This is a genomic window from Streptomyces sp. CRCS-T-1 (genome assembly GCF_024442335.1).
Taxonomy (GTDB): Bacteria; Actinomycetota; Actinomycetes; order Streptomycetales; family Streptomycetaceae; genus Streptomyces; species Streptomyces koelreuteriae.
The window spans coordinates 4,951,927-5,008,210 of record NZ_CP101651.1 but is presented as its reverse complement, the minus strand read 5'-3'; the positions used below and the strand labels follow the sequence as shown (position 1 = coordinate 5,008,210).

General features: G+C 71.1%; 52 protein-coding genes and 1 tRNA gene (2 of these 53 running past the window's edge). 24 read left to right on the top strand and 29 right to left on the bottom strand.

What is annotated here, in order from left to right; genetic code table 11:
• The 6 genes from NNW99_RS22840 to NNW99_RS22815 form a co-directional block, all read left to right on the top strand.
• On the top strand, positions 1 to 413 hold the 3' portion of the coding sequence (locus tag NNW99_RS22840) for a TIGR03089 family protein (RefSeq protein WP_215121002.1). 343 nt of this gene lie to the left of the window's left edge; 413 of the gene's 756 nt are visible here — the last part of the coding sequence; the start codon falls outside the window, past its left edge; it ends in the stop codon at positions 411 to 413.
• Positions 414 to 804: 391 nt separating this feature from the next.
• Complete coding sequence (locus NNW99_RS22835; RefSeq protein WP_215124412.1) at positions 805 to 2,007, top strand: LCP family protein; 1,203 nt, start codon at positions 805 to 807, stop codon at positions 2,005 to 2,007.
• Between the two features lie 240 nt (positions 2,008 to 2,247).
• The gene (locus NNW99_RS22830; protein ID WP_215121001.1) at positions 2,248 to 4,020 is read left to right on the top strand and encodes an LCP family protein; all 1,773 of its coding nucleotides are present in this window, start codon (positions 2,248 to 2,250) and stop codon (positions 4,018 to 4,020) included.
• Positions 4,021 to 4,093: 73 nt separating this feature from the next.
• Positions 4,094 to 5,749, top strand: coding sequence for an LCP family protein (locus NNW99_RS22825; protein ID WP_215121000.1), 1,656 nt, complete (start codon positions 4,094 to 4,096; stop codon positions 5,747 to 5,749).
• A gap of 186 nt (positions 5,750 to 5,935) precedes the next feature.
• On the top strand, positions 5,936 to 7,702 hold the full coding sequence (locus NNW99_RS22820) for an LCP family protein (RefSeq protein ID WP_215120999.1): 1,767 nt from the start codon (positions 5,936 to 5,938) through the stop codon (positions 7,700 to 7,702).
• A gap of 62 nt (positions 7,703 to 7,764) precedes the next feature.
• Complete coding sequence (locus NNW99_RS22815) at positions 7,765 to 9,738, top strand: LCP family protein (protein ID WP_370869153.1); 1,974 nt, start codon at positions 7,765 to 7,767, stop codon at positions 9,736 to 9,738.
• Between the two features lie 57 nt (positions 9,739 to 9,795).
• Here the strand turns inward: NNW99_RS22815 and NNW99_RS22810 are convergent, their stop codons facing one another.
• On the bottom strand, positions 9,796 to 10,833 hold the full coding sequence (locus NNW99_RS22810) for a glycosyltransferase family 2 protein (RefSeq protein WP_215120998.1): 1,038 nt from the start codon (positions 10,831 to 10,833) through the stop codon (positions 9,796 to 9,798).
• Between the two features lie 127 nt (positions 10,834 to 10,960).
• Here NNW99_RS22810 and NNW99_RS22805 point away from each other — a divergent pair, with 127 nt between their 5' ends.
• Positions 10,961 to 12,451 (top strand): LCP family protein, encoded by a 1,491-nt coding sequence (locus NNW99_RS22805; protein ID WP_215120997.1) that lies wholly within the window; start codon positions 10,961 to 10,963, stop codon positions 12,449 to 12,451.
• A 9-nt stretch (positions 12,452 to 12,460) separates the two neighbouring features.
• Here NNW99_RS22805 and NNW99_RS22800 read toward each other — a convergent pair whose 3' ends face one another.
• Positions 12,461 to 13,018, bottom strand: a complete 558-nt coding sequence (locus NNW99_RS22800; protein ID WP_215120996.1) for an acyl-CoA thioesterase — start codon at positions 13,016 to 13,018, stop codon at positions 12,461 to 12,463.
• 119 nt (positions 13,019 to 13,137) lie between these two features.
• On the opposite strand from NNW99_RS22800, the gene NNW99_RS22795 reads away from it, so the two are divergent.
• Positions 13,138 to 14,439 (top strand): LCP family protein, encoded by a 1,302-nt coding sequence (locus NNW99_RS22795; protein ID WP_215120995.1) that lies wholly within the window; start codon positions 13,138 to 13,140, stop codon positions 14,437 to 14,439.
• Between the two features lie 81 nt (positions 14,440 to 14,520).
• Here NNW99_RS22795 and NNW99_RS22790 read toward each other — a convergent pair whose 3' ends face one another.
• The gene (locus NNW99_RS22790) at positions 14,521 to 14,886 is read right to left on the bottom strand and encodes a four-helix bundle copper-binding protein (protein ID WP_215120994.1); all 366 of its coding nucleotides are present in this window, start codon (positions 14,884 to 14,886) and stop codon (positions 14,521 to 14,523) included.
• A gap of 204 nt (positions 14,887 to 15,090) precedes the next feature.
• Positions 15,091 to 16,248, bottom strand: a complete 1,158-nt coding sequence (locus tag NNW99_RS22785; RefSeq protein WP_255961298.1) for an acyl-CoA dehydrogenase — start codon at positions 16,246 to 16,248, stop codon at positions 15,091 to 15,093.
• Positions 16,249 to 16,437: 189 nt separating this feature from the next.
• Between NNW99_RS22785 and NNW99_RS22780 the strand changes: the two genes are divergently transcribed.
• Positions 16,438 to 17,781, top strand: a complete 1,344-nt coding sequence (locus NNW99_RS22780; RefSeq protein ID WP_215120993.1) for a UDP-glucose/GDP-mannose dehydrogenase family protein — start codon at positions 16,438 to 16,440, stop codon at positions 17,779 to 17,781.
• Positions 17,782 to 17,918: 137 nt separating this feature from the next.
• Here the strand turns inward: NNW99_RS22780 and NNW99_RS22775 are convergent, their stop codons facing one another.
• The gene (locus tag NNW99_RS22775; protein ID WP_215120992.1) at positions 17,919 to 18,425 is read right to left on the bottom strand and encodes a CGNR zinc finger domain-containing protein; all 507 of its coding nucleotides are present in this window, start codon (positions 18,423 to 18,425) and stop codon (positions 17,919 to 17,921) included.
• Positions 18,426 to 18,541: 116 nt separating this feature from the next.
• Here NNW99_RS22775 and NNW99_RS22770 point away from each other — a divergent pair, with 116 nt between their 5' ends.
• Positions 18,542 to 18,913: a VOC family protein gene (locus tag NNW99_RS22770; protein WP_215120991.1), complete on the top strand. Its 372-nt coding sequence runs from the start codon at positions 18,542 to 18,544 to the stop codon at positions 18,911 to 18,913.
• A 14-nt stretch (positions 18,914 to 18,927) separates the two neighbouring features.
• Positions 18,928 to 19,320 carry a VOC family protein gene (locus NNW99_RS22765; RefSeq protein ID WP_215120990.1) on the top strand — a complete coding sequence of 131 codons (393 nt, stop codon included), beginning with the start codon at positions 18,928 to 18,930 and terminating at the stop codon, positions 19,318 to 19,320.
• A 9-nt stretch (positions 19,321 to 19,329) separates the two neighbouring features.
• On the opposite strand, the gene NNW99_RS22760 is transcribed toward NNW99_RS22765, so the two are convergent.
• Positions 19,330 to 20,463 carry a dipeptidase gene (locus tag NNW99_RS22760; RefSeq protein ID WP_215120989.1) on the bottom strand — a complete coding sequence of 378 codons (1,134 nt, stop codon included), beginning with the start codon at positions 20,461 to 20,463 and terminating at the stop codon, positions 19,330 to 19,332.
• Between the two features lie 106 nt (positions 20,464 to 20,569).
• Entirely contained in the window at positions 20,570 to 20,929 is a 360-nt protein-coding gene (locus tag NNW99_RS22755) for a MerR family transcriptional regulator (RefSeq protein ID WP_215124410.1), read from the bottom strand.
• Positions 20,930 to 20,981: 52 nt separating this feature from the next.
• On the opposite strand from NNW99_RS22755, the gene NNW99_RS22750 reads away from it, so the two are divergent.
• Positions 20,982 to 22,115 carry an alkene reductase gene (locus tag NNW99_RS22750; protein WP_215120988.1) on the top strand — a complete coding sequence of 378 codons (1,134 nt, stop codon included), beginning with the start codon at positions 20,982 to 20,984 and terminating at the stop codon, positions 22,113 to 22,115.
• Here the strand turns inward: NNW99_RS22750 and NNW99_RS22745 are convergent.
• From NNW99_RS22745 to NNW99_RS22735, 3 genes are read right to left on the bottom strand one after another with little or no spacing between them, the layout of a single operon-like run.
• A complete protein-coding gene (locus NNW99_RS22745; protein WP_215120987.1) occupies positions 22,064 to 23,242 on the bottom strand; it encodes a dipeptidase in 1,179 nt (392 codons plus the stop codon). The two genes, NNW99_RS22750 and NNW99_RS22745, sit on opposite strands and share 52 nt — an antisense overlap.
• 5 nt (positions 23,243 to 23,247) lie before the next feature.
• Positions 23,248 to 23,775 (bottom strand): 5-(carboxyamino)imidazole ribonucleotide mutase, encoded by a 528-nt coding sequence (gene purE, locus NNW99_RS22740; protein ID WP_215120986.1) that lies wholly within the window; start codon positions 23,773 to 23,775, stop codon positions 23,248 to 23,250.
• Complete coding sequence (locus NNW99_RS22735) at positions 23,772 to 24,911, bottom strand: 5-(carboxyamino)imidazole ribonucleotide synthase (RefSeq protein ID WP_215120985.1); 1,140 nt, start codon at positions 24,909 to 24,911, stop codon at positions 23,772 to 23,774. Before NNW99_RS22735 ends, purE begins: the two co-directional genes overlap by 4 nt.
• 163 nt (positions 24,912 to 25,074) lie before the next feature.
• On the opposite strand from NNW99_RS22735, the gene NNW99_RS22730 reads away from it, so the two are divergent.
• Complete coding sequence (locus NNW99_RS22730) at positions 25,075 to 25,566, top strand: GtrA family protein (protein ID WP_215120984.1); 492 nt, start codon at positions 25,075 to 25,077, stop codon at positions 25,564 to 25,566.
• Positions 25,567 to 25,585: 19 nt separating this feature from the next.
• On the opposite strand, the gene NNW99_RS22725 is transcribed toward NNW99_RS22730, so the two are convergent.
• Both NNW99_RS22725 and NNW99_RS22720 read right to left on the bottom strand, forming a co-directional pair.
• Complete coding sequence (locus NNW99_RS22725; protein ID WP_215120983.1) at positions 25,586 to 26,863, bottom strand: ATP-binding protein; 1,278 nt, start codon at positions 26,861 to 26,863, stop codon at positions 25,586 to 25,588.
• Between the two features lie 32 nt (positions 26,864 to 26,895).
• Positions 26,896 to 27,573: a response regulator transcription factor gene (locus tag NNW99_RS22720; RefSeq protein ID WP_189726740.1), complete on the bottom strand. Its 678-nt coding sequence runs from the start codon at positions 27,571 to 27,573 to the stop codon at positions 26,896 to 26,898.
• 493 nt (positions 27,574 to 28,066) lie between these two features.
• On the opposite strand from NNW99_RS22720, the gene NNW99_RS22715 reads away from it, so the two are divergent.
• On the top strand, positions 28,067 to 29,563 hold the full coding sequence (locus NNW99_RS22715) for an oligopeptide:H+ symporter (RefSeq protein WP_215120982.1): 1,497 nt from the start codon (positions 28,067 to 28,069) through the stop codon (positions 29,561 to 29,563).
• 76 nt (positions 29,564 to 29,639) lie between these two features.
• Here NNW99_RS22715 and NNW99_RS22710 read toward each other — a convergent pair whose 3' ends face one another.
• From NNW99_RS22710 to NNW99_RS22695, 4 genes are all read right to left on the bottom strand, one after another.
• Positions 29,640 to 30,680 (bottom strand): hypothetical protein, encoded by a 1,041-nt coding sequence (locus tag NNW99_RS22710; protein WP_215120981.1) that lies wholly within the window; start codon positions 30,678 to 30,680, stop codon positions 29,640 to 29,642.
• Between the two features lie 307 nt (positions 30,681 to 30,987).
• Entirely contained in the window at positions 30,988 to 31,686 is a 699-nt protein-coding gene (locus tag NNW99_RS22705) for an LPXTG cell wall anchor domain-containing protein (protein WP_215120980.1), read from the bottom strand.
• A 178-nt stretch (positions 31,687 to 31,864) separates the two neighbouring features.
• A complete protein-coding gene (locus NNW99_RS22700; protein ID WP_215120979.1) occupies positions 31,865 to 32,419 on the bottom strand; it encodes an ATP-binding protein in 555 nt (184 codons plus the stop codon).
• Between the two features lie 243 nt (positions 32,420 to 32,662).
• Positions 32,663 to 33,040 (bottom strand): STAS domain-containing protein, encoded by a 378-nt coding sequence (locus tag NNW99_RS22695; RefSeq protein WP_215120978.1) that lies wholly within the window; start codon positions 33,038 to 33,040, stop codon positions 32,663 to 32,665.
• Between the two features lie 242 nt (positions 33,041 to 33,282).
• Here NNW99_RS22695 and NNW99_RS22690 point away from each other — a divergent pair, with 242 nt between their 5' ends.
• The gene (locus tag NNW99_RS22690; RefSeq protein WP_193480042.1) at positions 33,283 to 34,209 is read left to right on the top strand and encodes an RNA polymerase sigma factor SigF; all 927 of its coding nucleotides are present in this window, start codon (positions 33,283 to 33,285) and stop codon (positions 34,207 to 34,209) included.
• 96 nt (positions 34,210 to 34,305) lie between these two features.
• On the opposite strand, the gene NNW99_RS22685 is transcribed toward NNW99_RS22690, so the two are convergent.
• Genes NNW99_RS22685 through hutU form a run of 5 tightly spaced genes read right to left on the bottom strand, consistent with a single transcriptional unit; the run spans position 34,306 to position 40,192 of the window.
• Positions 34,306 to 34,623, bottom strand: a complete 318-nt coding sequence (locus NNW99_RS22685) for a hypothetical protein (protein WP_215120977.1) — start codon at positions 34,621 to 34,623, stop codon at positions 34,306 to 34,308.
• Between the two features lie 10 nt (positions 34,624 to 34,633).
• Positions 34,634 to 35,929 carry an imidazolonepropionase gene (gene hutI / locus NNW99_RS22680; protein ID WP_215120976.1) on the bottom strand — a complete coding sequence of 432 codons (1,296 nt, stop codon included), beginning with the start codon at positions 35,927 to 35,929 and terminating at the stop codon, positions 34,634 to 34,636.
• A complete protein-coding gene (locus tag NNW99_RS22675; RefSeq protein ID WP_215120975.1) occupies positions 35,926 to 37,275 on the bottom strand; it encodes a formimidoylglutamate deiminase in 1,350 nt (449 codons plus the stop codon). The genes hutI and NNW99_RS22675 overlap by 4 nt, the downstream gene beginning before the upstream one ends.
• Positions 37,272 to 38,474 carry an allantoate amidohydrolase gene (locus NNW99_RS22670; protein ID WP_215124409.1) on the bottom strand — a complete coding sequence of 401 codons (1,203 nt, stop codon included), beginning with the start codon at positions 38,472 to 38,474 and terminating at the stop codon, positions 37,272 to 37,274. Before NNW99_RS22670 ends, NNW99_RS22675 begins: the two co-directional genes overlap by 4 nt.
• Before the next feature lie 53 nt (positions 38,475 to 38,527).
• Positions 38,528 to 40,192, bottom strand: coding sequence for a urocanate hydratase (hutU, locus tag NNW99_RS22665; RefSeq protein ID WP_215120974.1), 1,665 nt, complete (start codon positions 40,190 to 40,192; stop codon positions 38,528 to 38,530).
• Between hutU and NNW99_RS22660 the strand changes: the two genes are divergently transcribed.
• A complete protein-coding gene (locus NNW99_RS22660; protein ID WP_215120973.1) occupies positions 40,191 to 41,690 on the top strand; it encodes a diaminopimelate decarboxylase in 1,500 nt (499 codons plus the stop codon). The genes hutU and NNW99_RS22660 overlap by 2 nt on opposite strands.
• 61 nt (positions 41,691 to 41,751) lie before the next feature.
• On the opposite strand, the gene NNW99_RS22655 is transcribed toward NNW99_RS22660, so the two are convergent.
• Together NNW99_RS22655 and NNW99_RS22650 are read right to left on the bottom strand one after the other, a co-directional pair.
• On the bottom strand, positions 41,752 to 42,360 hold the full coding sequence (locus NNW99_RS22655; protein ID WP_215120972.1) for a hypothetical protein: 609 nt from the start codon (positions 42,358 to 42,360) through the stop codon (positions 41,752 to 41,754).
• A gap of 96 nt (positions 42,361 to 42,456) precedes the next feature.
• Complete coding sequence (locus NNW99_RS22650) at positions 42,457 to 43,299, bottom strand: MurR/RpiR family transcriptional regulator (RefSeq protein ID WP_193480035.1); 843 nt, start codon at positions 43,297 to 43,299, stop codon at positions 42,457 to 42,459.
• 175 nt (positions 43,300 to 43,474) lie between these two features.
• Here NNW99_RS22650 and NNW99_RS22645 point away from each other — a divergent pair, with 175 nt between their 5' ends.
• Entirely contained in the window at positions 43,475 to 43,897 is a 423-nt protein-coding gene (locus tag NNW99_RS22645; protein WP_215124408.1) for a hypothetical protein, read from the top strand.
• Positions 43,898 to 43,912: 15 nt separating this feature from the next.
• Here NNW99_RS22645 and NNW99_RS22640 read toward each other — a convergent pair whose 3' ends face one another.
• A complete protein-coding gene (locus NNW99_RS22640; protein ID WP_215120971.1) occupies positions 43,913 to 44,674 on the bottom strand; it encodes an SDR family oxidoreductase in 762 nt (253 codons plus the stop codon).
• Between the two features lie 145 nt (positions 44,675 to 44,819).
• On the opposite strand from NNW99_RS22640, the gene NNW99_RS22635 reads away from it, so the two are divergent.
• The gene (locus NNW99_RS22635) at positions 44,820 to 45,674 is read left to right on the top strand and encodes a helix-turn-helix transcriptional regulator (RefSeq protein ID WP_215120970.1); all 855 of its coding nucleotides are present in this window, start codon (positions 44,820 to 44,822) and stop codon (positions 45,672 to 45,674) included.
• Between the two features lie 318 nt (positions 45,675 to 45,992).
• Here NNW99_RS22635 and NNW99_RS22630 read toward each other — a convergent pair whose 3' ends face one another.
• Positions 45,993 to 47,399 (bottom strand): cystathionine beta-synthase, encoded by a 1,407-nt coding sequence (locus NNW99_RS22630; RefSeq protein ID WP_215120969.1) that lies wholly within the window; start codon positions 47,397 to 47,399, stop codon positions 45,993 to 45,995.
• Between the two features lie 159 nt (positions 47,400 to 47,558).
• On the opposite strand from NNW99_RS22630, the gene NNW99_RS22625 reads away from it, so the two are divergent.
• The 3 genes from NNW99_RS22625 to NNW99_RS22615 all read left to right on the top strand — a co-directional run bounded on the left by NNW99_RS22625 (position 47,559) and on the right by NNW99_RS22615 (position 50,990).
• The gene (locus tag NNW99_RS22625; RefSeq protein ID WP_215120968.1) at positions 47,559 to 48,584 is read left to right on the top strand and encodes an SGNH/GDSL hydrolase family protein; all 1,026 of its coding nucleotides are present in this window, start codon (positions 47,559 to 47,561) and stop codon (positions 48,582 to 48,584) included.
• 129 nt (positions 48,585 to 48,713) lie between these two features.
• Entirely contained in the window at positions 48,714 to 49,934 is a 1,221-nt protein-coding gene (locus NNW99_RS22620) for an acetyl-CoA C-acetyltransferase (protein WP_215120967.1), read from the top strand.
• Between the two features lie 273 nt (positions 49,935 to 50,207).
• A complete protein-coding gene (locus NNW99_RS22615) occupies positions 50,208 to 50,990 on the top strand; it encodes a hypothetical protein (RefSeq protein WP_215120966.1) in 783 nt (260 codons plus the stop codon).
• 78 nt (positions 50,991 to 51,068) lie between these two features.
• On the opposite strand, the gene NNW99_RS22610 is transcribed toward NNW99_RS22615, so the two are convergent.
• Complete coding sequence (locus tag NNW99_RS22610; RefSeq protein WP_215120965.1) at positions 51,069 to 51,380, bottom strand: hypothetical protein; 312 nt, start codon at positions 51,378 to 51,380, stop codon at positions 51,069 to 51,071.
• Between the two features lie 101 nt (positions 51,381 to 51,481).
• On the opposite strand from NNW99_RS22610, the gene NNW99_RS22605 reads away from it, so the two are divergent.
• Positions 51,482 to 51,712, top strand: a complete 231-nt coding sequence (locus tag NNW99_RS22605) for a DUF4287 domain-containing protein (RefSeq protein ID WP_215120964.1) — start codon at positions 51,482 to 51,484, stop codon at positions 51,710 to 51,712.
• Between the two features lie 83 nt (positions 51,713 to 51,795).
• Here the strand turns inward: NNW99_RS22605 and NNW99_RS22600 are convergent, their stop codons facing one another.
• The 3 genes from NNW99_RS22600 to NNW99_RS22590 form a co-directional block, all read right to left on the bottom strand.
• Entirely contained in the window at positions 51,796 to 52,704 is a 909-nt protein-coding gene (locus NNW99_RS22600) for a Bax inhibitor-1/YccA family protein (protein WP_215120963.1), read from the bottom strand.
• A 169-nt stretch (positions 52,705 to 52,873) separates the two neighbouring features.
• Positions 52,874 to 54,049 carry a 4-hydroxybenzoate 3-monooxygenase gene (locus tag NNW99_RS22595; protein ID WP_215120962.1) on the bottom strand — a complete coding sequence of 392 codons (1,176 nt, stop codon included), beginning with the start codon at positions 54,047 to 54,049 and terminating at the stop codon, positions 52,874 to 52,876.
• Between the two features lie 147 nt (positions 54,050 to 54,196).
• Positions 54,197 to 54,280, bottom strand: a tRNA-Leu gene (locus NNW99_RS22590).
• 417 nt (positions 54,281 to 54,697) lie between these two features.
• Here NNW99_RS22590 and NNW99_RS22585 point away from each other — a divergent pair.
• Positions 54,698 to 55,468, top strand: coding sequence for an ABC transporter ATP-binding protein (locus NNW99_RS22585; RefSeq protein WP_215120961.1), 771 nt, complete (start codon positions 54,698 to 54,700; stop codon positions 55,466 to 55,468).
• A gap of 38 nt (positions 55,469 to 55,506) precedes the next feature.
• Positions 55,507 to 56,284 carry the 5' end (the start) of an ABC transporter permease gene (locus NNW99_RS22580; protein ID WP_215120960.1) on the top strand. It continues 1,754 nt past the right edge of the window, so only the first 778 of its 2,532 coding nucleotides appear in the window; the start codon lies at positions 55,507 to 55,509; its stop codon lies beyond the right edge, outside the window.

Here is a 56,284-nt window from a genome sequence, read left to right as displayed (position 1 = left end):
GTTCCGGGGCGCGGATCGCGATGGCCTTGCGGCCGCTCGGGGGGCGGTTTCCGCAGGCTCCCGAGGGGTTCGTCGACTACGCGGTGGAGGTGCCGGGGCAGGGGGACCGGTTCGTGCCGTACGCGCCGGTGGATCCCGAGGAGCCCGCGCTGATCGTGGCGGGGCGGGAGTTCAGTGGGGCCGAGGTCGTGGAGCGGGCTCGGGCGGGGGCGGCGGAGCTGGGGCTGACCGGGCCGGGGTCGCGGATTCTGTCGGGGTTGCCGTACGACACGTGGGAGGGGTTGAGCGCAGGGTTGTACGGGGCGTTGGCCACGGGGGGTTCTGTGGTGTTGTGCCGGAATCTGGAGTCGGCGGGGGACGGGGTGTTGGACAAGCGGGTGGAGAGTGAGCGGGTTACGGCGCTTGCTCGGTAGGCCGTTTGCTGGTGCTGGGCGTTTCCGCTGGGGGCGGGTGGGTGCGCAGCCCGGCGTAGCGGGGTGCCGCTGCGCCCACCCGTGCCGCCCTTAGCGGCACGCATGCCCGCAGCTAGGGCAGGCATGGCGGCTCAGCAGCTCAGCGGCACGGTTGCCCGCAGCTAGGGCGGCAACGGCAGCTCAGCCGCGCGAGTGCCCCCAGCCAGGGCAGGCATAGCAGCTCAGCGGCACCGTTGCCCGCGGCTGGGCCGCTGCCCCGTTCGGCCCATCCCCACCCCTCCCCCAGACCCCATCCACGCCACAGTCGTAAGAGCAGTGCGCACGGCACGTTCGTACGACGTGAGGGGTGGTCCCTGTCGTGGCCGGTACCGGTGGTGGGTCCTTGCCGAGGCTGGGGCCGGGTGCGGGGGCCTCGGCCAGTGGGCGGGGGCTGGCGCGGCGGCGTCGGCGGCGGTGGGTGCGGTTCACGGCGTTCGGGGTCACCGGTCTCGTCGTGGCGGCCGCCGGGGCCGGATGGGCCGTGTACGCGAAGCTCAGCGGGAACATCACGCCCGACGAGGCCGCGGCCGCCGAACTCGCGCGGTACGACAAGGAGCGGCCCACCTCGCTGGTCAAGGACGCGCGGAACATCCTGCTCATCGGCTCGGACTCGCGCGAGGGCGACGACAACGCCCGCTACGGCCGGGACTCCGGGACCGAGCGGTCGGACACCACGATCCTGCTGCACCTGTCCGCGGGCCGGCGCAGCGCCACCGCCGTCTCCCTGCCCCGGGACCTGATGGTGGAGCTGCCGGCGTGCCGGCGCCCGGACGGGTCCCGCAGCGCGCCCCGGTTCGGGATGTTCAACCAGGCCTTCGCGCTGGGCGGCTCGGCCTGCACCATCCGGACCGTCGAGAAGCTCACCGACGTCCGCGTCGATCACCACGTCGTCGTCGACTTCCACGGCTTCAAGGAGATGGTCGACGCGGTCGACGGTGTCGAGGTGTGTCTGCGGGAGCCGGTCGACGACCGGGCCGCCAAGCTGAGGCTGCCCGCGGGACGCGTGACGCTCGACGGCGAGCAGGCCCTCGGCTGGGTCCGCGCCCGCAAGTCCCTGGGCGACGGCAGCGACACGGAGCGGATGGAGCGGCAGCAACGATTCCTCGGCGCACTCGTCAACAAGGTGCGCAGCAATGACGTCCTGCTGAATCCGGTGAAGCTGTATCCCGTGCTGGACGCCGCCACGTCCTCCCTCACAACGGACCCGGATCTGGCGAGTCTGCGCGGTTTGTACGAACTCGTGCGCGGCCTGCGCGACATCCCCATGGAACAAGTGCAATTCCTGACCGTCCCCCGGGAGTCGTATGCGTACGACGCCAATCGCGACCAACTCGTGGAGCCCGAGGCGGACAGGCTGTTCGAGCGGCTGCGGACGGACTCTCCGGTGGTGGTCGCGGGGGACGCACGGGGAGGTTCCGCCCCGCGAAGGCCTGCCGATTCGCGTGACGGGTCGCACGGGGATCCGTATCCGGGTCCGTTCACGAAATCCGCCGTCACCGTTTCTCCTCCACCCACGTTCCGTGGAAACACGGCAGCCGAGGACACCTGCGAGTAAAGCGGACACCAAGGCCGCCTCAAGGTGACGCGCTCTTCACCCGGGAAATGGGCGAATTGCCCAGGTGTAGGGACGTGGACTTCGTCACCGTCGTCGCTCGACGCCGAACTGGGCGGTTAGTGTGAGCGATCCCGGTGCGACCGGCTCTGTGGACATCCCTGAGACACCGCACTGTGTGACCTGTACCGAGCGCCTTGGAAGGGCAGGCGCCGCGTGCCCCGACGGAGGAATCAGACAACCGTGGACGCGCAAAGCCGTGGGCGGGCGGACGACATCGATCCCGCAGACCAGTGGGTGCTCAACCCGAACACCGGCGAATACGAAATGCGACTGCCCCCTTCCGCACCGCAGTCGGGTGTTCCCGGGCCGCGCAAACCACCGGCCTCCGATACGGACCCGTCGGCGCTCGGCAGCACGCAGCCGCTCGGCCGCAGCGAGGCGCCCGGCCGCCGGCGGTCCGAGGCGCCCGGCCGTGCGGTGCCGCCGCCGCGCAGGCGCCGCGGGGCTCCGGCCCCGGCTCCGGAGGAGCCGCTGCCGGGGCGGCGCGGGCGCCGGCCCGCCAAGAAGGCCGCGAAGGGCAAGAAGGCCCTGCTGTGGACCGGCGGCGTGATGGCGTTCGTGCTGGTCGCCGGGGCGGGCGCCGCGTACTTCTACATCGAGCACCTGAACAGCAACATCGCGTCGGTCTCCGACGACGGCGCGAGCACCGGTGGCTTCGAGAAGGACAAGGCCATCAACATCCTGCTGATCGGCACCGACAAGCGCACCGGCGCGGGCAACGAGAAGTACGGCGACGCGGGCAGTGTCGGGCACGCCGACACCACGATCCTGCTGCATGTCTCCAAGGACCGTTCGAACGCGACCGCGCTGAGCATCCCCCGGGACCTGATCGTCGACATCCCGGACTGCCCGACCACGCAGGCGGACGGGACGCAGAAGGTCATCCCGGGCACGCCCAAGACCCGCTTCAACACCAGCCTCGGCCAGGACGACCGGACCCCGAGCTGCACCATGCGGACCGTGACGGAGCTGACCGGGGTCAAGCCGGACAACTTCATGGTCGCCGACTTCAACGCGGTCAAGACGCTGACCAGCGCGGTCGGCGGGGTCGAGGTCTGCCTCGGCAAGGACATCGACGACCCGGACTCGCACCTCAAGCTGTCGAAGGGCAACCACACCATCGAGGGCGAGCAGGCGCTGGCCTTCGTGCGCACCCGGCACTCGGTCGGCTTCGGCGGCGACCTGAGCCGGATCGGGCTCCAGCAGCAGTTCCTGAGCGCGCTGATGCGCAAGCTGAAGGACAACGACACGCTCACCAGCCCCTCCAAGATGCTCGACCTGGCCGAGGCGGGCACGAAGGCGCTGACCGTCGACTCGCAGCTCTCCAGCATCGGCAAGCTGAAGGACCTCGGTCTGGAGCTGGGCAAGCTCAACACCAAGAACCTGACGTTCGCCACCACGCCGGTGATCGACAACCCGGCGGAGAAGGTCCCGACCACGGTCGTCCTCAACGAGTCGTCGGCCCCGCAGGTCTTCGACATGATCAAGAACGACGTCTCCTTCACCGCGGTCAAGGAAAAGAAGAAGAAGGAAGCCGCCGCGGTGGCCGCCCGGCTCAAGGGCAGCAAGTCCGCGGCCTCCGAGGTGCGGGTGCGGATCATGAACGGCGGTGCCGTCGCCGGCAGCGCCCAGGAGACGCTGAGCTGGCTGCAGGTCGAGGAGGGCGTCACCAAGTCGGAGAACGCCGGCAACGCGCCCGCCGAGCTGGCCAAGACGACCCTGGAGTACGCCCCCGACCAGGCCGACCAGGCCCGCCGCCTCGCCGACATCATGGGCCTGCCCGGGTCCGCGATGAAGCCGGGCAAGAGTGTGGAGAACGCCCAGGGCGTGCCCGCGATGACCCTGACCCTCGGCAAGGACTTCAAGGGCGCGGGCTCTTCCCAGACCACTCCCGCCAAGGCGCCGGCGGACGTGGACAAGTCCACGGCGGACAAGGTGGAGTGCGCCGAGTGACCTGAAGGGCCTGTCGTACGTCTCACTGGGCGTACGGCAGGCCTTTTCGGTGACACGGGGGTGGCGGAAGCAGATGGCGCGCAGCAGCGGTGTGCAGGGGGAGGGGACGAAACCGGGTGCCGTTCCGCGTGAGCCGGCCCCGGGCGGATCCACCGGGCCGGGCGGCGGCCGGGGCGGACGCGAGGGCCGGGGCGGACACGGAGGCCGCCGGGCCCGCCGGGGACGCCGGGTACTGCGCTGGTCGGCGACGACCCTCTCCGTGCTGGTCCTCGGGACCGCCGGCGCCGGCTACCTCTACTACGAGCATCTGAACGGCAACATCGAGAAGGGCCAGCGCAGCAGCGGCGACTCCAAGGCGCGGCGGGCCGCTCCGAACGCGGCCGGGCAGACGCCCCTGAACATCCTGCTGATCGGCTCCGACAGCCGTAACTCCGACGAGAACGTGAAGCTGGGCGGCGCCAGGAACGACCGCGGCGCTCCGCCGCGGGGCGATGTGCAGATGCTCATCCATCTGGCCGCGGACCGCGAGAGCGCCGCCGTGGTGAGCATTCCGCGCGACACCCGCGTCGACATACCCAAGTGCACCGACCCGGAGTCCGGCCGGACGTACCCGCCGGTCAACACGATCATCAACGCCTCGCTGGCCCGGGGCGGCGCGGGTTGCACGCTGGCGACCTGGCAGAACCTCACCGGGGTCTACATCGACCACTGGATGACGATCGACTTCGCGGGCGTGGTGAAGATGGCGGACGCCATCGGCGGGGTCGAGGTGTGCGTGGAGCAGAACGTGTGGGACCGCCCGCTGCCCGGCGTGCCCGGCGGCTCCGGTCTGAAGCTGAAGGCCGGCAAGACCAAGGTCCAGGGCGAGCAGGCCCTGCAGTGGCTGCGCACCCGCCACGCCTGGGGCAGCGACCCGCTGCGGGCCAGGGCGCAGCACATGTACATGAACTCGATGATCCGCACGCTCAAGTCGCAGAACGTCTTCACCGACACCGGGCGGCTGACGGACCTGGCCGAGGCGGCCACCGAGTCGTTGCACGTGTCCGAGGAGATCGGCACGGTGAAGAAGCTGTACGACCTGGGGGCACAGCTCAAGACCGTGCCGACGGACCGCATCACCATGACGACGCTGCCCACGGCCGCGGACCCGGAGGACGCCAATCACCTGATACCGGCGGGCGCCGACGCCGACCGGGTGTGGGAGATGGTCCGCGACGACGTGCCGTTCGACGACAAGGGCGGGAAGTCCGCCTCGAAGAAGGCCGGTTCGAAGCAGCCCGGTTCGGAGAAGGCCTCCCGGGATCCGGCCGCGGCGGACGGCGAGATCGGTGTCCTGGTGCGGAACGCCACCCGCTCCGACACCCTCGGCCCGGTGACCGGACGCGCGGGCGCCATCGCCCGGTCCCTCGTGGGGAAGGGCTTCACGAAGGCCGCGGCGGACACCTCGGGCGCGCTGGCCGAGGAGCGGACCGTCGTGCGCTATCCGAGCGCCGAGCTGGCGGGCGATGCCCAGCGCGTCGCCAAGTCGCTCGGCATTCCGCAGAGTTCGGTGCGGAGGTCCACCGACGTATCCGGTGTGACGGTCGTCGTGGGCGCCGACTGGCGTACGGGGACGTCGTATCCGAAGCAGCCGGCCCCGAAGGCCGGAGACCTCCCCGGTGACGCGGACGCGCTCAACGGCTCGGACGCCGGTAAGTGCATGAACGTGTACGCGCCCTACCGCTGGTAGAGATTCACAGAATGGAATTGGGCTGGATTGCCCAAATGTAGGGACGTCGAATTTGTCATTCAGCGCACACCGGCGTTCAACTGGGCGGATAGTGTGAGCGATCCAGTGCTTCTGTGATGACCAAGTACCCGCGCGCCTTCCGGGGGGAGAAGGCGCCGCGTGCCCCGACGGAGGAATCGGACAACCGTGGACGCGCAACGCCGTGGGCGGGGGGAACAGATGGACCCCGCAGACCAGTGGGTACTCAATCCGAACACCGGCGAATACGAACTGCGACTGAATCCATCCGGAGCGCAATCGCGGACGGCTCCCCGTAACGCCACCACACGTTCGACACCCGCACGTTCGGCCGCTCCGCGCGGGGGTGCTTCCCGTGAGAGCGCTCCCCGTCAGGGCGCTCCTCGTGAGGGCGCGACCCGCACCGAGGTGCCGCCGCAGCGCAGGCGGCGCGGTGCTCCCGAGGAGCCGCCGCCGGGGCGCCGCGGTGGGCGCCGGCCGGTGCAGCAGAAGCCGGGCAAGGCGAAGAAGGTCCTGCTGTGGACCGGCGGCACGATGGCGTTCGTGCTGGTCGGGGTCAGTGCGGCGGGCTACCTCTACCTCCAGCATCTGGAGGGCAACGTCTCGACGACCGACGTCGGCAACGCGGGCGCCAGCAACTTCAGCAAGGACGAGGCCTTCAGCGTCCTCATCATCGGCACGGACAAGCGCACCGGCGAGGGCAACGAGGGCTACGGCGACAAGGGCAGCTCCGGGCACGCCGACACCACGATCCTGCTGCACGTCGCGAAGGACCGCTCCAACGCGACCGCGCTGAGCATCCCGCGCGACCTGATCGTGAACATCCCCGACTGCCCGACGACACTGGAGGACGGCTCGAAGAAGGTCGTCCCCGGCATCCGGGGTGCCCGCTTCAACCGGAGCCTCGGGGAGGGCGATCGCGACCCCGGCTGCACGATGCGCACGGTGAAGGAGAACACCGGCATCACCGTCGACCACTTCATGATGGCCGACTTCAACGCGGTGAAGACGCTGACCACGGCGGTGGACGGGGTCGACGTGTGTGTGGAGAAGCCGGTCAACGACAAGGAGTCCAAACTCGTCCTGCCCGCGGGCGAGTCGACGGTCGAGGGCGAGCAGGCCCTCGCGTTCGTCCGTACGCGCAAGAGCTTCGGCAACAGCGGTGACCTCGACCGGATCAAGGTGCAGCAGCAGTTCCTGGGCTCACTGATGCGCAAGATGTCCTCCAGCGACACCCTCACGAGCCCGTCCAAGCTGCTGAACCTGGCCGAGGCCGCGACGAAGGCGCTGACGGTGGACGAGGCGATCGGCAGGGTCAGCACGCTCAAGGACGTCGCCCTGGAGCTGAAGAAGGTGCCGACGAAGAACATCAGCTTCACGACGGTGCCGGTGGTGGACAACCCGGCGGAGAAGGTGAAGGCCACGGTCGTCCTCGACGAGTCCAAGGCCCCGCAGGTGTTCGACATGATCGAGAACGACGTCTCCTTCACCGAGGTCAAGCAGCAGGAGAAGAAGGAGAAGGACGCCCAGGCCGCCCGGCTGAAGGGCACCAAGGCCGCGGCCTCCGAGGTGCGGGTGCGGATCATGAACGGCGGTGCCGTCGCCGGCAGCGCGCAGAAGACCCTCCAGTACCTCCAGGTCGAGGAGGGCGTCACCAAGTCGGAGAACGCCGGCAACGCGCCCGCCGAGCTGGCGAAGACGACCCTCGAGTACGGCCCCGACCAAGCCGACCAGGCGCGTCGGCTCGCCGACATCATGGGGCTGTCCGGGTCCGCGCTGAAGCCCGGCGAGAGTGTGAACAACTCGCAGGGCGTGCCCGCGATGACCCTGACCCTCGGCAAGGACTTCAAGGGCGCCGGCGTGAAGCTCAACGCCCCGGTCGAGGCGGCGGACGTGGAGAAGTCCACCGCCGACAAGGTGAAGTGCGCGAGTTGACCCGTTGAGGGCAACTGACAGGCCCGTCGTGCGTCTAACAGGAGGCAGGGCGGGCCTGCTGCATGCGCCGGGGGGCGGAGAGGACCGGGGAAGTGACGCAGAGCGGTGTGCGGGAGGACGGTAAGCGGCAGAACGTCCGCCACGAACCGGACCCGGACGAGGAGCGGCCGACGCCGAGCGGCCGGCCGTCCGACGGCGACGAAGACGCGTCGGCGGGAGACGCGGGCACGCCGGACGCCGAGGGCCTGCCCAGCGCGAGCCCTCCCGACGCAGAAGGCCTGCCGAGCGCGAGTACGCCCGACGCCGAGCGTCTGCCGACCGGGAGCGCGAGCACGCCCGACGCCGAAAGCCTGCCGACCGGGAGCGCGAGCACGCCCGACGCCGAAAGCCTGCCGAGCGCGAGCAAGCCCGACGCAGAAGGTCCGTCGACCACGAGCACGAGCACGCCCGGCCCCGACAGCCCGCCGTCGACAACAGCCCCGGACTCACCCGGCCGCGACGATGCCGCCGGCGGCGACGGTGGGGCCGGTGGTCGGACGCGTGGCGGTCCGGCTCCCCGCAGGCGGCGGCTGCTGAAGTGGTCCGCTCTGCTGCTGGCCGTGCTGATACTCGGGACGGCCGGGGCCGGTTACCTCTACTACCGGCATCTGAACGGCAACATCAAGAAGGACGCCCTCAACCTCGGCGACAGCAAGGTCGCCGCTCCGACGCCCAACGCCGCCGGGCAGACCCCGCTGAACATCCTGCTCATCGGCTCCGACGCGCGGGACAGCAAGGAGAACCAGAAACTCGGCGGCGCCCGCGAGACGTTCGGCGCCACGCCCCTCGCCGACGTCCAGATGCTGCTGCACCTGTCCGCCGACCGCACCAACATGTCGGTCATCAGCATGCCCCGCGACACCCTGGTGAAGATCCCGAAGTGCACCGACCCGGACGACGGGAAGGTGTACGAGGCGACCCAGGGGCGGACGATGACCAACCAGAGCCTCGGACACGGCGGTCCGGGCTGCGCCGTGGCCACCTGGCAGGAGCTCACCGGCATCCACATCGACCACTTCATCATGGTCGACTTCGCCGGCGTGGTGTCGATGGCCGACGCCGTCGGGGGCGTCCCCGTGTGCGTCGACGCCAACATCCACTCCCGCACCTCCGACGGCAAGGGCTCGGGCCTGAAACTGGAGAAGGGCACCTCGTACATCCAGGGCGAGCAGGCCCTGCAGTGGCTGCGCACCCGCTACGGCTTCGAGGACGGCAGCGACCTCGCCCGCGCCAAGGCCCAGCACATGTACATGAACGCGATGGTCCGCCAGCTGCGCGACAACATGACCCTGAGCAGCCCGAACAAGCTCCGCAGACTGGCCGAGGAGGCCACCCGGGCCATGACGGTCGACCCGGGCCTGGACACCGTCAAGAAGCTCTACGACCTCAGCGACGAGCTGCGCAAGGTGGAGCCGAAGCGCATCACCATGACCACGATGCCCAACCGCTACGTCGGCGCCCGCGTCGAACCGACGGAGGACGCCGAGCAGCTGTTCCGGCTGGTGCGGGAGGACATCGCCCTGGACGGCAAGGACAAGGCGAGGAAGCCGGCCGCCGAGCAGGGCTCCACCGACCCGGCCGCGGCCGACGACGAGATCGCCGTCCAGGTCCGCAACGGCACCCGCACCGACACCCTGGCCGCGGCCCGGGGACGCGCCGGCACGGTGGCCGGGCTGCTGAAGGAGGAGGGCTTCGCCCAGGCCGTCGCCGACACCACCGGCTCATGGAGCGAGGAGCGGACCGTCGTCCGCTACCCGAGCGCCGACCTGGAGGGCGACGCCCAGCGTCTCGCCAAGGCCCTGGGCGTCCCGCTGAGTTCGGTGCAGCGCTCCACCGACGTCTCCGGCATCACCCTCGTCGTGGGCGCCGACTGGCGGGAGGGCGCGGACTACAAGGCGCCCGAGGAGAACGACAAGACCCCGAAGTCGGCCGAGGCGCTCAACGGCGCCGACGACAAGGCCTGTATGCACGTGAGCCCGGCGTTCGTCTGGGACTGAACGGCGACGGGCCCTTTCCCCGCCGAGGGAAAGGGCCCGCGCCGATACGCCGGTGATTCAGCTCGCGGAAGCGTCCGCACGCACGGCAGGCCGCCGGCTCGCGATCACCTTGCGGGCCAGCGCCCGCGGACTGGTCAGAAAGCCCCAGCCCCACGACATGTGCATGGTGGCCAGCGCCACGGGGATCTGCAGCCGCGCCTTCAGCGGCAGCCCCTTGCCCGCCGGGACCGAACCGGCGAGGATCGCCGCGAGATAGCCGCCGGGCACCACGAAGCCCCACGGCGTCAGCAGCGCGCCCACCAGGGTCCCGGCCGCGATCGCGCACACGGCGGTCGGCGGGGCGAGATAGCGCAGGTTGATCGAACCCTCGTGGTAGCGGGCGACGACATGCCGCCAGCGGCCGTAGTCCTTGTACTGCTTGGCGAGGGCCTTCACGCTCGGCCGCGGCCGGTACGACACCCGCAGCTCGGGCGAGAACCAGATCAGCCCGCCGGCCTCACGGATGCGGAAGTTCAGCTCCCAGTCCTGGGCGCGGATGAACTCCACGTTGTAGCCGCCCTGCTGCTCCAGCGCCTCGCGCCGGAAGACGCCGAGGTAGACGGTGTCGGCCTGCTGGGCCTCGCCGCCGGTGTGGAAGGCGGCGTTGCCGACCCCTATCTTCGAGGTCATCGCGGCGGCGACTGCGTGCTCCCAGTCGTTCTCGCCCTCGGCGTGCATGACGCCGCCGACGTTCTGCGCGCCGGTCTCCTGAAGGAGCCGTACGGCGGTGGCGATGTAGTTCGGCGAGAGCATGCCGTGCCCGTCGACGCGCACGACGATCGGGTGGCGGGAGGCGTTGATCGCCGCGTTCAGGGCGGCCGGCGTGCGACCGGTCGGGTTCGGGACGGTGTGCACACGCGGGTCGTCCGCGACGAGCTGAGCCGCGATCTCGTCCGTGCGGTCCGTGGACGGACCCAGGGCGATCACGACCTCCATCTCGCCGGCGTACTCCTGCGCGAGGATCGCTTGGACTGCTCCCCGCAGATGCCGTTCCTCATTGAGGACGGGCATGATCACGGAAACGGCGGGGTGGCGCACGTCGGGATTGGCGTTCATAGGGGCCTCACGTTACCGCGAACGGGGGACACCGTTGCGCGCCGCCGGGGCGGTACCGCGGGCTGCAGATCGTATCGGCCTACGGTGTCACGGATCCCACGTACGGCCGTCGTCCGGAGGTGTCCTCTTGCCCACGCCGTCGCGGTCCCCCCGGACCACCACCGCCCCGCAGCGCCGCCCGCAGCCGCCCTCCTCCGGGCGGCGCCCTCGCAGGCCCGCGCCGCCGGTGCGGCGCCGGAAGCCGCGCTGGGGCATGCGGGCGCTCACCACGCTGTCCGTGGTGGTCCTCGCGTCCGCCGGCATCGGGCACGCGGTGGTCACGAGCCTGGACGCGGACATCGCCCGGGTCGACGCCTTCAAGGACATGAAGAACCGGCCCCAGGCGGGCCACGGCATGAACGTCCTGCTGGTCGGCACCGACGGCCGCGAGAAGATCAGCCGGGACGAGCGGCAGAAGTACCGGCTCGGCGGCGCGCCCTGCCACTGCACCGACACGATGATGATCGTGCACATCTCCCAGGACCGGGAGCGGGCGAGCGTGGTGAGCCTGCCGCGCGACTCGTACGCCGTGACGCCGGCGCATGTCGACCGTACGACGGGCAGACGGCACGAGGGCCACCCCATCAAGCTGAACGCGGCGTACGCCGAGGGCGGGGCGTCGCTGACCGTGCGGACGGTCGAGAACATGACCCGGGTGAAGATCGACCACTACCTGGAGGTCGACTTCACGAGCTTCATGAAGACGGTGGACGTGGTCGGGGGCGTGCAGATCTGCACGGCCGCCCCCCTGAACGACAGCTACACCGGACTGAACCTGCCGGCCGGGCGCCACACCCTCGAAGGCGGGCAGGCGCTTCAGTATGTGCGCGCACGCCATGTCGACGGGGCGTCGGATCTGGGCCGGATGAAACGGCAGCAGCGCTTCATGGCCGCGCTCGTGGAGCGGGTCATGTCCTCCGGGATCCTGCTGAACCCGATGAAGTTCCGGGACGTGACCCGGGCGGTCCTCGGCTCGGTGCGGGCCGACAAGGGCTTCGGCACGGACGAGATGCTGGCCCTGGGCCGGGCCATGCGGAACTTCTCCCCCTCCTCCTCCGAGTTCACGACCGTCCCCATCCAGCAGCTCGGATACGCCGTCGAGGGCGTCGGCTCGACCCTGAAGTGGGACTCCGCGAAGGCGGAGCGGATCTTCCACGCCCTGCGCGCGGACCAGCCGCTGTCCGTGCGGCGGTCGAGCGGCGAGGCCCGGGTCGTCCCGGTCGCCCCGCAGCAGATCAGCGTCCAGGTGGAGAACGGCACCCCCACGCCCGGCCTCGGCCGCCGGGTCGACGCGGCGCTGGTCGCGACGGGCTTCCGTACGACGGGAGCCCCGGTGAACGCCGCCACCCCCGACGCGAAGCGGACGGTCATCGTCTACGACCCCCGCTGGGACCGCTCCGCCAAGTCCCTCGCGGCGGCCCTGCCGGGCAGCGAACTGCGCGCGGCCCCGGGCCTGGGAGCGACCCTGAAGGTCATCGCGGGCACGGACTTCGAACGCGTCCGCAAGGTGCGGGCGGAGGACGCGGGGCAGGGCGAGTCGGGCGTGGTGGTACGGGGGGACGAGGTGGCGTGCTCGTAGAAGGACCCGTCAGTCCTCGAAGCCCTCCGCCGCCCGCTTCTCCCGCAGTTCCATGATCGCGCGGCGGCGGGCCAGGCGGTGGGTGCGGCGGATCTGGGCCTCCTGGTAGCGGCGCTTGTCGCGTTCCGTTTCCGGGAGGACGGGTGGGACGCGGCGGGGCTTGCCGTCGGCGTCGACCCCGGCGAAGACGAGGTAGGCGGAGCCGACCTGGGTGGGCGGGGCGGACTCGTTCCAGCGTTCGGCCAGGACCCGGACGCCGACCTCCATGGAGGTACGGCCGGTCCAGTTGACCTGCGCCTTGACGTGAACGAGGTCACCGACGCGGACGGGCTCCAGGAACGCCATCTCGTCCATGGAGGCGGTGACCGCCGGCCCGCCGGAGTGCCGCCCGGCCACGGCCCCCGCCGCGTCGTCGACCAGCTTCATGATCACCCCGCCGTGCACCGTCCCCAGCAGGTTCGTGTCGTTGTGGGTCATGATGTGACTGAGGGTGGTACGGGACGCCGAAGTCGGCTTGCCCGGGATTTCCGTACTGCCGGAATCCGCAGCTGGGGCCTGGTCTGTCATGGCCCCTACCCTATGCGGACGCGGTATGGGGACGTTTTGTGTCAGCTTCGCCACAGCCGTGCTCTGATTTTCCGACGACTCTTGTATGGCGCACTACGGGGACCTGCACACTGGGGCGCATGAACACTTGGCCCGAGGGGCGGTCCGACGACAACCGCGGCAACCGCTACGGACGCGGAAGCTCGAGCGCACAGCCCGAGAACGCACGCGTCATGCGGCAGGTCCGCCGTGGCCCGGCGCCGTCGCCCGGGCAGGCCGGGTACGGCGGGGCGCCGCCGTACGGCGGCGGAGTACCGCAGCAGCCGTCGTACGTCGACGGCGGCTACGGCGCTCCCGGCGACGGTTACGACAGCGGCTACAACACCGGCCAGGTCTACGGCTCCCCCGGCGGCCGGGGCCCCGGCGGCCCGGGCGACGGCATGTACGAGCCGCGTCCCGCGCCGAACTGGCGCCGCCGTATCAAGGTGACGACCATCACGCTGGTGACGGTGCTGGTGGTGACGAGCGTCGCCACGTACTTCTGGGCCGACTCCAAGCTCAACCGCGACGTCGACCTGTCGCAGGTCATCGAGCGGCCGGAGGCGGGCGAGGGCACGAACTACCTGATCGTCGGCTCCGACAGCCGCGCGGGCATGTCGGCCGAGGAGAAGAAGAGACTCCGCACCGGCTCCGCCGAGGGCAAGCGCACGGACTCGATGATGATCCTGCACACCGGCAGCAACGGCCCGACGCTGATCTCCCTGCCGCGTGACTCGAACGTCACGATCCCGTCCTTCAAGGGCTCCGACTCCGGGAAGGTCTACCCCGGCACCGGCCGCCAGACGAAGCTGAACGCGGCGTACGCGGAGGACGGCCCGGAGCTGCTGGTCCGTACCGTCGAGGCCAACACGGACCTGCACATCGACCACTACGTGGAGATCGGCTTCGGCGGCTTCGCGAGCATCGTGGACGCGGTCGGCGGCGTCGAGATGGACATCCCGCAGGACATCAAGGACACCAAGTCCGGCGCGGACTTCAAGAAGGGCAAGCAGACGCTGAGCGGCGAGCAGGCCCTCGCCTTCGTCCGCACCCGCTACGCCCTCAAGGGCTCCGACCTGGACCGTACGAAGAACCAGCAGAAGTTCCTGTCGGCCCTGGCCAACCAGGTCGCCACGCCGAGCACGATCCTCAACCCGTTCAAGCTGTACCCGACGATGGGCGCGGGCCTGGACTCCCTCGTGGTCGACAAGGACATGGGCCTGTACGACCTGGCGTCCATGTTCTGGGCGATGAAGGGCGTCAGTGGCGGCGAGGGCAAGTCGATGAACATGCCGATCTCGGGCAACGCCGCGAACGGCAACCTCCAGTGGGACACCGCCAAGGTGAAGCAGCTGGTGAACGAGCTGAAGAACGACGAGAAGGTCACCGTCTCCAGCAACTGAGCACACGGCGGCGGCACAGCACGCGGCAGCAGAAAAGAGGGGGCACCCGGGCGGGTGCCCCCTCTTCGCGTGAGGCGGTCCTCACATCGTGGCGGCCGACATCGAGCGGCACATCTCGGCGCAGCGGCGACACGCCTCGGCGCAGCGCATCATCTGGTCGTCGTCCGGCATGGACATACACGCCTCGGCGCACATGTCACAGGCCTTGGCGCACATCGCGCACATCTCGGCCGACAGCGGCGAGCGGCGCATCATCATGTCGGCGCACATGCGCGTCATCTCGGCGCAGTCCATGACGGCGCGCATGATCTGCATCTGGGCCGGGCCGCCCATCTGCAGGCAGGAGCTCATGGTCTCCTCGCACACGCTGTGGCAGGCCATGCACGCCTGGACGCAGTCCTGCATCTCCTTGCTCAGCGGGGTCATGGTGGCGGGCTGCTGGGTCATGACTTCCTCCGGGGTGGGGACGGTGGGGGCCGGGGGTCGGCCCCCGTGCCTTCCGTCCTACGCCTGCGCGGCGCCGGCCGCCATGGGGCGGAGGGAAGGAATCCGCCATGCGTGCGTCAGAGCCTTCCGAAACGACGCTCGCCCTCCGGCCCGGCGGAGCGGGCGGAGGGCGACCGGTGAGGCGGAGCGGCGGTGCCGAGGGCCTTACGGCAGGTTGCGGGCGATGACGATGCGCTGGACCTGGTTGGTGCCCTCGTAGATCTGGGTGATCTTGGCGTCGCGCATCATGCGCTCCACCGGGTAGTCGCGCGTGTAGCCGTAGCCGCCGAGGAGCTGGACGGCGTCCGTGGTGACCTCCATGGCGACGTCCGAGGCGAAGCACTTGGCGGCGGCGCCCTGGTAGGTGAGGTCGGCGTCGCCGCGTTCGGAGGCGGCGGCGGCCTGGTAGGTCAGGGCGCGGGCGGCCGAGATCTTCATGGCCATGTCGGCGAGCATGAACTGGATGCCCTGGAAGTCGGCGATCGCCTTGCCGAACTGCTTGCGCTCCTGGACGTAGCCCTTGGCGTAGTCGAGGGCGCCCTGGGCGATGCCGAGGGCCTGGGCGGCGATGGTGATGCGGGTGTGGTCGAGGGTCTTCATCGCCGTGGCGAAGCCGGTGCCCTCCTCGCCGATCATGCGGTCGGCGGGGATGCGGACGTTGTCGAGGTAGACCTCGCGGGTCGGGGAGCCCTTGATGCCGAGCTTCTTCTCGGGGGCGCCGAAGGAGACGCCCTCGTCGGACTTCTCGACGACGAAGGCCGAGATGCCCTTGGAGCGCTTGGCCGGGTCCGTGACGGCCATCACCGTGTAGTACTCGGACTCGCCGGCGTTGGTGATCCAGCGCTTCACGCCGTTGAGGATCCAGTGGTCGCCGTCGCGGACGGCCTTGGTCTTCATGCCGGCGGCGTCGGAGCCGGCGTCCGGCTCGGACAGGCAGTACGAGAACATGCCGTCGCCCTTGGCGAGCGGGGTCATGTACCGCTTCTTGAGGTCCTCGGAGCCGGAGAGGATCACCGGGAGCGAGCCCAGCTTGTTCACCGCCGGGATGAGGGAGGACGAGGCGCAGACGCGCGAGACCTCCTCGATGACTATGACGGTGGCCAGCGCGTCGGCGCCCGACCCGCCGTACTCCTCGGGTACGTGCACGGCGTGCAGGTCGTTGCCGACGAGCGCGTCGAGCGCCTCCTGCGGGAAGCGGGCTTCCTCGTCCACCGCGGCGGCGTGCGGCGCGATCTTCGCCTCGGCCAGGGAGCGGACGGCGTCACGGAGCATGTCGTGCTCCTCGGACGGGCGGTACAGGTCGAAGTCAGCCGATCCGGCCAAGGTCTCTCACGCTCCAAAACGCTGCGATGCTGACGCTAACTACCGTTAAGTAATCAAAAGTTTATGGGGTCGCCCCCGGGAGTGATACGTGAGCTAGACGACAGCGGAGAAGTTGCCCAGTGAAGCGCGCTCCCATGCCCCGGCTATGCTCGGGCGCGCACCACATGCCGTAGACCCCTGGAGCACCCCATGGCCCTGAAGATCACCGTGATCGGCACCGGTTATCTCGGCGCGACACACGCGGCGGCCATGGCCGAGCTGGGCTTCGAGGTGCTCGCGCTCGATGTGGTGCCCGAGAAGATCGAGAAGCTGGAGCGCGCCGAGGCCCCGATGTACGAGCCGGGGCTCGAGGAGCTGCTGCGCAAGCACGTCGCCGGTATCGAGGGCTCCAGCGGGCGGCTGCGCTTCACCCAGGACTTCGCCGAGGTCGGTGCGTTCGGGGATGTGCACTTCGTCTGTGTGAACACTCCGCAGCGGCACGGCGAGTACGCCTGTGACATGTCGTACGTCGACTCCGCGATCGCCTCGCTCGCCCCGCATCTGCACGGGCCGGCCCTGGTGGTGGGCAAGTCGACCGTGCCGGTGGGTTCCGCGGACCGGCTCGCCGCCTATCTGGCCGCGCACGCGCCCGCCGGTGCGGACGCCGAGCTGGCCTGGAACCCGGAGTTCCTGCGCGAGGGCTTCGCGGTCGACGACACGCTGCATCCCGACCGGCTGGTGGTGGGGGTGCGCAGCGAGCGGGCCGAGAAGCTGCTGCGGGAGGTGTACGCCACGCCGATCGCGGAGGGCTCGCCGTTCGTGGTGACCGACTTCCCGACCTCGGAGCTGGTGAAGACCTCCGCGAACTCCTTCCTCGCCACGAAGATCTCGTTCATCAACGCGATGGCGGAGGTGTGCGAGGCCGCGGGCGGTGACGTCGCCAAGCTGGCGGAGGCCATCGGCTACGACGACCGGATCGGCAAGAAGTTCCTGCGGGCCGGGATCGGCTTCGGCGGCGGCTGTCTGCCGAAGGACATCCGGGCGTTCATGGCGCGCGCCGGTGAGCTGGGCGCGGACCAGGCGCTGACGTTCCTGCGGGAGATCGACTCCATCAACATGCGCCAGCGCGGGCAGATGGTGGAGCTGGCGCGGCAGGCGCTGGGCGGCGGGCCGTTCCTCGGCAAGCGCGTGGCGGTGCTGGGTGCGACCTTCAAGCCGGACTCGGACGACGTCCGGGACTCCCCCGCGCTGAACGTCGCCGGGCAGATCCACCTCCAGGGCGGCCAGGTCACGGTCTACGACCCCAAGGGCATGGACAACGCCCGCCGGGTCTTCCCGACCCTCGGCTACGCGGACTCGGCGCTGGAGGCCGTCCGGGGCGCCGACATAGTGCTGCATCTGACGGAGTGGCGGGAGTTCCGGGAGCTGGACACGGAGGCCCTCGGCGAAGTGGCGGCGACCCGTCTCGTCCTGGACGGCCGCAACGCCCTCGACCCGGACCGCTGGCGCAAGGCCGGCTGGACGTACCGTGCGATGGGGCGCCCCAAGGCCTGAAGACGCCTGACGGCACCTGAAGACGCCGGAAGGTGCCTGAGGTGCCCCGAGAAAGGTGACGCCGGTTCGGCCGAGGCTCAGTCGGCCGAACCGGCGTCACTGTGCATTCTGCCCCACCGGACCCGTGCGCGGGCGGGTCACGCCCCCTTCGCCCGGTAGCGCCGCATCTTCGCGCGCGCCCCGCACACCTGCATCGAGCACCAGCGGCCCCGGCCCGCCGGGCTGCGGTCGTAGTAGGCCCAGTGGCAGTCGGGGGCCTCGCAGGCCTTGAGGCGGGTCCAGGTGCCGGCGGTGAGGGATTCGGCGACGGCGGCGGCGACGCGGGCGGGCAGGGAGTGGTCGTCGGCGGGTGTCAGGGTGGCCGAGCCGTCGGTCGGGTCGACGGTGACGATGAGCGGGGCGTGGGCCAGGAGGTCGCCGAGCGGGGGCGTCTCGCGGTGCGGCGGGTGGCCGGCGTGGGCGAGGAGGGTCGCGCGCAGGGACTCGCGCAGGGCGCGGGCCCGGTCCGTCTCGTCCGGGGCGATCCCGAAGCGCGCCCGGCCCTCGGGCGAGTCCAGCGTGTCGGCGCCCGACTCGATGTCCAGGGTGTTCACCAGGGCCTCGACCAGGGCCAGGCCGCCGGGCGCGGGCGATCTCTCCGTCATGGCTGGACCGTACCTCTCGCGTTTTCCCTTGCGAGGTTACCGCCCATGGGGGAGCATGCAGTAACGGTTACTGGTTATCCGCCTTTGAAGGTAACCGCGACTCCGAGGAGGAAGTCATGGCTCTCGCCAAGCTGGGCGTCGTCGTCCTGGACTGTCCCGACCCGCACGCACTCGCCGCCTTCTACGCCGAAGTGCTCGGCGGCACACCGGAGGTGGCGACCGACGGGGAGGACGAGTGGGTCGACCTGAAGGTGCCGGGCGGTACCCCGCTGGCCTTCCAGGCCGCCGCCGGTTTCGTACCGCCGGCGTGGCCGTCGCCCGACCACTCGCAGCAGTTCCATCTCGACCTGGACGTGGAGGACCTGGACGCGGCCGAGAAGGGTGTGCTGGCGCTCGGTGCCAAGCCGCTGGACACCGAGGACCGCTCCCGGAGCTTCCGGGTTTACGCCGATCCGGCCGGGCACCCGTTCTGCCTCTGCGCCTGCTGACACCGGGAGGCCTCATGTCCGCCGTGGCACATTTCCGTTCCGTGGTCGTCGACTGCCCCGACCCGCGCGAGCTGGCCCGCTTCTACGCGGCGGTCGGGGGCGGCACGCCGGAGGACGGCGACCCCGACTGGGTGGTGCTGCGCCTCCCCGGCGGGCCCCGGCTCGCCTTCCAGCGCTCGCCCGACCACACGCCGCCCCAGTGGCCCCGCTCCGACCGCAACGCCCAGCAGTTCCACCTGGACTTCGACGGTGGCGCGACCTGGGAGGAGATCGACGCGGCCGAGGAGCGGGTGCTGGCGCTGGGCGCGCGGGTGCTGGACAAGGAGGACGACATCAAGAAGGACTTCCGGGTCTACGCGGACCCGGCGGGGCACCCGTTCTGCCTCTGCCGGATCGCGCACGACTGACCCGGACGGTCAGCCGTCCAGCTCCGAGATCGTCGCCTTCGACGGGGCGCGGCGCTGCTGTGCGGCGCGCGCGGTGAAGTCGGCCCCGCGCAGGACGCGTTGGACGTTGCCCCAGGTCAGGAGGGCGACATCGCCTTCGTCCCAGCCGCGTCGCAGCAGCTCGGCGATCAGCCGCGGGTAGCAGGAGACGTCGCCGAGTTCCTGTGGATGGGCCGAGCCGGAGTCGTAGGTGCCGGACAGGCCGACGCACTGCGCTCCGGCCACGGCACGGATGTGGTCGAGGTGGTCGGCGACGTCACGGACGGTCGGGCCGGTCTGCTCGGCCGTCAGCGGTACCAGGCACAGCCCCTTGGCGGCGCCCAGTGCGGCCAGCAGGTCGTCGGGGAGGTTGACCGGGTGGGGGCGGATCGCGCGGGCCGCGGAGCGGCTGAACAGCACGGGCGCCCGGGAGAGGCTCAGCACGCGGCGGACGGTCTGCTCCGGGGCGCCGGAGAGGTCCGCGAGGACACCGAGCCGGTTCATCTCGCGCACGACCTCCTCGCCGAACCGGGTCAGCCCCGCGTCGCTCGCCCAGGACACCCCGGTCAGCGTCAGGGCGCGCAGGCCGAGGAGGTGCAGCTGGCGCAGGGTGCCCAGCGAGTCGCCCACGGCCGAGGCCCCGGCGGGACCGAGGAGCACGGCGACGCGGCCGCAGTTGCGGGCGTCGGCGACCTGCCCGGCCGTGCAGGCGGGCCGCAGGCCCTCGTCGCAGGTGCGGACGATGGACTTCGCCAGGTCGAGCTGTTCCAGAGTGGCGCCGACGGCCCGGTCGCCGTCGAGCCCCTCGGGCAGGTGCAGCGACCAGAACAGCGCGCCCACATGGCCGCTGCGCAGCCGGGGCACGTCCGTGTCGACGGTGCTCTCGCCGTCCTCGAGGTCGTAGTAGGACAGCCGCTTGAGCGCCCAGGGCAGTCCGTTGTACCCGTCGGCGACGGGATGGGCGGCGAGAATGGCGTGGGCCCGGGTCAGGGGCGCGTCGTCCGGATCGGAGACGGGCTCGTAGGGCTCCGCCGTGACGACGCCCTCATCGGGGTACTGCTCGGTCAGGTCGTCGAACTCTCCGGCTGCGGCGGCCGGGCGCAGGTCGTGCTGGAGATCTGCCATGGCGGCTCCGTACGGTGCTCGTGACGTACGGTCACCGTCGCACGGAGCGGGGGGCTGTTCCTGGTGGGCGGGGCGTTCGGAGTACGGCCCCGGACCCGGCGGGCGCTCAGGGCAGCCGGGCCGCGTCGATTACCTCGTCCAGGGTGTCCCGGGAGCGGACCAGATCGGCGATCATCCGGTCGATGCGGGCGCGCTCGGCCGTGAGGTTGGCGACCAGGCCGGGGGTGGCCCGGGCCGAGGGGCCGCCGTCCGCGTCCCGCATGCACGGCAGCAGCTGGACGATCTTCTCGCTGCACAGTCCCGCCGCGAACAGTTCCTGGATCCGGATGACCCGGTCCACTGCGGCCTCCGGGTACTCCCGGTGCCCGCCGGGCGTCCGCTCGGCGAAGAGCATGCCCTGCTTCTCGTAGTAGCGCAGCGACCGCTCGCTGACGTTGGTGCGCCGGGCCAGTTCACCGATCCGCACGTCCGCTCCCGGGCTTGAATCTGACATGGGTGTCAGGTTCTAGCGTAAGCGCATGACGCAGCACACGACAGCACTCTTCGAACCGGCTCGTCTGCCCGGGCTGGACCTGCCCAACCGTCTGGTGATGGCGCCCCTGACCCGCAACCGGGCGGAGGCCGACGGCACCCCGACCCCGCTCATGGCGACGTACTACGCCCAGCGCGCCTCGGCCGGGCTGATCATCGCCGAGGCCTCGACACCGAACCCGGTCGGGCAGACGTATCCGAACATCACCGCCGTCCACAGCCCGGAGCATGTGGCCGGCTGGCGGCGGGTCACGGACGCCGTCCGGGACGCGGGCGGCCTGATGTTCCTCCAGCTCCAGCACGGCGGCCGGGTCGGCCACCCGGCGACCAGCGGGCTGACGCCCGTCGCGCCCTCGCCGGTCGCGCTACCCGAGACGATCTTCACGCCGGAGGGCCACCGTCCGGCCGTGGTGCCGAGGGAGATGACCGCCGAGGACATCCGCAGCACCGTCGCCGACTTCGCGAAGGCCGCGCGGAACGCGATCGACGCCGGGTTCGAGGGGGTGGAGGTGCACTCGGCCAACGGCCATCTCCTGCACCAGTTCCTGGCCGCCAACACCAATCTGCGCACCGACGGCTACGGCGGTCCGGTCGCGGCCCGGATCCGGTTCACGGCCGAGGTGACCGAGGCCGTGGCCGCCGAGATCGGCGCCGAGCGCGTCGGGCTCAGGGTCTCCCCCGGCAACACCGTCAACGGCATCGCGGAGGGCGAGACCGAGGAGCTCTACCCGGCGCTCGCCGAGCGGCTCGGCGGGCTGGGGCTGGCCTATCTGCACCTGGGGTACGCCGACCCGGAGACGCCGGTGTTCCGGAGGGTGCGCGCCGCCTGGCCCGGGGTGATCGTCGCCAACCCCGTGCTGAAGGAGGTCACCACCGAAGCCGTTCACCGGGCGTCGGAGGCGCTGCTGGCGGCCGGGGCGGACCTGATCGCCCTCGGCCGGCCCTTCCTCGCCAACCCGGATCTGGTGACCCGGCTGCGGCTCGGCGCGCCCCTGAACGAGATGCGCGACCGGTACTTCATGTATGTGGGCGGGGCGGCCGGTTACACCGACTACCCCGCCCTGGACACTCAGCCGTCGAGCGACTCGATCGTGGCGTTGGACGCCGACCGCGTCGCCTGAAGGCTCCGGGCCACATCCTCGGCCGCGCCCAGCACCCGTACCGCGTTCTTCCAGGTCAGCTTGGCCAGGTCGGCCTTGGACCAGCCGCGGTCCAGCAGCTCGGCGAGGAGGTTCGGGTAGCCGGAGACGTCGTCGAGGCCGTCGGGGGTGAAGGCCGTGCCGTCGTAGTCGCCGCCGATGCCGAGGTGGTCGACGCCGGCGACCTCGCGCATGTGGTCCAGGTGGTCGGCGACCGTCGACACCGTCGCGACCGGGCGCGGCCGCCGCTCCTCGAAGGCGCGGTGGACCTTCATGGCCTCGGCGGTGGTGTCGAGGTGGTGGAAGCCGTGGGCGCGCATGTTCTCGTCGGCCTCGGCCGTCCAGTCCACGGCTGCCTGGAGCACGAACTTCGGCACGAACGTCACCATCGCGACACCGCCGCCCGCGGCCAGCCGCTCCAGGACGTCGTCCGGGATGTTGCGCGGGTGGTCGCACACGGCCCGGGCGGAGGAGTGGGAGAAGACCACCGGGGCGGTGCTCGTGTCGAGCGCGTCCCGCATGGTCGTCGCCGCCACATGGGAGAGGTCGACGAGCATGCCGACGCGGTTCATCTCCCGTACGACCTCACGGCCGAAGGCGGTGAGGCCACCGGCCTTCGGTGCGTCGGTCGCGGAGTCCGCCCAGTCCACGTTGTCGTTGTGGGTGAGGGTCAGATACCGCACGCCGAGCCCGTACAGACCGCGCAGGGTGCCCAGGGAGTTGGCGATGGAGTGGCCGCCCTCCGCCCCCATGAGGGAGGCGATGCGGCCCTCCCCGCGCGCGGCCTCCATGTCGGCGGCCGTCAGCGCGGGCCGGAGGTCGCCCGGGTGGCGGGCCAGCAACTGCCGTACGCAGTCGATCTGTTCGAGGGTGGCCGCGACCGGGTCCGGCGAGTCCGTGCGGACGTACACGGACCAGTACTGCGCACCGACGCCGCCCGCGCGCAGCCGGGGGATGTCGGTGTGCAGGTGGGCGCTCTGGTCGGCGGCGACATCGCGGGCGTCGAGGTCGTAGCGGACCTGTTCGCGCAGCGCCCAGGGCAGGTCGTTGTGGCCGTCGGCGACCGGGAACTCGCGCAGGAGTTCCCGGGCCGACTCCAGGGAGGTCATCGCCGTCACTTCCCCGCGCCGAAGCCGAAGCCGCCCGAGCCCTCGACCTTGGCGCGCAGGCGCTTGCCCTTCTCGGTGGCCTGGTCGTTCAGCTCCTGCTGGAAGTCGCGCATCCGGCCGCGCAGTTCCTCGTCGTGCGCGGCGAGGATGCGGGCGGCCAGCAGACCGGCGTTGCGGGCACCGGCGACGGAGACCGTCGCGACGGGCACACCGGCCGGCATCTGCACGATCGACAGCAGACTGTCCATGCCGTCGAGGTACTTCAGCGGCACGGGCACGCCGATGACCGGCAGCGGGGTGACCGAGGCGAGCATGCCGGGCAGATGGGCGGCGCCGCCGGCCCCGGCGATGATCGCCTTGAGCCCGCGACCGTCGGCCTGCTCGCCGTACGCGACCATCTCGCGCGGCATGCGGTGGGCCGACACGACGTCCACCTCGTAGGGGATCTCGAACTCGTCGAGGGCCTTCGCGGCGGCCTCCATGACGGGCCAGTCGGAGTCCGACCCCATGACGATGCCAACAACAGGGCTCATTCGGTGATGGTGCCTCTCAGGTAGCCGGCAGCGTGACGGGCGCGCTCCAGCACGTCGTCCAGGTCGTCGCCGTAGGTGTTGACGTGTCCGACCTTGCGGCCGGGCTTCACGTCCTTGCCGTACATGTGGATCTTGAGCTGGGGGTCGCGGGCCATGCAGTGCAGGTACGCGGAGTACATGTCCGGGAAGTCGCCGCCGAGGACGTTGACCATGACCGTCCACCCGGCGCGCGGGCGCGGGTCGCCGAGGGGCAGGTCCAGGACCGCCCGGACATGGTTGGCGAACTGGCTGGTGACGGCGCCGTCCATCGACCAGTGGCCGGAGTTGTGGGGGCGCATCGCCAGCTCGTTGACGAGGATGCGTCCGTCGCGGGTCTGGAACAGCTCGACCGCGAGGTGCCCGACGACGCCGAGTTCCTTGGCGATGTTCAGAGCCATCTCGGAGGCCCGGACCGCGAGGTCCTCGTCGAGGTCGGGGGCCGGGGCGATGACCGTGTCGCAGACGCCGCCCACCTGCCGGGACTCCACGACCGGGTAGGCGACGGCCTGGCCGTGCGGGGAGCGTACGACGTTGGCGGCGAGCTCGCGCAGGAAGTCGACCTTCTCCTCGGCGAGGACGGGCACACCGGCCTTGAAGGGGTCCGCGGCCTCCTCTTCGGAGTCGACGACCCACACGCCCTTGCCGTCGTAGCCGCCCCGGACGGTCTTGAGCACGACGGGGAAACCGTCGCCCTCGGCGGCGAAGGCCGCCACGTCCTGTGGATCGGAGACGATCCGGTGCCTGGGGCAGGGCACGCCGATCGCGTCGAGTCTCGCGCGCATCACGCCCTTGTCCTGGGCGTGCACCAGCGCGTCGGGACCGGGGCGCACGGGGATGCCGTCCGCCTCCAGGGCCCGGAGATGCTCGGTGGGTACATGTTCGTGATCGAAGGTGATCACATCGCACCCGCGGGCGAACTCACGCAGCGTGTCCAGGTCGCGATAGTCGCCGATGACGACATCGCTCACGACCTGCGCAGCTGAGTCCTGCGGGGTGTCACTGAGAAGCTTGAACCTGATGCCCAGCGGGATGCCCGCCTCGTGTGTCATACGAGCGAGCTGGCCACCGCCGACCATGCCGACTACCGGAAACGTCACTCCCTCAGGGTATCGGCCGCGCCAAGGTGGCCGGTTTCCTGTCCCTCCCCGGAGCGGCCCGGACCATCTCCGGCCGTCCACCGGTATCCGCAGGAAGATCGCGCGGGAGGGTGGTTAGCATGGCTGGGTTGACGCCAACTGAGGGACGGGGGCCTGTACGGCCATGGGACATGGTGCCTCTCGGCTCCGAGGACTCGTTCGCGAAGTCGCCAAGTTCGGCGCGGTGGGCGGGGCCGGGGTGCTGGTCAACCTCCTCGTGTTCAACCTGGTACGGCATGTGACCGACCTCCAGGTGGTGCGCGCGAGCGTCATCGCGACCGTCGTCGCGATCGTCTTCAACTACATCGGCTTCCGCTACTTCACGTACCGCGACCGCGACAAGTCCGGCCGCACCCGGGAAATGACCCTGTTCCTGCTGTTCAGCGCGGTGGGCCTGGTCATCGAGAACGGCGTGCTGTACGCGGCGACCTACGGCTTCGGCTGGAACACCCCGCTGCAGAACAACATCTTCAAGTTCGTCGGCATCGGCGTCGCCACGCTCTTCCGCTTCTGGTCGTACCGCACCTGGGTCTTCGTCGCCCTCCCGGCCCGGACACCGCCGTCGGACACCGGCCCGACGGCGGAGCAGGAGCGCAACAAGCAGCGGGTGCCGTAGCCGCGCCCGAGCGGGAGCCTCAGCGGACCGTCCGCTCGTCCTCGTCCGTCGTCGCCGTCTGGGCGGCCGTGCGGGACAGGAACAGGCCGAAGACCGGGGGCTTGGTCTGGAGCATTTCCAGACGGCCGCCGTCCGCTTCCGCCAGGTCGCGGGCGACGGCCAGGCCGATGCCCGTGGAGTTCCGGCCGCTGATCGCCCGCTCGAAGATGCGGGCGCCCAGGTCGGCGGGGACGCCGGGGCCCTCGTCCGTGACCTCGATGACGGCCTGGTTGCCGGTCACGCGGGTGCGCAGGGCCACGGTGCCGCCACCGTGCATCAGGGAGTTCTCGATCAGCGCGGCCAGCACCTGCGCGACCGCGCCGGGCGTGCCGACCGCCTCCAGATGCCGCTTGCCGGAGCTGACGATCGCCCGGCCCGCGCTGCGGTACGCCGGCCGCCACTCGGCGAGCTGCTGCTGGATGACCTCGTCGAGGTCGAAGGTGACGGCGGAGCCGGTGCGCGGATCGCGGGAGTTGGTCAGCAGCCGCTCGACGACGTCCGTGAGGCGCTCGACCTGTGTGAGCGCGATCGTCGCCTCGTCCTTCACGGTGTCCGGGTCGTCGGTGAGGGTGATCTCCTCCAGCCGCATGGACAGGGCCGTGAGCGGTGTCCGCAGCTGGTGGGAGGCGTCGGCGGCCAGTCGGCGTTCGGCGGTGAGCATGCGGGCGATGCGCTCGGCGGAGCCGTCCAGCACGTCCGCGACCCGGTCCAGCTCGGGCACGCCGTAGCGCTTGTGCCGGGGGCGGGGATCGCCCGAGCCGAGCCGCTCGGCCGTCTCCGCGAGGTCGGTCAGCGGCGACGCCAGCTTGTTCGCCTGGCGGACCGCGAGCAGTACGGCGGCCACCACGGCCAGCAGCGCGACCAGCGCGATGATCAGCAGGGTCCGGCCGACCTCGCGGGTCACCGAGGAGCGCGGCTCCTGGACGGTGACGGTCTCGCCCTCCTCGCCGGGCGCGGTCGCGCTGATGACGTCACCGGACGGCTTGTCGCCGACCTCGATGGGCGCCTCGCCGGGGAGGCGGATCACCGCGTAGTAGCGGTCCTGGGTGACCTGGTCGCGCAGCACCTCGGCGTCGACCTGCTGGGCCCCGAAGAGGCGGCTGTCGACGATGCTGGCGAGGCGGACCGCCTCGGACTCCACCCGTTCCTGGGCGCTGTTGCTGATCGTCCTGGTCTCGACGATGACGAGCGAGACACCGAAGACGGCGATCACGACCAGCACCACGGCGAGCGTGGACTGGATCAGTCGGCGGCGCATGTCCTGTTACCCGTGCCTGCCTGCCCCGTGGCTCAGCTCTTCTCGAAACGGAAGCCCACGCCGCGCACGGTGGCGATGTAGCGGGGGTTGGCCGCGTCGTCGCCGAGCTTCTTGCGCAGCCAGGAGATGTGCATGTCGAGGGTCTTGGTCGACGACCACCAGGTGGTGTCCCAGACCTCGCGCATCAGCTGGTCGCGGGTGACGACCCGGCCCGCGTCGCGCACCAGCACCCGCAGCAGGTCGAACTCCTTGGCGGTGAGCTGGAGCTCCTCCTCGCCCATCCAGGCGCGGTGCGACTCGACGTCGATGCGCACGCCGTGGGTGGCGGGCGGCTGCTGCGGCTCGGCGGCACCGCGCCGCAGCAGGGCCCGGACGCGGGCGAGCAGCTCGGCGAGCCGGAAGGGCTTGGTGACGTAGTCGTCGGCGCCCGCGTCGAGCCCGACGACGGTGTCCACCTCGTCGGCGCGCGCGGTCAGGATGAGGATCGGGATGGTGTGGCCCTCGCCGCGCAGGCGCCGGGCCACCTCCAGGCCGTCCATGCCGGGCAGACCCAGGTCGAGCACGACCAGGTCGACGCCGCCCTGCAGTCCTGCGTCGAGAGCGGTGGGGCCGTCCTCACGCACCTCGACCTCGTAGCCCTCCCGGCGCAGAGCACGGGCCAGCGGCTCCGAGATGGACGCGTCGTCCTCGGCGAGCAGTACACGGGTCATGGAGTGATGGTAGACCTGCGGGGCCGTGAGCTGGGGTGTGACCGGAAGCGTTGATTCTTACCGTTGGCATACCCGCTTCTTACGTTCCGGGGGAACGCGCACGGACCGCTGCCGAACCTCTGCCCATGGGGTGCGATCCTGGTAAGGACCTTGGAAGTAGGGCTCACGGTTCCCCTGACACCTGTGATCCTCCTCTCAAGTCCTTCCATATGCGGCCGTGTCCTGCCGTATGGTGAATCGACGCCTGTAGCCCTAGGCGACCTTCTGTGGCGCTCTGCCCTGAGGGTCTCTTTTGTGTCGGGCCTCGTCGTGCGGCGACGCGCGTAGAGGCGTGGACCCCTCGTGGCCCCCGGTGGCGACCGCCCACCGCTCCGTGACCCGGAGCGGACCCCCGTAGGCGTCGGGCGGACGGCCGTACGCACCGATGCCGACTGCCCCCCACCGGGCGCACCACCGCTGTGGCGGGGCGCGTCCCGACCAGCAAGGAACGACCATGGCGTCCAGCCTGACGAAGGACTCGGCCCGCCCGGGCACCCCCGGCTCCGAGAAGACCTTCTTCGGCCACCCCCGCGGACTGGCCACTCTCTTCATGACCGAGATGTGGGAGAGGTTCTCCTACTACGGCATGAGGGCCCTGCTCCCGCTGTACCTGGTGGCCCCGGGTGGCCTGCACCTGCCCGCGGGGACGGCGACGGCGATCTACTCCGTGTACGTGTCGCTGGTGTACCTGCTCACGATGCCCGGCGGCTGGTTCGGCGACCGCGTCTGGGGGCCGCGCAAGACCGTCGCCATCGCGGGCGGCGTCATCATGCTGGGCCACCTCACGCTGGCCCTGCCCTCCTCCAGCACCTTCTACGCCGGTCTCGGCCTGGTCGCGATCGGTTCGGGCCTGCTGAAGGCCAACATCTCGACGATGGTCGGCCACCTCTACGACGGACCGGACGACCCGCGCCGCGACGGTGGCTTCACCGTCTTCTACATGGGCATCAACCTCGGTGCCTTCGCGGCGCCGCTGATCATCGGCACCATCGGTGAGAGCGTCAACTGGCACCTGGGCTTCGCGCTCGCCGCGCTCGGCATGGCGCTGGGTGTCGTCCAGTTCCTGATCGGCTCGCGCAACCTGGCCGAGCGCTCCAGTGTCGTCCCGACGCCGCTGTCCGGCGAGGAGAAGGCCTCGACGCTGCGCAAGGCGGCGATCTGGGCCGGTATCGCGGTCGTCTTCTACGCGATCGTCGGCTTCTCCGGCCACTACACGCTGAACTGGATCCTGGTCCCGCTGACCCTGCTGGGCGTGATCATCCCGACGTTGGTCCTGGTCCGCATCAAGCGCGACAAGGACCTGGACCGTGCCGAGCAGTCGAAGATGTCCGCGTACATCTGGTTCTTCCTGGCCGCGGCCGTGTTCTGGATGATCTACGACCAGGGCGGCTCGACCCTGTCGATCTTCGCGGACTCCTCCGCCGAGAACAGCGTCTTCGGCTGGGGCTTCCCGGTCTCCTGGTACCAGTCGGTCAACCCGGTCCTGATCATGGCGCTGGCCCCGGTCTTCGCCTGGTTCTGGCTGGCGCTGAACCGGCGCGGCAAGGAGCCGAGCACGATCGTGAAGTTCGGCTCGGGTCTGGTCCTGGTCGGCGCGTCCTTCTTCCTGTTCCTCGCCCCGCTGTCGATCGCCGAGGGCGGTCACAAGGCGGCGGCGCTGTGGCTGGTGGCGATCTACTTCACGCAGACCGTCGGTGAGCTGCTGCTCTCCCCGGTGGGTCTGTCGGTGACGACGAAGATGGCTCCCGCGAAGTACGCCTCGCAGATGATGGGCGTCTGGTTCCTGGCCGTCACCGCCGGTGACGCCACGACCGGCCTGCTCTCCATCGCCGGGGTCGACCTGAACAAGGCGAACATCGTGGCTCTGGAGGCGACGCTCGCCGTCCTCGCGGGTGCCGCGGTGTGGATGTACCGCAAGAAGGTCAAGGAGCTCATGGGCGACGTCCGCTGAGCCGTCCCGCCGGGCCATGACGAAGGGCCGCCGCATCCTCGGGACGCGGCGGCCCTTTCGCGTGCGCTCGCGCCGGTCAGGCCTTCGTCGTCGGGTCCTTTCGGTACGACGCGGAGGGCCGCCCCGCGTCGTCCGGGCCGGCGTCGGGGGTGACCCAGGGCAGGGCCGGGGCGGCGGAGGGGGTGGTCACCCTTGAGGGGCGCAGCCCTGTACGACGGGCCGGGCGGGCCGCGTGGCCGGGGCGGCGAGGCCGTAGGTGGTCCACCAGGGCCAGTCCGGCGCGGAGCAGCGCCGCCGGTACGACCAGGAGGACCAGGGCCCAGAACAGGGTCACGCCCCAGGGGCGGCCCACGCCCCAGGGGTGTTCGGCGAGGACCTTGCCGCCGTACTTCAGGGACACCGTGTAGTCGCCGTGCGCCCCGGCGGCGAGCTCCACGGGCAGCTCGATACGGGCCTCGCCGCCGGGCCGGATCGTGCCGCGCCAGCGCTGGTCCTGCCACTGCGGGGCGAACACGCCGTGGGCGGTGCCGACCTGGAAGACGGGGTTCTTCACGGGGGACGTGCCGACGTTGCCGACGGTGACCTCCAGGGTCCGGGCCGGCGGCGAGCCGAACCAGGTCAGCAGCCCGCTCTCACCGCGCAGCCGGGTGTCCGCGAGCAGGGAGAGCCGTCCCCCGGACCGTTCCGCGGGCAGCGGCTCGACGGTGTGCCCGGCGACCTGAAGCGCGGCGTCCGCCTCGGCATCGGCTCCGGTCACCGTCTCCACGTGCACCACGCAGGGGCACGGCACGGGTGGCTCGACGACGGGCAGCGTACGGCGAAAGCGCCCCTCGGCGTCCGTGGTGACGGCCCTGCCGTCGGCGTTGGCACAGGAGTTGCTCCCCCCGGTCACCCCCCGCTCCGGCTCGGCCTGCCCGCAGACCAGCAACGTCAGCAGAGCACGCGCCCGCCAGCCGCTCCCACTGACCGTGACCACCCCACCCGCCCCCGCCTCCGCGGCGGACAACTGGACCCGGGGCCGCTCCACCGCCCCTACGGGTGCGGCTCCCGCCAGAACCGCCAGAAGCACCAGCAGAACCGCGAGCAACGGGTACGGAAGGCGCGCGGCGCGCGACATCAGGGCTCCAGGGATCGTCCGGGGCGGGCATACGGTGTCGACTCCGGCGGGCGTCCGGGCATGCTCACGGCATCGGCAGGGGCCCGAACGGTCAGCTCCAGTGAGCACCCGAGGCTTGCGTGCGTCGCCTCCGGCGGGCGTGGGGACCCGCACACGGCATCGGCGCTCCGAGCAGCCGGCTCCGCCAGACACCCGGGCGAGCGCACCGCCCCGCGCTCAGCGGCGTCCGCGCGAACCCGTGCCAACGGCCGCGGCCGACCGGGCCGCCCGTGGGCGCCGTCGGCTGCCGCAAACGTCCCGCGCATGCTCAGTGGCGAACGCGGGAGCTCTGGTGACGGCGTGTCAGCCACAGGGTGCCCGCCGCGCCGGCGAGCAGGACCGTGCCGCCGAGGGTGCCGAGGGCGATGGCCGAGTCCTCGGGTCCGGTCTGCGGGAGCCCGGCGCCGGTGTCCGGGCCGGAGCCGCCGCCCTGGGCGGAGCCGGTACCGCCGCCGCTCGCGGCCTTGACGTCGAGGGTCAGGGACGGGCCCGGGTCGTTGGTCGGGGTGCAGGTGGTCGTCGTACCGAGGGCCTTGATGGTGAGCACACCGGCCGTGAAGGTGACCTCGCCGCTCTTCTTCGGCGTGTACGTCCCGCTCAAGTCGTTGATCTTGATCGGGGTGTTGGCCGGCAGGGCGGCGTCGTTGGCGGGGCCGGTCACCGTCAGGGTGCCGTCGTCGGCGCCGCCCAGGGCGATCGTGGCGCTCGGGGTCATCGCGCCCTTGCCCAGTTCGACGGGGCTGGAGGAGACGCCCTTCTGCCAGGACATGGTGATCTTGTAGCCGTCGCCGTCCTCGACGCCCTTGATGTCGATGGGCGAGACGGCGCTCTTGTCGCCGATCGGCGTCTTGCACTGGTAGTTGACGTCGACGACCTCGGCCCGGGCCACGGGGGCGGCCATCAGCACCGCCGAGCCGGCCAGGGCCGCGGCGGACGCGAGCGCGGCGGTGCGCATCCGGTACGGCACGGCGCCACTCCCCTTCCTGTTTCCTGACGGCGTATCAGAACGGGCCGTCAAGGTACGCCCGGGGCCTTGAGGAAGGAAGACACAGCACGCGCCGGATCTGTGGCGATCCGGCGCGCGGCATGTGACGTATGAGGGGATGTACGGCGGGGAATCCGTGGGGACCGGTGGACGGTCCCGGTCAGGCGGGTGCGCCCAGTTCCGCCCACACCGTCTTGCCGGCGACCCCCGGCGTGCGCACCACACCCCAGTCGAGGCACAGCCGCTGGACGATGAACATGCCGTGGCCGCCCGGGCGCCCCGCCCGGTGCGGAGTGCGGGGAGCCGGCTGCCCGGTGCCCCGGTCGGCGACCTCCAGGCGGATCACCTTGTTGTCGCAGGTGATCCAGAGCTGGTCCGGCCCCTCGGCGTGCAGGCACGCGTTGGTGACCAGCTCGGAGACGACGAGCAGCACATCCTCGGCGGCGGCCCGCTGGTCGGCGGAGGCGGCCGGCAGCCAGCCCCACGCGTACAGCGCCTGGCGGGTGAAGTCGCGGGCGAGCGGAACGACACCGCTCTCCCCGTCGAAGCTCAGCCGGCGCACCTGCCGACCCCCCGGCGGCGCCGCGGCTCCGGACGGCGCGCCCACGCCCTCGCCGGACACCGTGGCCGCCGGTACGCCACCGTCGGACGCCCCGGAAGCGCCGCTGGGCTCCGGCCCGCGGTCGCCCGGCGGGTAAGGCCGGGTGGTGCTCATCAGCGCTTCACCTCACCGATTCACCAGTTCACGATTCACAAGATTCTGTACACAGTCAGTCACGCAGTGCGCGGCGTATCGGTTTCGCTGCACCCCCGCCACCCCGGTAGCCAACAGGTTCAGGATGTCTCCTGCCCTGGCGTCCCGGGGGAACACCCCCGGATTCGGCACGAAAGGCGTGACGGACCTAGGACGTCGGTCACAGAGGGAAGGCCGAGGCTCGGCGCGCCGACGCACCGCCGCTCAGCTCGACTCGTCGGCCAGGGCCGCCTGCAGCGTGTCGTGGACGGTGAAGACCGCGTCCGCGCCCGTGATCTCGAAGACGCGCGCCACCACCGGCTGCATCCCGGCGAGGGTCACGCCGCCACCGGCGGCCTCCGCCTTCAGCCGGGCGCCGAGGAGCACATTGAGCCCCGTGGAGTCGCAGAACTCCAGGCGCGCGCAGTCGATCACCAGGCGCTTGAATCCCTTGGCGAGGCAGTCCTCGAGTGGCTCACGCAACAAATCGGCGGTGTGGTGATCCAACTCACCCGCCGGGGTCACGACGGCACTAGAGCCCTCTTCCCGCACCTCCACCAGAAGCCGGCCAGACTGTGCGCTGCCGACCGTCCCGCGGTCCATGCCGTCTCTCTCTCCTGACGTCGAGGCTGCTTGCTGACGCCCTCGAACACTACGCCTTCCTGACACGCTTCGACACCCGAACAACTACACACAAACGGACATATGCCCACAGAACGCACTTGCGGTGGGCTCAGGAAAGCGGGTAGGCCTAGTAAGGACACGTACCCGACACCACGGCCGGCTTTGGAGGCGCCGCACACCGCAGTGCACGTAATGGCTCCGGCAGCCTTATGCCGAGAACGATGGAGGACATCATGTCACCCCGGCTCGACGCATCGCGTACCCAGAAAGCGACGTCGACACCCCCTCCGGAACATCTGGATCCCATCGAGCAGGACGAGACGCTCGTCACACAGGACGACCTTCTCGCCGGACTTCCGGACATTCCCCCGTACGAGCAGGTCGACGCGGTCGACGCACGGGCTCTGTCCAAGACCCTCTTCGAGCGCCTCGAAGCGCTGGAGGAAGGCACGCACGAGTACTCGTACGTCCGCAACACGCTGGTCGAACTGAATCTCGCGCTGGTCAAGTTCGCCGCTTCCCGGTTCCGCTCCCGCAGCGAGCCGATGGAGGACATCATCCAGGTCGGCACCATCGGCCTGATCAAGGCGATCGACCGGTTCGAGCTCTCCCGGGGCGTCGAGTTCCCCACGTTCGCCATGCCGACGATCGTCGGCGAGATCAAGCGCTTCTTCCGCGACACCTCGTGGTCCGTGCGCGTGCCGCGGCGGCTCCAGGAGCTCCGGCTCGACCTGGCCAAGGCCGGTGACGAGCTGGCCCAGAAGCTGGACCGCGCCCCGACGGTGACGGAACTGGCCGAGCGCCTGGGCCTGTCCAAGGACGAGGTCGTCGAGGGCATGGCCGCCTCGAACGCCTACACCGCCTCCTCGCTGGACGCCCAGCCGGAGGAGGACGACTCCGAGGGCGCGCTCGCGGACCGCATCGGCTACGAGGACCACGGACTCGAAGGCATCGAGTACGTCGAGTCGTTGAAGCCGCTGATCGCCGAACTCCCGCCGCGCGACCGGAAGATCCTGTCGCTGCGCTTCGTCGCGGGTCTGACGCAGTCGGAGATCGGCGAGGAACTGGGCATCTCGCAGATGCACGTGTCGCGCCTGCTGTCGCGCACGCTGGTACGGCTGCGCAAGGGGCTGACCGTCGAGGAGTGATCCTCAGGTGATCCCAGTCGGGTGACGTGTCCTTCGGGGGCGGACCTCACGGTCCGCCCCCGAGCGCGTGTCACGGGCGGGCCGCGGCCGTGATCTTCAGGAGACGAGGATCAGGACGGCCGTGGGCAGCAGCGGCGCCGCCAGGCTCAGCAGCCAGTACGTGCGCGGAGCCAGCGCCGTCCGGCGCCGCAGCGGCATGTTGGCCAGCCACCAGATCACGCCGAACAGCGCGACGACCGGAACGACGATGACGAGCCAGACGGCCATGCCGTCGTTCTCCGTCGGCTCCCGCACCGTCAGCCCGAGATCGGCGAGCGGCCAGTTCGCCGCGAGGTACCAGAGCAACCAGATCGGCACCACCGCCGGGATCCCGAGCAGCAGGTTCACCAGGAGCGGTGCCGACCAGTGCTTCATCACCGGCCCATCAGAGCACCCTTTCGCCGCGCCGCCAGACCCCGGTGACCAGGGGGACGCCCGGGCGGTAGGCCAGGTGGACGTGGCTCGGGGCGTCGAGGAGTGTCAGATCGGCGTACGCGCCCGGCGTGACGCGGCCGATGTCGGTGCGCCGCAGGGCCGCCGCGCCGCCCGCCGTGGCCGACCAGAGGGCCTCGTCCGGGGTCATGCCCATGTCCCGTACGGCGAGCGCGACGCAGAACGGCACGGACGACGTGAAGGACGAGCCCGGGTTGCAGTCGGTGGACAGGGCCACGGTGACACCGGCGTCGAGGAGGCGGCGGGCGTCCGGCCACTCGGCCCGGGTGGAGAACTCCGCGCCGGGCAGCAGGGTGGCGACCGTGTCCCCGCTCGCCAGGGCGTCGACGTCCGCGTCCGTGAGGTGGGTGCAGTGGTCGGCGCTGGCCGCGTCGAGCTCGACGGCGAGCTGGACGCCCGGGCCGTAGGAGAGCTGGTTGGCGTGGATACGGGGGTGCAGGCCCTTGGCCTTGCCCGCGCTGAGGATCGCGCGGGCCTGGTCGCCGTCGAACGCGCCCTTCTCGCAGAAGACGTCGATCCAGCGGGCGTACGGGGCGCAGGCGTCGAGCATCTCGCCGGTGACCAGGGCGACGTAACCGGCGGGGTCCTCGGCGAACTCGGGGGCGACGATGTGGGCGCCGAGGTAGGTGACCTCGTCGGTGTGGGCGGCGGCGACGCGCAGGGCCCGGGCCTCGTCCTCGACGGTCAGGCCGTAGCCCGACTTGGTCTCGAAGGTGGTGGTGCCCTGGTGCAGCGCCTCGCGGAGGTAACGGGTGACGTTGGCCGCGAGTTCCGCGTCGCTCGCGGCGCGGGTCGCGGCGACGGTCGTGCGGATGCCGCCCGCGCTGTACGGCCGCCCCGACATACGGGCGTTGAACTCCTGCGTGCGGTCGCCCGCGAAGACGAGGTGCGAGTGGGAGTCGACGAAGCCCGGGATCACCGCCCTGCCACCCGCGTCGACCCGATTGTCAGTGGCGGGTGCTTTGCTTTGATCACCGGTCCACACGACGCGGTCGCCCTCGATGGCGACGGCCGCGTCATGGACCAGTCCGAGGGGGGATCTGTCACCGAGGGAGGAGTCGTTGGTGACCAGGCTGGCGATGTTCGTGATGAGCGTGCTTGCGGTGCTCGCGGAGTGGGCGGGGCTGACGGTCGTCGCGTTGCTCATGGCGTCCTTGGTGGCCTGGTCGGCGGTGGGGTCGGGTTCGGGGGCGGAGTCGGGCCGCCCAGGCGCGCGGCCCGGGGTCATCCGCGCAGGGCTTCGACGGCGTCCGCGAGGGCTTTCGGCACATCCGGTACGAGGGAGTGGACCCCGTTCCGTACAACGTGCCGACCTCCCACGACCGTATGCGACACGTCTGCTGCCGACGCGGCGAATACGGCCGTCTCGGCCCCGAGCCGCGGAAGCGGTCCAGCCGTTCTGACCGAGTCGAGCGCGACCGTCGTGAAGTCGGCGAGCGCGCCCGGTTCCAGGGCGCCGGCGTCCTCCCAGCCGAGGGCGGCGTGCCCGTCGGCCGAGGCCGCCCGCAGCAGGGCCGCTGCCGTCCAGTGACCCCGGGTGCGGGTGCGCAGCCGCTCGTTCAGCTCCAGCGCCCGCGCCTCCTCCAGCAGGTCGATGACGGCGTGGCTGTCGGAGCCGAGGGAGAGCGGGGAGCCCTCGTTCTGCAGGGCGGCAGCGGGCCCGATGCCGTCGGCCAGGTCTCGCTCGGTCGTGGGGCACATACAGGTGCCGGTGCCGCTGCCGCCGATGAGGGAGATGTCCTCGGCGGTGAGGTGGGTGTTGTGGACGCCGGTCGTGCGCGGCCCGAGGACACCGTGCAGGGCGAGCAACTGCGTCGGAGTGCACCCGTGGATCTCCAGGCAGGCCTCGTTCTCGGCGGTCTGCTCCGACAGGTGCACATGCAGCGGGGCCCGCCGCTCCTCGGCCCACCGCGCGACGGTCGCCAGCTGGTCGGCGGGCACGGCCCGTACGGAGTGGATCGCCGCTCCGATCCGCGCGTGATCCTGTTCCTTGAGAACTGAACAGCGTTCGGCCCAGGCGTCCGCCGTGCCGTCGGAGAAGCGGAGTTGCTGGGCGGAGGGCGGCTGCCCGAAGCCGGAGGAGAGATAGGCGGTGTCGAGGAGGGTGACGCGGATCCCGGCTTCGGCGGCGGCCGCGATCAGGGCCTCGCCCATCGCGTTGGGGTCGGCGTAGGGGGTGCCGCCGGGGGCGTGGTGGACGTAGTGGAACTCGCCGACCGCCGTGATGCCGGCCAGGGCCATCTCGGCGTACACGGCGCGGGCCAGGGCGTGGTAGGTGTCCGGGGTGAGCCGGGCGGCCGTGGCGTACATGACCTCGCGCCAGGTCCAGAAGGTCCCGGACCCGACCTGGACGGTGCCGCGCAGGGCCCGGTGGAAGGCGTGGCTGTGGGCGTTGGCCAGCCCGGGGAGGGTGAGGCCGCGCAGGATCTCGGCGCCGGGGGGCGGGGTGGTGACCTCGGTGCGGACGGCGGTGATCCGGTCGTCGTGGACGTCAAGGGCGACGCCCGGCTCGACGTGCGTGCCGAGCCAGGCGTGTTCCAGCCAGTACGTACGGGGCTGCTGGGTGGGCGTCACGTGCGGGCCAGTCCTTCCAGTACGTCGGCGAGGGCGAGTACCCCGGCCACGCAGTCGTCCTCGGTCGCGGACTCGGCCGGCGAGTGGGAGACGCCGGTCGGGTTGCGCACGAACAGCATGGCGGTCGGGATGCTCCCCGACAGGATCCCGGCGTCGTGTCCGGCGCCGGTGCCGAGGACGGGGACCGTGAGGCCGGTGTCCTTGCCGAGGATGCGGGCGAGTTCGTCGCGCAGGGCGTGGTCGAACTCGACGACGGGGGTGAAGGACTCGCGGACGACGGCCAGATCCACGCCGTGGGCGGCGGCGTACTCCCCGGCCGCCTTCTCCACTCCGGCGACCACGGCGTCCAGGCTGTCCTGGTCGGCGGCGCGCGAGTCGAGCCAGCCGCGCACCAGGGAGGGGATGGCGTTGACGCCGTTCGGCTCGACGGCGATCTTGCCGAAGGTGGCGACGGCACCGGCGAGTTCCGCCTCGCGACGGGCGGCGAGGACGGTCTCGGCGTAGGACAGCATGGGGTCGCGCCGGTCGGCGAGCCGGGTGGTGCCGGCGTGGTTGGCCTCGCCCCGGAAGTCGAACCGCCACCGGCCGTGCGGCCAGATCGCGCTGGCGATGCCGACCCGGTCGCCGGACAGGTCCAGGGCCCGGCCCTGCTCGACGTGGAGTTCGACGAAGGCGCCGATCCGGGCGAGCCGTTCGGGGTCGGGGCCGATGGCGTCGGGGTCGTATCCGGCGGCCTCCATGGCGCGCGGCAGCGTCACGCCCTCGCCGTCGGTGAGCCGGTGCGCCTGCTCGCGGGTGAGCTGTCCGGCGGTGAGCCGGGATCCGACACAGGCGAGCCCGAACCGGGCGCCCTCCTCGTCACCGAAGTTCACGATGGCGAGGGGGCGGGTGAACCGCGTGCCCCGGCCGCGCAGTTCGTCCAGCGCGGCGAAGGCGGACACGACTCCGAGGGGCCCGTCGAAGGCCCCGCCGTCCGGCACGGAGTCCAGATGCGACCCGGTGACGACGGCGTCCCCGGCGGCGGGATCACCGAGCCAGGCCCACTGGTTGCCGTTCCGGTCGGTCTCGTAGGTGAGGCCGCGCGCCCGGGCCTGCTCCTGGAACCAGGCCCGGCAGTCCCCGTCGACCCCGCTCCAGGCGAAGCGCCGGTAGCCGCCGGAGGCGGGGTGACGGCCGAGGGGGAGCAGCTCGCGCCACATCCGGTGGAAGGAGTCGCCGGTGGGGTCCGGCAGCGCGTCGGCGGTTTCCTGGGTCACGCGTCGTCACCCTCGCGCATCGGGACCCGGACGCCCTTGTCCTGTGCGACGGACTCCGCGATGTCGTACCCGGCGTCGACATGCCGGATGACGCCCATGCCGGGGTCGTTCGTGAGGACGCGGCGGATCTTCTCCCCGGCCAGTTTCGTGCCGTCGGCCACCGTCACCTGCCCGGCGTGGATCGACCGCCCCATGCCGACGCCGCCCCCGTGGTGCAGGGAGACCCAGGACGCCCCGGACGCCACGTTCACCATCGCGTTGAGCAGCGGCCAGTCGGCGATCGCGTCGGAGCCGTCGAGCATGGCCTCGGTCTCCCGGTAGGGGGAGGCGACGGAGCCGCAGTCGAGGTGGTCGCGGCCGATGACGACCGGCGCGGCCAGCTCCCCGCTCGCGACCATGTCGTTGAACCGCTCACCGGCCTTGTCTCGCTCGCCGTAGCCGAGCCAGCAGATCCGGGCGGGCAGGCCCTGGAAGTGGACCCGCTCCCCCGCCATCTTGATCCAGCGGGCCAGGGACTCGTTCTCCGGGAAGAGGTCGAGGATCGCCTTGTCGGTCTTCGCGATGTCGGAGGCCTCGCCGGACAGCGCGGCCCAGCGGAAGGGGCCCTTGCCCTCGCAGAACAGCGGGCGGATGTAGGCGGGGACGAAGCCGGGGAAGGCGAAGGCCCGGTCGTAGCCGGCGAGCTGGGCCTCGCCCCGGATGGAGTTGCCGTAGTCGAAGACCTCGGCGCCGGCGTCCATGAAGCCGACCATGGCCTCGACGTGCGTGGCCATGGACTCGCGGGCCCGGGTGGTGAACCCGGCCGGGTCCTTCGCGGCGGCGTCGGCCATGTCCTCGAAGGCCGTGCCGAGGGGCAGATAGGCCAGCGGGTCGTGGGCGGAGGTCTGGTCGGTCACGATGTCGATGGGGGCGCCCATGGCGAGCAGCTGCGGCAGCAGCTCGGCGGCGTTGCCGAGGACCCCGATGGACAGCGGCCGGCGGGCGTCACGGGCCTCGGTGGCCAGCTGGAGGGCGTGGTCGAGGGACTCGGCCTTCACGTCCAGGTACCGGTGCTCGATCCGCCGCTCGATGGCACGCGGGTCGCAGTCGATGCAGATCGCCACACCGTCGTTCATCGTCACGGCGAGCGGCTGGGCGCCGCCCATGCCGCCGAGACCGGCGGTGAGGGTGATCGTCCCCGCGAGGGTGCCGCCGAACTTCTTCGCGGCGACGGCGGCGAAGGTCTCGTAGGTGCCCTGGAGGATGCCCTGGGTGCCGATGTAGATCCAGGAGCCGGCGGTCATCTGCCCGTACATGGTCAGGCCGAGGGCCTCCAGGCGGCGGAACTCCTCCCAGTTCGCCCAGTCGCCGACGAGGTTGGAGTTGGCGATGAGGACGCGCGGGGCCCACTCGTGGGTCTGCATGACACCGACGGGTCGGCCCGACTGGACGAGCATCGTCTCGTCCTGCTTGAGCGTCCTCAGGGTGCGGACCATCGCGTCGAAGGAGCGCCAGTCGCGGGCCGCCTTGCCGGTGCCGCCGTAGACGACGAGCTTGTCGGGGTGCTCGGCGACCTCCGGGTCGAGGTTGTTCTGCAGCATCCGCAGGGCGGCTTCCTGCTGCCATCCCAGGGCGCTCGGTTCCGTGCCGCGCGATGCTCGGACGGGGCGGGGTCCTGACATGGGCTGCCTCCCGGCGGTCTGTTGTTACGTCTATTCACATCCTGGCTTCATGAATAGAGCTAGTCAATACATGGGGCGGTCGGCGCGGCGGTGCCCCGGATGTTTGGCTGGATCCATGGATGACGACATTCAGGCAGGCGAATTCGGCGCCGGGCGGGCGGCCCGGCGGGACGAGGCGGTGCGGGCGGCCGTGGAGCAGGGATTGGTCGGGGCCGACAGCCCCGTCGTCGGGCTGCTGGACGTCACCGGCATCCGGGAGTCGGCGGCGGAGCTGCGGGCGGCGTTCGACGCGGTCGTGGCCCCGGGCACGCCCGTGCTGCACGCCTTCGCGGTGAAGGCGACCCCGCTGGTGCCGGTGCTGCGGCTGCTGCGCGAGGAGGGCATCGGAGCGGAGGTGGCGAGCCCGGGCGAGCTGGCACTGGCACGGGCGGCGGGGCTGAGCCCGGAGATGACGGTCCTGGACTCCCCCGCCAAGACACCGGCCGAGCTGCGCGAGGCGCTGGACCTGGGCATCGCCGTCAACGCGGACAATCCGCAGGAGCTGGACCGCCTCGACGGCCTGATGAACGCCGATGCCGGCGGCAGTCGCTCACCGCTCGGGATCCGGGTGAATCCGCAGGTCGGCGGGGGCTCGATCGGGGCGACCTCGACGGCCACGGCGACCTCGAAGTTCGGGGTGGCGCTGCGTGACGAGGGGGCCCGGGAGTGGGTCGTACGGGCGTACCAGGACCGCCCGTGGCTGACCCGGCTGCACGCGCACACCGGGTCCCAGGGCATCCCGCTGTCGCTGCTGGCCCGGGGGGTCGCGGAGGTGTACGCGCTCGCCGAGGAGATCAACCGGCGGATCGGGCGTCAGCAGATCGACACGCTCGACATCGGCGGCGGGCTGCCGGTGAACTTCGCGTCGGACGCGACGACGCCGACGTACGAGCAATACGCGCGGACGCTGGCCGAGGAGGTGCCGGGGCTGTTCGACGGGCGGTACGGGCTGGTCACGGAGTTCGGGCGGTCACTGCTGGCCAAGCACGGCACGGTGGTGGCGCGGGTCGAGTACGCGAAGTCCTCCGGCGGGCGGGCGGTGGCGGTGACGCATGCCGGGGTGCAGGTCGCCACGCGGACGGTGTACGCGCCGGAGAGCTGGCCGCTGCGGATCGGGGCGTACGACGCGAAGGGGCGGGTGAAGGAGGGGCCCGTCGTGGTGCAGGACGTCGCGGGGCCGGCCTGTTTCTCGGGGGATCTGCTGGCGGAGGGGCGGTCCATGCCGGTGCTGGAGCAGGGGGATTACGCGGCGGCGCTGGATACGGGGGCGTATTACTTCGCGCATCACTATGGGTACAACTCCCTTCTGCGGCCTGGGGTTTATGGGTTCGGGCCGGGTGGGGAAGGGGGTGTGGTCTTCGCGGTCGTGCGGGAGGCGCAGACGGTTCAGGAGGTTGTGGCGGAGTCTGGTGGGGCGTATGTGGAGGGGCTGACGCAGTCGCCGTTGGGGCTTCCGTAGTCACCGGTCTGCGGGTGCGTTGTGGTTGTTCGCGCAGTTCCCCGCGCCCCTGGAAGGCCGACTACACCAGCGACGGTGATTTCCTGCGCGCCCCGCCCGGGGCCGCGTCCCCCGCTGCGATGCCCGTGCTGCGGTACGCCTTGACCTGCTTGCCCGCCGGGCTGCCCGCGTCCCCGCGCAGCCAGTCCACCCGGACCCACAGCAGCGCCTCGTCGGACCGCTCCCGGCGGCCCAGCCAGGCCGCCTTGAGCCATAGGCCCGCTCCGCAGCCGGCCAGGAGCAGGCCACCGGTGGCCGGGGTGGCGAAGGCGGTGGCCAGGGCGGTGAGGAAGGCGAGGAGGAGCCACCAGCGGTGGTGGCGGCGCCAGTTGCGTACCGTCACCGCGCGGTCCTGGAGTACGTCGTGCTTGGCGGCGCGGGACGCGGAGGCGGCCAGGGTGACGTAGCGCTTGCGGCCTCCGTGGGCCACCGCCGCCGTCGCCAGGACGAACAGTGCCGCCCCGGCCAGGACGCCGATGCGGCGGCCGGTCAGTCCCGGCGTGAGGACGCCGACGCCCGCGGCACACACGCCCAGCCACCACAGCGGTGCGGCCCCCGCCCGTACGACGACGGCGACCCGGGCCAGTCCATGTCCGTGTGCATGTCCGTGTCCATGTCCACTGCGCGTCACGTTCAGCCTCCGTACGGTCTCCGAAGCCTCTGGGGGGCAGAGACGCACGTTAGCGACGCAACGTGAGACACGGATGAGAGGACGATGCCCCTGCCGTCAGTCCACGAACAGCCCCCGCGCCGCCGCCTTCGCGTCGAACTCCTCCAGGCGGGACTGGGCCTCGGGCAGGTCGTCGCACATTGCCTCCAGCAGCACCCGGCCGAGCAGCATCGGCGCGCAGGCCGTGTCGAAGGCCAGGCCGGTGCCGACCGCGGCGGGGATGAGCAGGTCGGACACCTTGGCGACCGGTGCGAAGGCGGAGTCGGCGACCGTGACGACGGTCAGCCCGGCCTCCTTGGCGTGGGCGAGGGTGTCGACGACCTCGCGGGGATGCCTGGGCAGGGCGAAACAGAGCAGTGCGGTCGCACCGGCCCGGACGGCGGCGTCGATGCGGTCCTGGACCATCGTGCCGCCCTCGTTGAGCAGCCGTACGTCGGGATGGACCTTGGCGGCGAAGTAGGCGAAGCCGTGTGCCTGGGCGGCGGCCGCCCTGAGGCCCAGGACGGGGAGCGGACGGGAGGCCGCGAGGAGGCGCCCGGCCCGCTGCACGGGCCCGGTGTCGGCCAGGGCCTCCGCAAGGTGGCGCAGGTTCTCGATCTCGGCCTCGACGGCCTGCTGGTACTCGTTGACGGACCCGGCGTCCGCCGCGGGTTCGGCCGGGGCGACCTCGCGCAGATGGCGGCGCAGGGCCGGATAGCCGTCGAAGCCCAGGGCCACGGCGAAGCGGGTCACGGACGGCTGGCTGACCCCGGCCAGTTCGGCGAGCTCCACGCTCGACAGGAACGGCACATCGGCGGCCCGGCGCACCATGCTGTGCGCGATGCGCCGCTGGGTCGGCGTCAGCCGGTGGCCCTCGAAGAGCGCCTGGAGCCGCGCGGCAGGGCTGTCGGTCACGCTCATGACGTGCTCCCCCTCGCCTATTCAGTAGCTGAGGATTCTGCATGAGCATATGCAGACCGGCAAGCGGGAGTGGAGGGCCGCCCCCGGGCTGCCCCGGGTCGCCCCCGTCCCGACACGGGGGCTAACCCCAGTGCGGCGGGCCCTGCTTCTTTCTACCTTGGGTCTCATGACCGGAATGGACGCGCGGGACACCGAGCTCAAGAAGGAACTCGACGCCACCCTGCACGCGCGCAGGGAGCTGGGCGAGGAGTACGAGTCCGCGCTGGTCGACTCGTTCCTGGAGAAGGTCGACCAGCGGATCGACGGCGCGGTGGACCGCCGGGTGCGCCGGCAGCTCGCCGAGCAGCAGATGCAGACGGCCCGGGAGTCCCGGTCGCCGCGCCCCACGGACTCCTGGGGCGAGCGCTTCGGCTTCGGCATCGTCTCCCTGGTCCTCGCGGTGCCGCTGTCCGCGATCGGCGGGGGCGTGGCCCGGCTGCCCGGCATGCTCGTCGCCTGGGCCGGCATCGTGGGCGTCAACGTCGTCCAGGCCCTGCGCACCAACCCGGATCTGTTCGGCCGCCGCAGGTCCTCCCGGGACAGCGGCTGGGAGGACTGAGCGGGCGTAGGCGGTTCAGGCCTGCCGGGTGGGCAGCGCGACGATCTGCCGCAGATTGACCCGGCGCGGCCGGCTGGTCGTGTAGGCCACCAGGTCGGCCAGTTCCTCGGCGGACAGCGTGCCCACCTGGTCCCGCAGCTCCGCAACCTGCCGGGCCAGTTCCGCGTCGCCGATGTGGGTGAGCAGCTCGCTCTCGACGAACCCGGGTTCGATGTTGGTGACCCGGACGTCCCGCGGCCCGAACTCACCGCGCAGGGAGTCCGACAGGTAGGTGACGGCCGCCTTGGTCGCGCCGTACACCGCGTAGTTCGGGAAGCTCATGTGCGCGGCGATGGACGAGATATTCACGATGTCGGCCGTACGGCCGTCGGCCGCCGCGCCCACCAGGTCGCCGGTGAAGGCGCCGGTGATCCGCAGCACCCCGGCGACGTTGGTGTCGAGCATGCGCTGCCACTCGTCGGTGCGCCGGGCGTCGACGGGGTGCGGCAGCATGACGCCGGCGGAGTTGACGACCAGGTCGACGGGCCCGTACTCGGTGTGGATCCGGTCGGCGGCGGCTTCCACGGACGCGTCGTCGGTGACGTCCGCGACGACGGCCAGGGCCTGTCCGCCGTCGGCGCGGATCTTCCCGGCGAGCTCCGTCAGCCGTTCCTCACGCCGGGCCAGCAGCGCCACCCGTGCGCCCCGGGCGGCCAGCAGGACGGCGATGGCCTCGCCGATCCCGCTCGCGGCCCCGGTGACGACGGCGGTGCGGCCGGCCAGGTTCTCGTACGACATGGGAGATCCCCTCGGTGGTGGCCGGGGCGTCTCCCCGGCCTCGTCCACCACCCTCGGCGCCCTCGGCCGCCCTACCCAGGGGGGCGCTTTTCCTGGGTCTGCCAGTACCAGGCTCAGCGCGCGCGGGGGGCCTAGGCTCGAAGGCATGGACGGAGAACTGGGAGATTTCCTGCGCTCGCGCCGCGCCCGTATCCAGCCCGAGGAGGTGGGGCTGCCCACCTACGGCCGCCGCCGTGTCCCGGGTCTGCGCCGCGAGGAGGTGGCGCAGCTCGCCGGGGTGAGCGTCGACTACTACGTCCGTCTGGAGCAGGGCAGGGGGCCGGGGGACCCCGCCCGGACGAAGTCCGGGGGCGTGTCCGACGCCGTGCTGGACGCGGTGGCGCGGGTGCTGCGGCTGGACGAGGCGGAGCACGCGTATCTGCGGGCGGTCGCCCGGCCCCGTCGGGCGGAGAACGTTCCGGGCGGGTCGAGGGTGCGCCCGGGTGTCCAGCTGATCCTCGACGGCATGGACCGCAACCCGGCGTACGTCCTGGACCACCGGATGGAGGTGCTCGGCTGGAACGCGCTCGCCGACGCCCTGCTCGACTTCACCGGCGCCGGCTCCGACGAGCGCAACATCCCGCGCCGCGTCTTCCTCGATCCCACCGCCCGCGAGGTCTATCCGGACTGGTCCGCGATCGCGGGCCAGACGGTCGCCCATCTGCGGCTGCAGGCGGGCCACCACCCGGGGGACTCCGCCACCGGGGAACTCGTCGCGGAACTCTCCCGCGTCAGCGAGGACTTCCGCCGCCTGTGGGCCGACCATCTGGTCAAGCCCTGCGACCACGGGGTGAAGCAGCTGCGGCACCCGGTCGCCGGCCTGCTGACCCTCCCGTACGAGACCCTCGCGATCCCCGGGGCACCGGACCAGACGATCGTCGCCTACGCGCCGGAGCCGGGCTCGGAGACGGCGGAGCGCCTGGCGCTGCTGGGGAGTTGGGCGACGAGCCGGGCCGGCTGAGGCCGGGGAGATGATGCGCGGGGACCGCCGCACCCCCTGTTCGGGGGGCGGGACGACGGCGGTCCCCGCGAGGGACGCGGGCCTGGTCAGGGCCGGGCTGGCGCGTCAGTAGGGTCCATGGAGGTCCGGGAGCCGCTCCGGAGGTCCGTGACGCCTACGGCGTCGGCCGGGGCGGGGAGCCGCTCCCGCCCTGCCGACACCCACCAATGTGCAGGACTCGTGTTAAGCGGGTGCTGCGCGAACGTGACACGCTCGTACCACTTCCGCGAAGTCCGCGAAGATCACGGACGCCGCAAGTTCACCCGGTTCACGGGTGGTTCACCTGGTGGCCGCCGCCGCTTTCCCGGTCCGGGCGAGGAAGGACAGCAGGTCCTGCCGGCTGACGACACCGGTCGGCTTGCCCTCGACCAGGACGATCGCCGCGTCGGCCTTGCCCAGCACGGCCATCAGGTCCTCGACCGGTTCGCCGGAGCCGACCTGGGGCAGCGGGCCGCACATGTGCTTCTCCAGCGGGTCCTCCAGGGAGGCGCTCTTGCTGAACAGCGCGTCGAGCAGCTCGCGTTCCACGACCGAGCCGACGACCTCGGCGGCCATCACGTCGGGGTGGCCCGCGCCCGGCTTGACGACCGGCATCTGCGAGACGCCGTACTCGCGCAGCACGTCGATGGCCTGGCCGACCGTCTCGTCGGGGTGCATGTGGACGAGGGAGGGCATGCGGTCGCCCTCCTTGTCGGCGAGGACGTCGCCGACGCGGGCGCTCGGGCCCGAGTCCTCCAGGAAGCCGTAGTCGGCCATCCACTCGTCGTTGAAGATCTTGCTGAGGTAGCCGCGCCCGCTGTCCGGCAGCAGCACCACCACGACGTCGTCCGGGCCGAGCCGCCCGGCGACCTCCAGCGCGGCCACGACCGCCATGCCGCAGGAGCCGCCGACCAGGAGGCCCTCCTCCTTGGCCAGGCGGCGGGTCATCTGGAAGGAGTCCTTGTCGGACACGGCGACGATCTCGTCCGCGACGGTCCGGTCGTAGGCGGTGGGCCAGAAGTCCTCGCCGACGCCCTCGACGAGGTACGGCCGCCCGGAGCCGCCGGAGTAGACGGAGCCCTCGGGGTCGGCGCCGACGACCTGCACCGTGCCGTCGCTGATCTCCTTGAGGTAGCGCCCGGTCCCGGAGATGGTGCCGCCGGTGCCCACGCCCGCGACGAAGTGGGTGATCTTCCCCTCCGTCTGCTCCCACAGCTCCGGGCCGGTGGAGTGGTAGTGGGAGAGCGGGTTGTGGGGGTTGGAGTACTGGTCGGGCTTCCAGGCGCCCGGCGTCTCACGGACCAGCCGGTCGGAGACGTTGTAGTACGAGTCCGGGTGCTCGGGGTCCACCGCGGTCGGGCACACGACCACCTCGGCGCCGTACGCCCGCAGCACGTTGATCTTGTCGGTGCTCACCTTGTCGGGGCACACGAAGATGCACTTGTACCCCTTCTGCTGCGCCACGATGGCGAGTCCGACCCCGGTGTTGCCGCTGGTCGGCTCCACGATCGTGCCGCCGGGCTTGAGCGCGCCGCTCTCCTCCGCCGCCTCGATCATGCGCAGGGCGATGCGGTCCTTCACGGACCCGCCGGGGTTGAAGTACTCCACCTTGGCCAGGACGGTCGCCCTGATGCCCTTGGTCACGCTGTTGAGCCTCACCAGCGGGGTGTTGCCGACGAGGCTGATCATCGAGTCGTGGAACTGCACCGTTGTCTCCGGATGCCGCAGAAGAAGTGGTCTGTGTGGTGCCGCCAGCCTATGTGCTGCCCGTCGTCCGTGACGGTCGTTCACTCCGCGTTGAGATTGGGCGACGGCCTGTACGGGGCAAGCACAGGGTGTACGGGTTCGAGGAGGTGGCGGCGACGCATGACGAGCATGTCGAGGGCGAGAGTGGCCCGGCGGATCGCGGCCGGCGCGGCATACGGCGGCGGCGGTATCGGTCTGGCGGGGGCGGCCGCCGTGGGGCTGGTGCTGGCCGAGGTCCAGCTGGCGCGGCGCCGGGTGGGCAACGGCACGTCAGGTCACGTGCCGCACGCGGACGGGCTGTACGGCCGTGCGTACGCCGGCCCCGGTCAGTCGCCGCTGCGGCTGACCATGCTGGGCGACTCCACGGCCGCGGGCCAGGGCGTGCACCGGTCCGGGCAGACACCGGGGGCGCTGCTGGCGTCGGGCCTCGCGGCGCTGGCGGAGTGCCCGGTGCAGCTGCGCACGGTGGCGACGCCCGGGGCCCGTTCGGACGACCTGGACCGCCAGGTGGCCCTGGTGCTGGCCGACCCCGATCCGGCGCCCGACATCTGCGTGATCATGGTCGGCGCGAACGACGTCACCCACCGCATGCCCCCGACCCGCTCGGTGCGCTGCCTGGCCTCGGCGGTACGGCGGCTGCGCACGGCCGGTGCGGAGGTGGTGGTCGGCACCTGTCCCGACCTGGGCACGATCGAGCCGGTCCGGCAGCCGCTGCGCTGGCTGGCGCGCCGGGCCTCCCGCCAGCTGGCGGCAGCCCAGACGATCGGGGTGGTCGAGCAGGGCGGCCGGACGGTGTCCCTGGGCGACCTGCTGGGCCCCGAGTTCGCCGAGAACCCGCGCGAGCTGTTCGGGCCCGACAGCTACCACCCCTCCGCCGAGGGCTACGCGACGGCGGCGATGGCGGTCCTGCCGAGCGTCTGCGCCTCCCTCGGCCTGTGGCCGGCCGAGGAGGAGCGCCCGGACGCCTCCCGTCGCGAGGGCTTCCTGCCGGTGGCCCGGGCGGCGGCGGAGGCCGCCTCGGAGGCGGGCACGGAGGTCGCGGCGGCGATGCCGACCGGGTCGCGGGGACCCTGGGCCCTGCTGAAGCGGAGGCGGCGCCGGCGGGTGCCCGAGCAGGAGCCGGCGCCCGCGACGCCCTCGAATTGAGGACAGGGAAAGCAAGCGCTTAGTAAACTGCGGTCAGGGTCACACCGCGAGACCCGTGACCCAGGCCATACGTACGGGTAACTTCCCAGACAGCCCAAGCAGACCACCCGGTACGTCAATGGAGCCGTGATGCCCGAAGCCGTGATCGTCTCAGCCGCCCGCTCCCCCATCGGCCGCGCCGTCAAGGGCTCTCTCAAGGACCTCCGCCCGGACGATCTGACCGCGACGATCGTCCAGGCCGCCCTGGCCAAGGTCCCCGAGCTGGACCCCAAGGACATCGACGACCTGATGCTCGGCTGCGGCCTGCCCGGCGGCGAGCAGGGCCACAACCTCGGCCGCATCGTGGCCGTACAGGCGGGGATGGACCACCTGCCGGGCTGTACCGTCACCCGGTACTGCTCCTCCTCCCTGCAGACCTCCCGCATGGCCCTGCACGCCATCAAGGCCGGCGAGGGCGACGTCTTCATCTCGGCCGGCGTCGAGACCGTCTCCCGGTACGCGAAGGGCAGCTCCGACGGCCTGCCCGACACGCACAACCCGCTCTTCGCCGACGCCGAGGCCCGCACCGTCGAGACCGCCCAGTCCGAGGGCTCGACCTGGCACGACCCGCGCGAGGACGGCCTGCTGCCCGACCCGTACATCGCGATGGGCCAGACCGCCGAGAACCTGGCCCGCGCCAAGGGCGTCACCCGCCAGGACATGGACGAGTTCGGCGTCCGCTCGCAGAACCTCGCCGAGGAAGCCATCAAGAACGGCTTCTGGGAGCGCGAGATCACCCCGGTGACGCTCCCCGACGGCACGGTCGTCTCCAAGGACGACGGCCCCCGCGCCGGCGTCACCCTGGAGGGCGTCCAGGGCCTCAAGCCGGTCTTCCGCCCGGACGGCCTGGTCACCGCCGCCAACTGCTGCCCGCTGAACGACGGTGCCGCCGCGCTCGTGATCATGTCCGACACCAAGGCCCGCGAGCTGGGCCTCACCCCGCTCGCCCGCATCGTGTCGACCGGCGTCTCCGGCCTCTCCCCCGAGATCATGGGCCTCGGCCCGGTCGAGGCGAGCAAGCAGGCGCTGCGCCGCGCGAACCTGTCGATCGACGACATCGACCTGGTCGAGATCAACGAGGCGTTCGCCGCCCAGGTGATCCCCTCCTACCGCGACCTGGGCATCCCGCTGGAGAAGCTGAACGTCAACGGCGGCGCCATCGCCGTCGGCCACCCCTTCGGTATGACCGGCGCCCGCATCACCACCACGCTCATCAACTCCCTCCAGTTCCACGACAAGCAGTTCGGTCTGGAGACGATGTGCGTCGGCGGCGGCCAGGGCATGGCCATGGTCATCGAGCGCCTCAGCTGAGCACCGCACCGTAGCCGTCCTGGCACCGGCTGTGAGGTACCGGCCCGGAACCCCGGAAACCCCAGGGTTCTGGGCCGTTTTGTGATCCAATCTCCCCCAGGATGTGACCTATCTCCCTCCATCCGGGGAGAAGCGCAGGTCACAGTAGCCACACCCCCTCCCCCGAGGGCGAAGCCCTGTCCGTTTGGTGACGTTACGCACTGACAGCTGGTTAGTCCGCCCTTCAAGCTGATGTAGGAAGTCGGGGGTCGACTTTGAACCGGGAGTACGTCAGTGAGCGCCATGCCGATCGCGTTGCTGGTCACCACGGCCGCCACGGGCGCCGTGGGCGTTGCCGTCCTGCGCACCGTTCTGCAGCTGCGGCGACAGGTCGCGGCCCTGCACACCGCGCTGGCCGAGAGCCGGGCCGCCACCACGCGTGCGCTGCTGCCGGCCGCCCGCAGCCATGCCGACGCCGAGGAGATACGCGCCGCCGTCGCGGCCGCCCTGGCCGAGGAGCGGGAGCGGGAGCTCGCCGAGGCGCGGGCGTTCTGGGCCGCCCAGGAGACCCGTGACGCCTCCGACGCCCCGACCCTGCTGGGCCTGCCCGACCCCGATCTGTTCCTGCCCCGGCAGGCCGATTTCGCGGGTCTGGAGCCGGTCTCCGAGTCGGGCGCGGACACCGAGGAACCGGCCGCCGAGTCCCCGGAGCTGGCCGCGGCCCGCCGCCGCCACCCCTCCCACCCGGACTTCGTACCGGCGCAGTCCCCCGTGGCGAACGACCACGAGCGCACGGTCGCGACCCTGGAGGAGCTGGCCTCCTCCCGCGTGGAACTGACGGACGTCCGCCCGGGCCCGCTGGGCACCCTCGACGTCTACGTCTTCGCCGACGGCACGACCCTCTGCATGACCCCGGGCCACCGCGAAACAGCGGAACACCTCGCGACAGCACTGCGCGCGGGCGAGACCCCGATTCTCCTGGGCGGCTCGGGCGTATCAGGGGCGTACTCGCTCACCTTCGAGTGCGGCGAAGAGAACGTCTACATCCTGGCCGACCGAGTGATCGCGTCCCTCTAGGGGCGCGGGGCTGTATCGATGTACGGCTCCGCCGCGTGGGCGCGAGCAACCACACACAACCGGCCCACGCGAACGGCGCTAAACCCCCGCCCGCTTCTGCGCCTCCTCCACCACCCTCACCGCGTCATCGACATCGGCCTCACTGGGAATCACCACCGCCAGATCATGCACGGCAACAGTGATCTGATCTGCGGCAGCAAACATCCCCGCATCCGGCATCTCCCGAGGCTCCACCCCCGGCTCCTCAAGGGCCTGCGCCCTCCGGGCCAACTCCCGGGCCAGCCCGAGAGCCTCGGCGGCAGCGCCCCGCTGCAGCCGGCTCTGGGGCGCGGCCCTCAAACGATCGGCGAAGTGATCCACCGCACGGGTCAGAGGCGTCGTATCAACCACGCCGCGAGCGTACGCGTCGCACCGGGACTGTTGCCAACGGGCGAACACTCAGGCACGGTGACCTGAAGGACCGGCTTACATCCCAGCGTCCGGAGGCGCCGATGTCCCAAGTCTTCTCCGAAGAGACCCATCGCAACCTGCTAGCCCGCATCCCGCACTGCACCGGTCGTGAAATCACCGACTGGCTTCGCACCGTCGAAGACGGTCCGGCGCTCTTCCGCTTCGAGGAAAAGGTCAGCTGGCTCCGGCACGAACACAACCTGGCCTACGGCCACGCCAAGGCGATCGTCCACGAGTACGACCTGAGGAGGGCCGCGCGCAAACTGCTCTAGGCGCGGACAACGACAGAGGACAACGAGAAGGGCCCCGGCCGAAGCCGGGGCCCTATCGCGTGCGACGGTCAGGACTGGCCGTACTAGTCGCTGCTGTTGAGGATCGAGATGAGCCTCAGGAACTCCAGGTAGATCCACACCAGCGTCAGCGTGAGGCCGAAGGCCGCGAACCACGCCTCCTCGCGCGGAGCACCGTAGGCGATGCCGTCCTCGACCTGCTTGAAGTCCAGGGCGAGGAAGCAGGCGCCGAGGATGATGCCGATGACGCCGAAGATGACGCCGAGGGCACCGCTGCGGAAGCCGAGGCCGTCACCGCCGCCGAACACCGCGAACAGCAGGTTCACGGTCATCAGCAGGATGAAGCCGAGCGCGGCCGCCATCACGAAGCCGTAGAAGCGGCGGTTGACGCGGATCCAGCCGGCCTTGTAGGCGATCAGCACACCGGCGAAGACCGCCATGGTGCCGATCACGGCCTGCATGGCCGCGCCGTCGGCGATGCGGTTGTCGACGATGTTGGAGACGACGCCGAGGAAGACACCCTCGAACGCCGCATACGTCAGGATCAGCGCGGGCGAGGCCTTGCGCTTGAAGGACTGGACGAACGCCAGGACCATGCCGATCAGCGCGGCGCCGATACCGATGCCGTAGCTACGGCTGATGTTGGCGTCGTCGATCGGCAGCAGGGCCCAGGAGAGCGCGGCGGTGAGGATGAGCACACCGAGCGTGCTCGCCGTGCGCAGGACGACGTCGTCGATGGTCATCCGGCCTGTGGTGGCCGGCGCCTGCGGCGGTGCGCCGTGCTGCAGGTCCTGCTGGGCGTAAGGGTTCTGCGCGTACGGGTTCTGCGCGTACTGGTCGCCCGTCGGCTGCGCGTACGGGTTGCCCTGCGTGGCGACAGCGGGACCCCCGGCCTGCGGCGCGGTGTTGAAGCCCGCGTAGCCGTTGTCGCGGCTGAACCCCCGTCGCGAGAAGACCGGGTTTCTGCTCCTCATTTCACTCCTCCATGGCCACACGTCATGGCCTTGGCTCAAGAGTAATAGGTAGGCAAAGGAATGACCCTAGTGCTTGGGGAGGATCTTTCCCTCATCGTGCTGCCCAACACGCTACGCGGCTTCGTGATTCCCCTCACCGGAGGGGGTCATTCATCACGTCGCCCGAACCTCAGCCGAAGGGGAAGCCCGTGTACCCCTCCGCCAGGTCGGTCTCGGCGGCGCGGTTGGAGGCGATCCGCTCCAGCCGGGCGAGCTGGAGCCGGTCCTCGAAGCCGGTCGCGCCGGGGGCGCGATGCAGCAGGGTCGTCATGTCGTAGGAGAACCGCTCGGCCTGCCAGACGCGGCGCAGGCAGGTCTGTGAATAGGCGTCCAGCAGTTCCGCCGAACCGGTCTCCTTCCGGTGTGTCAGGGCCCGGGCGAACGTCACGACGTCGCCGACGGCGAGATTCAGCCCCTTGGCTCCGGTCGGCGGCACGATGTGCGCCGCGTCACCCGCGAGGAAGAGGCGGCCGTGGCGCATGGGCTCGTGGACGTAGGAGCGCATGGGGGTGACGGACTTCTGGGTGATCGGGCCGCGCTCCAGGCGCCAGTCGTCGGCGGTCTCGAAGCGGCGCTCCAGCTCGTCCCAGATCTCCTCGTCGCTCCACGCCCCGGCGTCGGTGCCGTCGGGCACCTGGAGGTAGAGGCGGGAGACGGACGGCGAGCGCATGGACAGGAGGGCGAAGCCTCGGTCGTGGCGGGCGTAGACCAGCTCGTCGTGCGAGGGCGGTACGTCAGCGAGGATGCCGAGCCAGCCGAAGGGGTACGTCCGTTCGAAGACCTGGGTCAGTTCGGCCGGGATCGCCGACCGGGCCACACCCCAGAAGCCGTCGCAGCCGACGACGTACTCGCACTCCAGGACGCCCTCGCTCCCCTCGTGCCGGAAGCGGACGCGCGGGGCGTCGGTGGCGGCGTCCTCCACGGCCAGCGCCTCCGCCTCGAACAGCAGCGGGCCGCCCTCCTGGAGCTGGAGGGAGATGAGGTCCTTGCAGACCTCGGTCTGGGCGTAGACCATCACGGACCGGCCACCGGTGAGGGCGGGGAAGTCGACGCGGTGCCGTCGGCGGTCGAAGCGCAGTTCGATGCCGTCGTGGCGCAGGCCCTCGCGGTCCATGCGCTCCCCGGCGCCGGCCGCGCGCACTACGTCGGCCGTGCCCTGCTCCAGGATCCCGGCCCGCTGCCGCCGTTCGACGTAGGCACGGTCGCGGCTCTCCAGGACGACCGAGTCGATGCCCGCGTTGTGGAGCAGCCGGGCGAGGAGGAGGCCGGCGGGGCCGGCTCCGATGATGCCGACGGTGGTGCGCATCGGGCACCTTCTCTCTCAGGTTCACGGAGGCTTGTTCGCGTGGTGAAAAATATTTCACTACTGTCGGATGTGAGTTTCCGACGGCATGCGCCCGCTGTCAACGGGCATGCCGTGAAGTCTTCAATGAACCATGCAGGAGTCGGAAGGTGCCCGGAGCCGGACTCGAACCGGCACGCCCGCGAAGGGGCAGCGAGGTTTAAGCTCGCCGTGTCTGCATTCCACCATCCGGGCAGGCCATGGGCTCCGCGTCGAGGTTCCGAGACTATCGGGACGGATCCCCCGAACAGCGGAAGCACGGACCGATGTTGTCTTATTTTATTGACGTCTGAGGGTGCATCAGCACCCGGAACGCGCCATCCGCACTTGCCAATAGCCTTCCGTGCGGCGGTGGGCGCCGCATACGGAATGACGGAATTTCACCGCCCGAACGAGGGCACTCCACCTGTTCTCGACATCAGGGCCTCTCGGGTTCCCGACACCGGGGCCGCTCAGGGGCGTTCGTCATCCCCAGGTATGACACCGCCGCTCCTGGTCAGACCGAAGTCGGCCCTCGGAACGGGAACTGCGGGTGACTACACGGCGGCGGGGGACCCGGACGATGGATCACATCCCCCTGACCGCATCACCGTCCGACAGGAGTGCCATCCCGTGACCACCTCTTCCCTCGCCGACCGGGCCACCGCCGTGGCCGCGCGCGCCACGGATCTCTCGAAGATCTACGGGCAGGGTGAGACCCAGGTGGTCGCCCTGGACCGGGTCTCCGCCGACTTCCGGCAGGCCGAGTTCACCGCGATCATGGGCCCCTCCGGCTCCGGCAAGTCGACCCTGATGCACTGTGTGGCCGGTCTCGACTCCTTCTCCTCCGGGTCCGTGCGCATCGGCGACACCGAGCTCGGCTCCCTGAAGGACAAGCAGCTCACCAAGCTGCGCCGGGACAAGATCGGCTTCATCTTCCAGGCGTTCAACCTGCTGCCGACCCTGACGGCCCTGGAGAACATCACCCTCCCGATGGACATCGCGGGCCGCAAGCCGGACAAGCAGTGGCTGGACTCCGTCATCCGCATGGTCGGCCTGGCGGACCGGCTGGGCCACCGGCCCTCGCAGCTGTCGGGCGGTCAGCAGCAGCGCGTCGCCGTGGCGCGGGCGCTGGCCTCCAAGCCCGAGATCATCTTCGGTGACGAGCCCACCGGAAACCTCGACTCGCGCTCCGGCGCCGAGGTGCTGGGCTTCCTGCGCAACTCCGTGCGGGAGCTGGGCCAGACGGTGGTGATGGTGACGCACGACCCGGTGGCCGCGGCCTACGCGGACCGGGTCGTCTTCCTCGCGGACGGCCGGATCGTGGACGAGATGCACGGCCCGACGGCCGACTCGGTGCTCGACCGGATGAAGGCGTTCGACGCCAAGGGCCGCACCAGCTGATCCCCCGTCAGGACCGACAGGACTGAGAAGAAGAACCCATGTTCCGTACCGCCTTGCGCAATGTGCTCGCGCACAAGGCCCGGCTCCTGATGACCGTGCTCGCCGTGATGCTCGGCGTGGCCTTCGTGTCGGGGACCCTGGTCTTCACCAACACCATCTCCGACGCGTTCCAGAAGAGCTCCGCCAAGGGCTTCGACCGGGTCGACGTCGCCGTGACCTCGGACTACCAGGAATCCGAGGGCGACCGGGTCGGCAAGGTCCACGACCTGGACCGGGCCGTGCTCGACAAGAGCGAGCGCGTTCCCGGCGCCGCGTCCGCCATCGGCGTCGTGCAGGGCTTCACGGCCATCGCCGACAAGGACGGCAAGCTGATCGGCGAGGGCTTCCAGTCGCAGGGCGGCAACTACTGGGGGGACAAGGACCCCCGTTACCCCCTGACGAGCGGACACGCGCCCAAGGGCCCGGGCGAGATCCTCATCGACTCCGAGACGGCGAAGCGCGCCGGGTACGAGGTCGGCGACACCGTACGCATGTCGGTCGACGGGCCGGTCCTGACCCCGAAGATCGCCGGCATCTTCACCACCGACGACGGCAATGTCGCGGCCGGCGGCTCCCTGACCCTGTTCGACACGGCGACCGCGCAGAAGCAGTTCGGCAAGGCGGGCGTCTACGACCAGATCGACGTCACGGCGAAGCCGGGCGTCTCGCAGACCGCGCTCAAGGCGGAGCTGGACAAGGCACTGCCCGAGGGCACCGTCCAGACCACCACGGGCAAGCAGCTGGCCGACGACCAGGCCGAGACCATCTCCCAGTCGA

Coding starts and splice junctions, on each gene's coding strand:
- NNW99_RS22825 (WP_215121000.1), top strand. CDS start 4,094: ATGGCGCGCAGCAGCGGTGTGCAGGGGGAGGGGACGAAACCGGGTGCC.
- NNW99_RS22815 (WP_370869153.1), top strand. CDS start 7,765: ATGCGCCGGGGGGCGGAGAGGACCGGGGAAGTGACGCAGAGCGGTGTG.
- NNW99_RS22810 (WP_215120998.1), bottom strand. CDS start 10,833: ATGAACGCCAATCCCGACGTGCGCCACCCCGCCGTTTCCGTGATCATG.
- NNW99_RS22800 (WP_215120996.1), bottom strand. CDS start 13,018: ATGACAGACCAGGCCCCAGCTGCGGATTCCGGCAGTACGGAAATCCCG.
- NNW99_RS22795 (WP_215120995.1), top strand. CDS start 13,138: ATGAACACTTGGCCCGAGGGGCGGTCCGACGACAACCGCGGCAACCGC.
- NNW99_RS22790 (WP_215120994.1), bottom strand. CDS start 14,886: ATGACCCAGCAGCCCGCCACCATGACCCCGCTGAGCAAGGAGATGCAG.
- NNW99_RS22780 (WP_215120993.1), top strand. CDS start 16,438: ATGGCCCTGAAGATCACCGTGATCGGCACCGGTTATCTCGGCGCGACA.
- NNW99_RS22775 (WP_215120992.1), bottom strand. CDS start 18,425: ATGACGGAGAGATCGCCCGCGCCCGGCGGCCTGGCCCTGGTCGAGGCC.
- NNW99_RS22770 (WP_215120991.1), top strand. CDS start 18,542: ATGGCTCTCGCCAAGCTGGGCGTCGTCGTCCTGGACTGTCCCGACCCG.
- NNW99_RS22765 (WP_215120990.1), top strand. CDS start 18,928: ATGTCCGCCGTGGCACATTTCCGTTCCGTGGTCGTCGACTGCCCCGAC.
- NNW99_RS22760 (WP_215120989.1), bottom strand. CDS start 20,463: ATGGCAGATCTCCAGCACGACCTGCGCCCGGCCGCCGCAGCCGGAGAG.
- NNW99_RS22750 (WP_215120988.1), top strand. CDS start 20,982: ATGACGCAGCACACGACAGCACTCTTCGAACCGGCTCGTCTGCCCGGG.
- NNW99_RS22745 (WP_215120987.1), bottom strand. CDS start 23,242: ATGACCTCCCTGGAGTCGGCCCGGGAACTCCTGCGCGAGTTCCCGGTC.
- purE (WP_215120986.1), bottom strand. CDS start 23,775: ATGAGCCCTGTTGTTGGCATCGTCATGGGGTCGGACTCCGACTGGCCC.
- NNW99_RS22730 (WP_215120984.1), top strand. CDS start 25,075: ATGGGACATGGTGCCTCTCGGCTCCGAGGACTCGTTCGCGAAGTCGCC.
- NNW99_RS22725 (WP_215120983.1), bottom strand. CDS start 26,863: ATGCGCCGCCGACTGATCCAGTCCACGCTCGCCGTGGTGCTGGTCGTG.
- NNW99_RS22720 (WP_189726740.1), bottom strand. CDS start 27,573: ATGACCCGTGTACTGCTCGCCGAGGACGACGCGTCCATCTCGGAGCCG.
- NNW99_RS22715 (WP_215120982.1), top strand. CDS start 28,067: ATGGCGTCCAGCCTGACGAAGGACTCGGCCCGCCCGGGCACCCCCGGC.
- NNW99_RS22710 (WP_215120981.1), bottom strand. CDS start 30,680: ATGTCGCGCGCCGCGCGCCTTCCGTACCCGTTGCTCGCGGTTCTGCTG.
- NNW99_RS22700 (WP_215120979.1), bottom strand. CDS start 32,419: ATGAGCACCACCCGGCCTTACCCGCCGGGCGACCGCGGGCCGGAGCCC.
- NNW99_RS22695 (WP_215120978.1), bottom strand. CDS start 33,040: ATGGACCGCGGGACGGTCGGCAGCGCACAGTCTGGCCGGCTTCTGGTG.
- NNW99_RS22690 (WP_193480042.1), top strand. CDS start 33,283: ATGGAGGACATCATGTCACCCCGGCTCGACGCATCGCGTACCCAGAAA.
- NNW99_RS22685 (WP_215120977.1), bottom strand. CDS start 34,623: ATGAAGCACTGGTCGGCACCGCTCCTGGTGAACCTGCTGCTCGGGATC.
- hutI (WP_215120976.1), bottom strand. CDS start 35,929: ATGACCCCGGGCCGCGCGCCTGGGCGGCCCGACTCCGCCCCCGAACCC.
- NNW99_RS22670 (WP_215124409.1), bottom strand. CDS start 38,474: ATGTGGCGCGAGCTGCTCCCCCTCGGCCGTCACCCCGCCTCCGGCGGC.
- NNW99_RS22660 (WP_215120973.1), top strand. CDS start 40,191: ATGGGCTGCCTCCCGGCGGTCTGTTGTTACGTCTATTCACATCCTGGC.
- hutU (WP_215120974.1), bottom strand. CDS start 40,192: ATGTCAGGACCCCGCCCCGTCCGAGCATCGCGCGGCACGGAACCGAGC.
- NNW99_RS22650 (WP_193480035.1), bottom strand. CDS start 43,299: ATGAGCGTGACCGACAGCCCTGCCGCGCGGCTCCAGGCGCTCTTCGAG.
- NNW99_RS22645 (WP_215124408.1), top strand. CDS start 43,475: ATGGACGCGCGGGACACCGAGCTCAAGAAGGAACTCGACGCCACCCTG.
- NNW99_RS22640 (WP_215120971.1), bottom strand. CDS start 44,674: ATGTCGTACGAGAACCTGGCCGGCCGCACCGCCGTCGTCACCGGGGCC.
- NNW99_RS22635 (WP_215120970.1), top strand. CDS start 44,820: ATGGACGGAGAACTGGGAGATTTCCTGCGCTCGCGCCGCGCCCGTATC.
- NNW99_RS22625 (WP_215120968.1), top strand. CDS start 47,559: ATGACGAGCATGTCGAGGGCGAGAGTGGCCCGGCGGATCGCGGCCGGC.
- NNW99_RS22620 (WP_215120967.1), top strand. CDS start 48,714: ATGCCCGAAGCCGTGATCGTCTCAGCCGCCCGCTCCCCCATCGGCCGC.
- NNW99_RS22605 (WP_215120964.1), top strand. CDS start 51,482: ATGTCCCAAGTCTTCTCCGAAGAGACCCATCGCAACCTGCTAGCCCGC.
- NNW99_RS22600 (WP_215120963.1), bottom strand. CDS start 52,704: ATGAGGAGCAGAAACCCGGTCTTCTCGCGACGGGGGTTCAGCCGCGAC.
- NNW99_RS22595 (WP_215120962.1), bottom strand. CDS start 54,049: ATGCGCACCACCGTCGGCATCATCGGAGCCGGCCCCGCCGGCCTCCTC.